Raw genomic sequence first — 57,671 nt, 5'->3', positions numbered from 1 at the left:
TCAAGGAGATAAGGATTTAGTCGGTATAAAAGGTTGGCTGATTCTGGTTGCTATTGGAGTGGTTATCAGCCCACTTCGGGTTTTTTATGAAAGTATCAACACATTTAAACCTATCTTTACTACTGATATGTGGCAAAGATTAACCTCACAATTTGGTGATATGTATCACCCGTTGTGGGAGCCTCTTTTAATTATTGAGATACTCTTTAATGTTACATTATTTTTTGCATCACTTTATTTGATTGTGTTGTTCTTTAAGCATAAAAAAGCATTTGTTAGCTGGTATTTAGCTATTTTACTCGGCGGCCTCGCATTTATAGTGCTTGATGCTTTTGTTGTGAGCTTACTTGTGCCGAGTGTCACCATTTTTGATAGTGAAATGAAAACTATGCTGATAAGGGGAGTTATTCAAGCCTTAATTTGGGGCCCCTATATGCTTTTATCTCAGCGTGTTAAAGCAACATTTGTTAAATAGTGCTGCTGCAGGGCACGCTCACTTTTGCTTGTGTTCCATGCGCTGGCTGCGACGTTAAAGTAAGCTCGCCACCTTGATTGCGTATTAGTTCGCGGGTGATTATCAGTCCTATGCCTGTGCCGTTAGCTTTGGTTGAGTAAAATGGCACAAATAGGTTGTCGGGGTTTTGAATGCCACAACCTTGGTCGCTAATTTCAATATTTAAGTTATCACCTTGTCTTGACCAAGTGAGGCTAGGAGCAGAATTGCTACCTGCTTCAAATGCATTTTTTATCAGGTTGATTAAGGCTTGTTCGAGTTGCCCTAAATCGGCACTAAAATGCAGCTTTTCGCTGCTATTTATAACGAGTTCAGGGAAGATAGCTGTTAAACGCGTATTTAATTGCTCGTTGCTTATCGGTTGTTTGTTTGCAGGTGGTAGTTTTGCAAAGGCGCTGTAACTGCTCACAAAGTCTAACAAGTGCTGGGCGCGCTTTTCGATGACTTGCAGCATATCTTGGGCAAGATCATCGTGATTGCTTATTTGTCCCTGACGCTTCATGGTTTGCAGCGATTGGCTCATTGAATAAATCGGGGTGAGGGAGTTACGAACTTCGTGATTTAATACCCGAATGAGGCGCTGCCAGACAAGCTGTTCGTTTTCGCGAAGTTGTTTCTCGATTGAAAAAAAGGTCAGTAATTCAAAGCTTCTGCCAGCCCGCCAAAAAGTTTGAGAGGCTATCTGAAAGCGCTGTGTAAAGGGGGCGCTTTTTTGCTGCTGCCATTGCCCGTCTTGAAGTGTTAACCCCAGCTCACTGGCAGTTTTACCTTCTATATTGCTATTTTGTATACTGTTTAAAAAAGCACGGTTGCTAAAATATACCAAGCTATGTGGGTCTAATATCACAATGGGTAAATCTAGCATGCTCGCAAACTCAAATACAAACTCTTCGGTTTGCATATAGTGGCGTTTGTTTTTCGCTATTTTATCGCTCAGCTTAGCAAAGTCGTTTTTGAGTGAGGCAACCCGGCCACTTTCATAAAAAGCTAAATGCCAGCTATTGCTCTCGTCGTTGGCGAGTGCGTCAAGCTGTAAACCAAAACGCTCTACGACATCGGTGATCAGGCGGTAGCTTTTAATTAATGCAAATGCGCTTACGCTAATAAAAGGCAGCAGTAAACTGATGCTGGCGAACCAGTCGAGCTTTAGGGTCAATGTGAGTGCGATGCCCAATGTGAATAGAGCAATTAACACCACAGAATAATAACGTTTTACACGCTTCTCTAACGATTGCTTTGCACCCATTTAACGGTCTACTTCTTTTAGGTCAAGTTGGTGTTTATCAATGCGACGATAAATAGCTGATTTACTTAACCCTAAAAATTCGCCAGCAGCAATCACATTGCCATTAAACTGCAGCAATGCTTTTTGAATCATCTGTTTTTCAAGCTCTTCAAGGGGCAACAAGGGCAGCGTTTTATCTGCACTTTTATTTGGTTGCTCGCAGCTAGGTTGATCTAAAATGAGATCGCTTGCTTGAATATTGATGTTGTCACTCATGATCACAGCACGTTCAATGCAGTGGCTCAGTTCACGAATATTACCCGGCCAACTGTATTGTTCTAATGCCTCGATGGCTGAGTTACTTAGCGACATATTAGGGCGTTGATATTTTTTACCATGAGTGAGTAATAAATGCTCCGCTAAGGGGGCAATATCCGCTTTTCTGTCGCGAAGCGCAGGAATATGTAGCTCAATGGTGTTGAGTCTAAACAGTAAATCACGGCGGAATTCACCTTGCTCAATCGCCGTTGCAAGTTCTGAGTTAGTTGCCGAAATAATCCGAACATCGGCTGTTCTGGTCTGGCTTGAACCTAATACCTCAAATTCTTTGCTTTCGAGCACGCGCAGCATTTTGCTTTGTAGTTCAAGGCTCAAAGTGGCTATCTCATCAAGAAATAAAGTGCCCCCTTCGGCAATTTCAAAACGCCCTAAGCGATCTTCTTTGGCGTCAGTAAACGCCCCTTTTTTATGGCCAAATAATTCGCTTTCAAAGAGTGATGGCGCAATGGCGCCTATATTTACGCTTACATAGCGTTTGTCACTGCGTATAGAATGCTGGTGGATATAATTGGCCAGTAAACTTTTGCCTGTGCCATTTTCGCCGGTAATTAAAATACTGGCATCGGTTTTTGCGGCGCGCTCTGCTTTGGCGAGTAGTTGTTGCATTACCTCAGAATGGGCTATATAGCTAGCGTGTGTGTTATTGGTAAGTGCTTTTAAGCAGGCATTATCATGGTGGCTTTGTTTTAGTTTTAACTGCTGTTGCACCACCGCTGTTAAGCGCAAATTATTCCATGGCTTTTCGACAAAATCGACCGCGCCTAATTGCATGGCTTTAACGGCGACATCAATGCTTGCCCACGCCGTCATTACGATCACGGGAATGGTTGAACCTAACGTATTTAGTTGCTTTAAAAAACGCAGTCCTTCCTCACCCGATGTGGTGTCGAGTTTGTAGTTCATGTCGAGTAAAATTAAGCTAATATGTTCTGATTTCAACACGTCAAAAGCGTGTTCAGGGCCTTCCGCTTCAAGGCATTGTAAGCCGAGTTGTTGTAATGCAACGGTTGCAGCCAGACGCACATCAGCTTGATCGTCAATGACTAAGATTTTGTCCATGATGTTTTTCTTTTTGTCCTGTTGATGTGGCTTAAGTTAGCACTTAAGCCACCGTTTTGTGCTGTTAATCGTTACGCAGTGCAGCCATAGGTTTTGCTTTAAGCAGTAAAACCAAAGGCCTAAAGCAAGCGAATAGGGCAATACATAAGGTAATGCTCCAAGCGAGTAATTGCAGCCTTACATCAAGTACCAGCCAAGACATTAGCTGCCCTTGTAATAAGTAAAAACCAGCAATCACAGCAGCCAACGCGACACTAAAACCAATTAAAACAGGGATAATCGCTTCAACACTCATCAGTTTGAATAAACGTGCTTTTTTAGCACCTAAAGCCATGCGTATACCGAATTCATAACGGCGCAGACCAAGGTTGTAGCTCAGTACCCCAAAAATACCGATTGCCGCTAATAATAGAGTAAATAGCGCTAAGGTACTACACAGAACCACAGTTAGTCGGCTCATATACAGTAAATTGTCATACTCGTGTTGTAAGTCATTAAACTGCCACATGGTTAAGTCGCTGTTCTTTTCTTTTAGTGTATTAAGTATTTGTTTATTGGTCAGCTTGACGCCTTCAGAGGCTTTAATTGTGAACATATAGCTATACGGCTGGGCCGGCCACCAAATATGACGGCCAAACGACTCGTCGTAGTATTTTGGGTGATTAAAGTCTTCGGTTACGCCGACCACTTCAAACATTTTTTCTTCCAGGCCTTGATAAGATTTACCAATAATATTGCGATAATCTTGATCGGGTAATAAGTTTTCTGCCACGCTTTGTGACACCAGTATCTCGTTGGTTTCACCGCGTATTGCTTGCTCAGTAAAAGTGCGCCCCGCAAGAATTTGCGTGTTAACTAAAGCAAAGTAATCAGGCCCCACCCACTGACTTGGGAAGAAAATTGAGCTTTTACCATTAACATCAGTCAGGGTATTGGCGTTTTGTCTTGGCGACACCGGGCTGTGACCGAGAGCCACATCTTCAATGCCTTCGCTATTAAGTAAAACTTGCTTGTATTGCAGCATGTGTTCGTAGCGCTCAGCCAATGACATTTGATTATTTGGCTGGAACAGGTTGGCAAAATAGAGGTTCTCAGTGTCACTGCCTAAAGGGCGGTTAATCGTACCGAGGGCTTTGCTTACAACCATTACCGAAAAGCTAACGAGTAGAGCGGCAACAAACATTTGTGAGCCAATTAAAATGCGTACCGTACGGCCAGATACTTGTGATACCCCGCCTTTACCACTGTTCTGCATTTGCGTGTTTAGGGTTTTGTAATTCACTAAACGCGCTGTTATCAGTGAGAAAATAGTGGCAAGTGCAATACATAAAAGCACTGCAACGATCACCAGTGTACTATCAACAGCAAGGCTATTAACCAAGGGTAAACGCCCTTCGGCCAATACTTTAAATAAGCGAATGCCCCAGACTGCTAAAAACAGTGCAATACTGACCGACAAAGTCATTAGAATCAGTGACTGTAAGAATATGCTATTAAACAAGGTTTTTCGTTTAGCACCGAGCACTGCTTGCAAAGCGAGGGTTTTATGTTGCGCCAGCGCACGCGAGAAAAATAAAGTACTGACGTTCAGCACCGCAATGATTAATAAGCCCACGGCTCCTGCAAGCATCATTAAGCTTAAGTCATCATTTTTGCCTAATTCAACGTCGCGATAGGCGGTTACTTCGGGTTTTACATCGGTAATGCCGCCATTGTTGAGCCATTCTGATTTTATGGTGTCAATTTGTTGTTTTAAGTCGACTTTAACTTGCTCAATTGTTACGCCGGGTTTTAAAACGGCAATTAGCTTTAAGTTTTTAAAGGTGTTTGTCCACGGGCTTTGCCAGTCTTCATTGTGAAAAAAACGACGGTCGGCGCTTGATGGAAACCACACTTCAACATCACTTGCTTTAAACATATAAGGTGGGCTAAATGAATCATCAACAACCCCCACGATACGGTGAACATAATCGGTTTTACCGGCCATTACTGAGAGTGTCTTACCAATAATATTCGGATCGCTGCTGTAATGCTTGCGCCAAAAGTTGGCTGAAATCACTACGCGATCGTCGGGTGTTTCTAGTGTTTCGCCAAGGTCAAAACCTTGCCCTAGTATGAATGGGGTGTGCAACAAGTCAAAATAATTGCCGCCCACATAAAGTACCGGTTCTTTTGGTTGGCCATCGAGGTTGGCAAAGATTTCCTCGCCAGCATTGATCATCATACTTTGCTCGAAGCTTTGATTATGCTTGAGCCAATGCACCATCGACTGATAGCTTTGAAAGCCGGTGGCGTCGTAGTCATCATAAGTAAGGGATTGTTCAACGACCACCATGCGATTTTCATCGTAGACATCTAGTGGCTTTAAAAAGTAGCTGTTTACTAAACTGAGTACCACAAACAAGGTGGCGAGGGTGAGTGCCAATGTTGCGATAACCGCCGTTACAAAGCCGGGAGCATTCATTAGAGATGCCCACGCTAAACTCAATTGAGTGCGTATTTTGGTTAGTTTCATGTTAGATCACCTCTGCACTTTCTTCATTGTGTTCAGTGGCTGCTAAGTGATCTGAGGCTTGACGCGCCTCTGAGTAGGAAATAATTTCGCCATCGAGTAGTTTTAGCTGGGTTTTGGCACGTCCTGCGTAACGTAAGTCGTGGGTAACCATGCAAATCGTGGTGCCTTTTTTATTTAGCTCATCGAGCAAGTCCATAACCGCATCACCATTTTTTGAGTCTAAGTTACCCGTTGGCTCATCCACTAATAGAATGCTGGGTTTACCAGCCAGCGCACGGGCGATAGCAATGCGCTGCTGTTGACCACCCGATAATTGATTGGGTTTATGCTGAGCACGGTGGCCCATTTCTACTTCATCGAGTGCTTGCTTTACTGCCGCTTCAATGTCGTTTTGGCTCATTGCGGGCTCTCTATAGGTGAGAGGTAGTGCAACGTTATCGAATACAGATAGTTCATCAATTAAATTAAACGACTGAAAAATAAAGCCAATATGTAGATTTCTCAACTCTGCTTGTTTATCCATATCGAGGGTTTTAGTGTCGACATCTTTAATGAAATAGTCGCCACCTGTAGGGCTATCAAGCAAGCCCAGTAGTGAAAGCAGCGTTGATTTACCACAGCCAGAGGGGCCGCTAATGCAAATATAGTCACCTTGATTAATGTTCAGACTGATGTTTTTTAATGCATAGGTTTCAACATTTTGGCCGCGATAGACTTTGGCGATATTGTTTAATGAGATAAGCGTATTGGTTTTCATAAACTGTCCTGTTCGATTTTTATTGTTGCCAAATGCTGCCATTTAGAAAGATCTGAAATGATCAGCTGTTCGCCCTCAGTGGCGCCGCTCAAAAGTTGAATTTGGTTGTCACTGAGTGTACCAAATTCGATATTAATTGGCGCTGCTAACTGAGTACTTGGATTGAGTTTAAAAAGAGTGGCATGGCTGTGCGCCGTTGCTCTTTGCGGTACATTAATGGTTAATGCATCGGGGATGATATTACTCACTACATAGCCTTCGATGCTTAAGTCGGGTCGAGCATTGGCAGGCAGCGTCCCTTCTAAATCAAGTTCTATGATCACGCGACCGTCGGTCACGATAGGGTCAATTCGGGTCACTTTAGCGCTTACTTCTCCCTGACCCGCTTGGCTAAAGGTGTTTACTTTAGCTGTCATATTAAGTGCCACTTTTTCTGCATCGGCTTGCTGTACACTGAGCTCAGCTTTGAGTGCTTTATTTGAACCCACAACAGCAAGGCGGGTGCCCGGCATGAGGTTTTGTCCAAGTTCTACATTGAGCTCTTGCAGCATGCCATCGATACCAGCTTTGATTTGCAGTTCATCAAATGCGTGTTGTTCTACCTGATAATTCAGCTCAAATTGGCTTAATAACTCTTGCTGAATTTTATCGCGCTGTAGGTGCATTTCTTTTAGTTGCATAAGGCGTTGCTTTTCGATGTTAACGCGTTCGGTTAGTTGTGCGACACTGAGTAAACTGCGTTTGTAATCTAAGCTTGAAACAATACCTTGCTCAACTAATTTGCTTTCGGCATCGGCTCTAAGCTCTGCACTTTGTAATTCACTTTTTAAAATCGCGAGGTTAGCTTGGCGTTCAAGTAGTTCACTTTGCTGGTTAATTTGTTGCTCATTGACACTGGCTTTTTGGCGGGCGAGTTCTAATCGTGCAACCGATAAACGTTGTGCTTGTTGCGGGTTTATTAAGCTGAGTATAACCGTGTCTTTAGTCACTAAGGTGCCAGGGTAAACATGGATAGCCTCGACCATGGCAGTATCGGTATTGGTTAAATAGCGTTGGAATTTGGGTTTTAAACGACCAAAACCGCGTATCTTCACTATAAAATCGGCTTTTTTAACGGTGGCGATTTGCAGTTGCTTGGCCAAGAGCGTCGTGGGGGCGAGCCATGATTTGACCAACCACATTACAAGCAACGTGCTTATAATTAAGACGCCAATGATCAACTTTTTACGCTGACTTGGCTTATTGCTAGGTTTTAAGGTGCTATCTAAATCCATTGGCTATGTTTCATTGTGTTTTTAATTAATAAATACAATAGCGAGGAACATGCCAATATTTAAGTTTATGAATTATATGGATTTTTATGTTTTTGTGAATGCGGAAATTCCCACTTCCGGGATTAATAAATCAAAAGTGGGACAGCGTATAAAAACGGCGTTTATTGATTTAATTTTGCAAGCTTAGCCAGTTGCTTTTTCGCATGCGCGTTATCAGGTTGTAGCGTAAGCACATGATTATAGTTGGCGATTGCGTGTTTGTGGTAACCCAAATACCAGTAAGCTTCTGCCAAGCTATCAAAGGTATTGTAGCTATTTGGGAAAAGGTGTGTGTTGAGTTTAAAAATGGCTAATGCTTCATTGAGCTTATCTTGATTGATAAGTGAATAGCCCCACTGGTTAATTTTTTTTTCATCAAATTGGATGTGCTCTTTTTGGCTCAATATGTGTGCTGCTTCAATTGCATTTTCATAGCCTTGAACTTCAAGTACTTGCCATAGTTTTTTAAGATTTTTGCTTAAACCAAAGCCATTCTCACGTTTCATTTCAGGGATATAAAAACCGGCAATTTCATCAACAAACTGCGAGGGAAGTGCGCCAATTAAGTTGGTTAAAATGACGATTGACATATTATCTTCAGGGTAAACAAACACACCTGCTCTATCGCCACCTACAGCAGCTATCGCAGGGTGTTCTTCTCTCGCCATTACAGGCCAGCCGAGGCTATAGCCATTTAAACGTTGGTTAAACCCTTGCGTATTGCCATTTAATAAACGAGTAGGGGTCCACATTTTGCGCACACTATCAGCCCCCATTAATTGATTTGTTTGTAATGCAATTAGCCAATGTGCCAGCTCAGTTGCTGTAGAAGCCATGCCCGCGGCTGTTTGCAATAGAGGAGAAAAAATCGCTTCTCTAGAGTTTAAAAGGTCATTGCCTTGGTTTTCGTATCGTCTCGCTGAGTGTTTTACGACGTTATTGAGGTTGTTAAAGCCTGCTTCAATTGTTCTGTTCATTTCGGCCTGTTGTAACTGGTTTTTTTGAATAAATTCCTGAAAAGGCATGCCTGAGAGTTTGTTAATAAGCTGACCGACAATAACGTAATTTGTTTGGTTATATTTAAAACGAGTACCTGTATTAAATTCTAATGGCATAGTTTGTACTCGTTGCCACGCGTGATCAGGGCCTTGATCGGAGATTAAATTACCAATGCCATCTTTTAAAATCTCAGGTAAACCAGACGTGTGGCTCATTAGTTGCCTTGTTGTGATTGGGTGCCACTGTTTAGGGAGGTCTGGTAGGTAAGTGGAAATAGGCGCATCAAGGGTTAGTTTCTTTTGCTCAACCAGTTGCATTAGGGCTACGCCGACAAACGCTTTGGTGACTGAGTTAATAGCAAATAAAGTAGTTGAATCAACGGCAATATTATCTTCAATATTTGCAGTGCCATAGTTGGCAGTTTTGGTTATTTTATTATTTTGCACGACAGCTAGCTGCAACCCTGGGATATTTCTTTTTTGCATTAACTCAACGATCCATTGGTCGAGTTCGTCTGCATGCACAGAAAAAGCACTGAATGTGATGGTAAGAAAGGTGATGGTTTGTAGTATGAGTTTTTGTCTAAGCTTTTTGCTTGTTGAGTACACGTGATTATCCTTAGCGTTCATTTTTATCGGTATATGCTTTTTACGAACACATAAGCGAGGAGTGTGCCAAGGTTTAAGTTATTAAAATATATAGTTTTTTGTTTTTAATGCAGAAGGTAAATTCCCACTAATGGGAATTTTAAATAAAAACGGGAGTCGCGTTTATTGCTGTGGTTTATTAATGTGGGTTTAGTACAGTACTCGTTGTCTTCTATTTTAGTTGTCTTCTATTTTACCAACCTGCGAAAGCTGATTAAATAAAATACCTGCCTGAGTACGGTTATACACATTGAGTTTACGTAAAATGGCTGATACATGCTGTTTAATGGTGGTTTCTTGAATCGACATTTCAAAAGCAATTTGTTTATTGAGTAAACCATCGGCAATCATCGCCAGCACGCGGTATTGTTGTGGGGTGAGTTTTTCAAGGTTACGAGCAAACTCACTCTGCTCATCATTGATTACCACATCGGTTAAATCAACTTCAGGAGGTAACCACGTATCGCCATTTAGCACATGACTAATTGCTTCGCTGATCACATCAAGAGACGATGACTTAGGAATATAGCCAGCTGCACCTAGGCTCATTGCTTGTTTAATAATGGCGGGTGTTTCATTGGCTGAGACCATAATGACTAAAATATCGGGGTAGTGATTACGCAATTGCGACAGGGCCTGCAGACCATTTGCACCAGGAATGGTGAGATCTAAAAAAATCAGCTCAATTTCTGGGTGAGCGGCTAATAATGTAAATAAGCCATCAATATCACTGGTTTCTTTTATGTGTTCTTCAGGCACAGATGTTGCGGCCGCTTGACGAAGTGCACTTCTAAATAACGGATGATCATCGGCGATTATGGTGTTCACAGCTAAAGACATTCCCTCGATTCTCCAATGCGTTATGTTATAAGTGATTTTACAGTTGGAAACAAGGTTTGCCTGAGGGGAAGTATCAGGCAAACCTTTCTCACACAAGGATTTAGAAACGGTAACCTACGGTGAAAGCGACAGTGCGAGGGTCGCCGTAGTAACCGATTAGCGTATTATCACCCCCTAAACCTGGGGTGTATTTGCTAGTATCGGTAGGGTCGCTCGGATCAGGTGCTACGAATTGGTAACCCCCAATCATGTACTCTTCGTCGGTTAAGTTTTTACCGTAAAGACCCGCCGTCCAATGACCATCAGTGCTGTACCATGTCACACCCATGTTGAAGATACCGTAAGCATCTTGCGTTAATAGGCTGTCTTCTTCGAACAGTGCATAATCACCACGGTAGTAGTAATTACCATTGACGACAAAGTCACCCATTTCAGTGTACATACGGTATGTTGCACCTAAATTAAAGGTTAAGTCAGGCGTATTTGAAACGCTAAAGCGGTCTGACTTGTCAAATGCTTCACCTGTTTCAGGATTGTAATCAATAACATTGTCGAAGCTACTGTCGATATAACCGACTGAGGCATCAAAGCTGAGTGATTCTGTGGCTACGTAATTAAGTTCAAGCTCAATACCGTCTGATTTAGATTCACCAATGTTACCTAAACGTTGGTTTAAATCAGCTGCACTGTCGCCCGGTAGTACAGAAATATATTGGCGGTCTTTATGATCAAGGGTAAATACGGTGACGTTTGCACGTAAATTATTGTTCCATTCGCTCTTCATACCCATTTCGAAAGAATCAACAATTTCTGGTCGTGCAGCTGGCTCTGCGGTTGTTGCACGCGGGTTGAATGTGCCTGATTTAAAGCCTTGCGCATAACTTGCGAAGAACATAATGTCGTTTGAGTATTGGTACTCAACACCTGCACGAGGTGTAAAGCGTGACCACTCTTCTTCATCATCAAGTACGGTAGGGACTAGCTGGCCTTCTGGGCGCACATAACCTGGGATCCAGTCTGATTCAGGATAAACAATGTCAAATACAAGGCCGTTGTTAACAATGGCCTCTTTGCTGTCTTTGGTGTAGCGCGCACCTAATGTCATTGACCATTTTTCACTCAAATCAATCGAGCCTTGTATATAGGCTGCTTTACTATTTGAATTACTACAGCCGCTTACTTCACGCGTTAATCCCGCAGCGCCTAAGCTTTGACCTAACACACCTAAAATAGCCTCAAATTGACCACATGACTCACCATCGTAATAGTAAAGGCCTGACACCAACTTGTAGTTATCACCTTGATGGTTTAGTTGAATTTCGTGTGTCGTTTGTTCGTCATCGTAAATAGCCGGTACGTCAAAAATAGGCAGTGAGGTGTTATCAAAGTCAATATTGGTTGGTGAATAACTTTCACGGCTCGAACCGATGTATTTAACACTGGTGCGGTCGCTCATATCCCAACGTGCAGTTAAGCTGTAACCCTCAAGCTCTACTTTATTCCATGTTGGTAAGCTGGTGTATGAGTCGTATACGCTGTCGGGGACCGGCGCATCCGTGAGTAAGCTTGGTAGTAAACGGTAGCCGCCTTTGGCGTTCGATTTATCTTCTGTTTTATCCCACGCTAAGCGGAAGAATAAGTCATCTGTTGGTGTGTATTCTAATGTAACACGAGCTGCAGTGACATCTTTGTTGTAGTTTTCGCGGTCTTGGTTATCAAGTGCTGAGGTTAAAAACTCACCAAAGCCATCACGGTTTAATGTAGCAAACCCAAAGCCCACATACAGTTTTTCGTCAACAATAGGCAGTTGACCTGTGATTTTAAGGTCCTTTTGGTTGTAGCTACCCACTGTGCCCTGCACATTTAACATGGCATCGCCGCTCATTTCTTTGGTGACATACTTAATTGCGCCACCAATGGTATTTTTACCATACAGCGTCCCTTGTGGACCTCGAAGTACTTCGATTTGTTGTACGTCTAGTAGGTCGAGTACCGCACCTTGTGGACGCGCTAAATAGACGTCGTCAATATAGATACCGACACCAGGCTCATAGCCCCACAGTGGATCTTGCTGACCTACGCCACGAATAAATGCAGTAATGGTTGAGTTAGTACCACGGCTTGCTTGTAGTGTGGTGTTAGGTGAAAACTGTTGAACTTCGGTCATCACTGATATGCCATTTTCAGCCAGCTCTTCAGCACCAATTGAGGTCACTGCAACAGGTACTTCTTGTAGGTTTTCAACGGTTTTACGCGCTGTTACCTGAATGCGTTCAAGTTCACCTTTCTTGGCTGCAGGTTCTGCTTGATCAGCTGCTTGCGCATTCACACCTGCTAAAGCAAGGGAGACTGCCAGAGTAAGTGGCGCGACTTTTGGGTTAAGCTTTATCATGTTGTATTCCTTGTTATTGTTGTCATTTGTCTTGTGGCCACTCACGATGATGTTGCCTAAGACTCATAATATTTGCCCGTGTCACCTGTCAGTTAATGTAGAAGATAGTTGCGAAAAATGAATTAGTACCATAGTGCTATACCCGCTATAGGCCTTTATTTATCAAGCTTTTAAGCTATTTTTAAAGCAGATAGTACCTTAGTGTTATGTCTTTTTTTGGCGCTTAAGGTAAGACTGAATGCATTATTCCGATGTCACCTCATCTGTTTAATAACAATAATTATAGGAATGTCTATGCTGAGCATGATAGGACTGTTAGGCGGTTTAATACTGCTGATCATTTTAACGTTGCGTGGGGTAAATTTATTTATTGCCGCGCCAATCTGTGCGCTACTTGTCGCACTCAGTAGTGGCATGGCTATTTTTCCTGTGTCGGCTGACTCAAACTTTATTAATGCCTATATGGACGGCTTTGCTGGTTTCTTAAGTGCGTGGTTCTTTATGTTCTTGCTGGGATCTTTATTCGGCAAGTTTATGGAAGACACGGGTGCGGCAGACAGTGTGGCAAGTTATATTGTGGGTAAACTAGGCATGAAGCACGCGGTGCTTGCAGTGGTGATTGCGTGTGCTGTATTAACGTATGGTGGCGTTAGCGTGTTTATCGTAGCGTTTTCAGTCTACCCAATGGCACTTAGTTTGTTTAAAGATGCCAATTTACCGCGCCGTTTTATTCCAGCGACCCTCGCATTTGGCTCAGTGACCTTTACCATGACCTCGGCTGGTTCACCTGAAATCCAAAACTGGATCCCCGTGAAGCACTTAGGTACCTCGCCTTATGCTGCATGGGAAGTGAGTTTAGTGGTGGCTATTTTCATGGCTATAGCAGGCTATTTTTGGTTAAACAAAATGATCAAAAAAGCGGTGGCTAATGGCGAAACTTTCGAAGCGCGTGATGACGACCCGGTAATAATTGAACGTCGTCGCCCGCACCCAATTACGGGTGTGATCCCTTTGATTGTGGTACTGCTTTTATCATTTACTTTACACGATGTGTTACAGCAAACAGCATTGATCGTTGCGTTGCTGGGAGGGGTGTTAAGTATTGTGATTATTAACTTTAAGCATTTTCACGATATGGGGAATGCCATTAATGTGGGCACAACCGGGGCATTGGTCGCTATTGGTAATACCGCAGCAGTTGTTGGTTTTGGTGCGGTGGCTAAGGTGTCACCTGCGTTTACTGCTGCTGTGGATATAATGACGCATATGCCTGGCAATGAACTTGTAGGGGCTGCGGTTGCCGTGAGTGTCATTGCGGGTTTAACTGGTTCGGCTTCTGGCGGGCAAGCCATTGCATTACCCCTTGTCGCACCTGGGTATTTAGATATGGGTGTGAACCCAGAGCAACTACACCGTGTGGTGGCAATTAGCTCGGGCGCACTCGACACCTTGCCGCATAATGGCTATGTGGTAACGACAATACGCGCTATCTGTAAAGAAACGCATCAACGCGCTTATTGGTCAATGGCAGCGCTAACAGCGGTTATTCCGCTCATAGGTGTGGCATTGGCACTTGGACTCTTTATTTTATTTTAAGGAACAGCAATGAAAACTAAATTAATAATGTTGCTATGGTTGGTTGTATTTAGTTGCACAGCGTTTGCTGCTGATAACACACCACCTCAGACAATGCTGGTAGAAAAACAGCATTTTACGACAAAGGACTTTACCACTGTCTCTGGCGTGACTTTACCTAAAGTCGATATTGGTTGGGAAAGTTACGGTAAATTAAATGCCAACAAAGATAATGTGATTTTAATTACCCATTATTTTTCGGGTACCTCACATGCTGCGGGTAAATATAAAGCAGATGATGCATTACCAGGGTATTGGGATGCGATCATCGGCCCAGGTAAGGCGATTGATACTAATAAATATTTTGTGATCAGTTCAGACACCTTAGTGAATGCGAATTGGCACGATTCTAATGTGATCACCACAGGTCCAGCATCGATTAACCCAAAAACGGGTAAACCCTATGGTTTGGATTTTCCTGTTGTGACGATCACTGACTTTGTTAATGTGCAAAAGCGTTTATTAGACAGCCTAGGCATTAATAAATTACATGCAGTAATGGGTGCATCTATGGGCTCGTTTCAAGCGCTTGAATGGGCAACACGTTACCCCGATAAAGTAGAGCGTTTAATTCATGTCATTGGTGCGGCAACGATGGACGCATGGACTGTCGCAGCACTTGAAAAATGGGCTTTACCAATTCGCCTTGATAAAAATTGGCAACAAGGTAATTACTATGGCAAAGAGCGCCCGTTAGAGGGGCTTGCTGCAACCATGCTCAATATCACTCAAGATGCAATGCACCCGATTATTTACAATGCCAGTTTCCCAGATTTTAACGTTCTAGATGACGGGGCGTTAAAAGACATTCGCACTTTGCCTAAATTAAACCAAGTGCTTGCACAGCGTGCAATGGCGCGTGCGCAAACTCAAGATGCGAACCATGTATTGTATTTGGTCCGGGCATCACAATTATTTACGGCGGGTATGCAAAGTGATTTAACCAGTGCACTTAAAAACGTATCTGCAAAAACCTTACTGCTTCCTGCAAGTAACGACTTATTGCTACGCCCTGAAAACATGCGCGCTGTGTATGAAACCATGAAAGCGCAAGGTAAAGATGTCACGCTTTCTGAAATCGAAGGCGGTTGGGGGCACCTTGATGGCCTGTTCTCAATTGCGCCTAAGGCGCAGCTTATCAGTGAGTTTTTAGAGGAGTAACCCGATGAGCAAAACAGTTTTAATTACCGGTGCTGCCAGTGGTATTGGCCTGTATATTGCCCAGCAACTTGCGATGCAAGGGCATACCATTATTGTCACTGATTTAAATCAACATGCGGCGCAGCAAGCAGCAGCAGGAATTGTAGAGCAAGGCGGCAGCGCTGAAGGCTATGCACTGAATGTGGCAGATAGCACTGCGATAGAGCAATTTTTTACTGAGCTAAATCAGCCGATTGATGTTCTTATTAATAATGCGGGTATTCAGCATGTTGCCAAGCTTGAAGACTTTCCGGCAGATAAATGGCAGTTTTTACAACAGGTAATGCTTGTTGGTCCGGCAATGATGACCAAAGCGGTATTGCCGCGTATGCGTAAGCAAGATTTTGGTCGCATCATTAACATTGGCTCAATTCATGCCATGGTCGCCTCTAAGTATAAGTCGGCTTATATCGCAGCAAAACATGGCTTAATTGGCTTTGCAAAAACCATGGCACTCGAAACGGGTGATGCCAACATCACGATTAATACGGTGTGTCCGGCGTATGTGAAAACCCCGCTGGTGGAGCAGCAAATAGCGTCTCAAGCGAAAGAACATGGCATTTCTGAGCAGCAAGTGATCGACACCATTATGCTTGCTCCTATGCCGAAAAAGGCATTTATCGGCTTAGATGAAATACTGCATACCGTGAGCTTTTTAATGGCGGATGCAGCAAGAAACATTACTGCGCAAGCAATCGCCATCGATGGCGGTTGGACAGCACAATAGGAGGAGCCCATGGCTGGTTTTGATAAAGTAGTAACAACGTATAGTGATGCTATGGCAGGTCTTGAAGATGGCATGACTGTCATCGCTGGCGGCTTTGGCTTATGTGGCATTCCCGAAGGTCTAATTGCTGAAATTAAACGTCAAGGCACGCGTGATTTAACCGTCGTGTCGAATAACTGCGGCGTAGATGGTTTTGGCTTAGGTGTGTTGCTCGAAGACAAGCAGATCCGCAAAATGGTGGCGTCGTATGTCGGCGAAAACGCGTTATTTGAGCAGCAATTATTAAACGGTGAGCTTGAGGTTGAGCTCACACCGCAAGGCACCTTAGCTGAAAAAATGCGTGCTGGTGGTGCGGGTATTCCTGCATTTTATACCGCGACGGGTGTGGGTACACCGGTCGCTGAGGGTAAAGAAACCCGCAATATTAATGGTCGCGATTATTTATTAGAGCCAAGTATTACGGGTGACTTTGCGATAGTAAAAGCGTGGAAAGCAGACCGTTACGGCAATTGTATTTATCGACATACGGCAATGAATTTTAACCCGATGGCGGCAACCGCGGGCAAAATTACGGTTCTTGAAGTTGAAGAAATCGTTGAGCCAGGGGAGCTTGAGCCAAGTCAAATTCACACACCGGGTATCTATATTGACCGCGTGATTAAAGGTGAATTTGAAAAACGCATCGAGAAAGTAACCACTAAGCAAGAGAGCCAATAAGGAGCACGCAGATGGCATTATCACGAGAACAAATCGCTAAACGCGTGGCGATGGAATTACAAGACGGTTACTACGTTAATTTAGGCATTGGAATTCCAACCTTAGTCGCGAATTATGTCCCTGATGGCATCGAAGTGATGCTGCAATCAGAAAATGGCTTGCTCGGTATGGGGCCCTACCCAAGCGCAGATCAAGTCGATGCCGATATGATCAACGCTGGTAAAGAAACGGTCACCGCAGCAACGGGGGCGGCTATTTTTAACTCTGCAGAAAGCTTTGCCATGATCCGTGGCGGGCATGTCGATTTAACCGTACTGGGTGCCTTTGAAGTTGACCAAAACGGTAACATTGCCAGTTGGATGATCCCGAAAAAGTTAGTTAAAGGCATGGGAGGCGCAATGGATTTAGTGGCAGGAGCGAAAAACATTATTTGCACCATGACGCACGCCAATAAACACGGTGAATCAAAGCTACTAACAGAGTGTAGTTTACCGCTCACTGGTGTTGGTTGTATTAATAAAGTGATCACCGATTTAGCGTTATTAGAAATTAAAGACGGTGCATTTCATTTATTAGAGCGTGCCCCAGGTGTTTCGGTTGATGAGATTATTGCAAAGACACAAGGCAAACTTATTGTCTCGGGTGAGATTCCTGAGATGGCATTTGATTAGGCGTTTTTTCGCATTATTTCGAATCTCTTTTTATTTTTGGAGACATAAAATGACTCCTTGGCACCTTAACATCACTTTAACGGCACTTTAAAAAGTGCCGCTTATCCTTTGCATATAAAAATTTTATAAAATTGATTGCATTTTAAGCGACTTCTATGGTGATGTTCGCTTTAAGTAATGCTATACTCCCGCCGAATAATTTTTCGACTTTATTAAGAGTAAAATAATGGCAGATTTATCGAAGTACAGAAATATTGGTATTTTCGCCCACGTTGACGCGGGTAAAACTACCACCACTGAGCGTATCCTTAAGCTTACGGGTAAAATTCATAAGACTGGTGAGGTACACGACGGTGAGTCTACTACTGACTTCATGGAACAAGAAGCTGAGCGCGGTATTACAATCCAATCAGCAGCTGTAACTTGTGAGTGGAAAGGCCACCGCTTAAACGTTATCGATACTCCGGGACACGTTGACTTCACAGTAGAAGTATACCGTTCACTTAAAGTACTAGACGGTGGTATCGGTGTATTCTGTGGTTCTGGTGGTGTTGAGCCACAGTCAGAAACTAACTGGCGTTATGCGAACGAATCAGAAGTTGCACGTGTAATCTTCGTAAACAAACTAGACCGTATGGGTGCTGACTTCTACCGCGTAGTTGGTCAAGTAGAAAAAGTACTTGGTGCTAACCCACTAGTTATGACTTTACCAATCGGTATCGAAGACCAATTCTGTGGTGTTGTAGACGTACTTGAGAAAAAAGCATACGTTTGGGACGAGACAGGTCTTCCTGAAAACTACGAAGTACAAGACGTTCCAGCTGACATGGTAGACAAAGTTGAAGAATACCATGAGATGCTAATCGAGTCTGCTGTTGAGCAAGACGACGAGCTAATGGAAGCGTACATGGAAGGTGAAATGCCTTCATTAGAAGAAATCAAGCGTTGTATTCGTAAAGGTACTCGTGATCTTGCGTTCTTCCCAACGTTCTGTGGTTCTGCATTCAAAAACAAAGGTATGCAATTAGTACTAGACGCGGTTGTAGATTACCTACCTGCGCCTACAGAAGTTGATCCACAGCCTCTAACTGATCCAGAAACAGGTGAAGCGACAGGTGAAGTAGCAACAGTTTCTGCTGATGAGCCACTTAAAGCGCTAGCGTTCAAAATCATGGACGACCGTTTCGGTGCACTTACATTCGTTCGTATCTACTCAGGTCGTATGAAAAAAGGTGACACAGTACTTAACTCAGCAACAGGTAAAACTGAGCGTATCGGCCGTATGGTTGAGATGCAAGCTAACGACCGTAACGAGATCTCTGAAGCGCAAGCGGGTGACATCATCGCTGTTGTTGGTATGAAGAACGTTCAAACTGGTCACACGCTTTGTGATCCTAAGCACGAATGTACACTTGAAGCGATGATCTTCCCTGATCCAGTTATCTCAATCGCTGTTGCGCCTAAAGACAAAGGCGGTAACGAGAAGATGGGTATCGCGATCGGTAAGATGGTTGCAGAAGATCCTTCATTCCAAGTTGAAACTGACGAAGATTCAGGCGAAACCATCCTTAAAGGTATGGGTGAGCTTCACTTAGATATCAAAGTAGATATCCTTAAGCGTACTTACGGCGTAGACCTAGTTGTTGGTCAACCTCAGGTTGCTTACCGTGAAACTATCACGAAAGAAATCGAAGATAGCTACACGCACAAGAAACAATCTGGTGGTTCTGGTCAATTCGGTAAAATTGATTACCGCATCAAGCCAGGTGAAGCTAACTCAGGTTTCACATTCACGTCTTCAGTTGTTGGTGGTAACGTTCCTAAGGAATTCTGGCCTGCAGTTGAGAAAGGCTTTAAGTCTATGATGGATGAAGGTGTTCTAGCTGGCTTCCCAGTATTAGACGTTGAAGTAGAACTTTTCGACGGTGCTTTCCACGCAGTTGACTCATCAGCAATCGCGTTCGAAATCGCTGCTAAAGGCGCTTTCCGTCAGTCTATCCCTAAAGCGGGTGCACAACTTCTTGAGCCAATCATGAAAGTTGACGTGTTCACACCAGAAGACAACGTAGGTGACGTAATCGGTGACCTTAACCGTCGTCGTGGTATGATCAAAGACCAAGAAGCAGGCGCAATGGGCGTTCGCATCAAGGGTGAAGTACCACTTTCTGAAATGTTCGGTTACATCGGTCACTTACGTACTATTACGTCTGGTCGTGGTCAGTTCTCTATGGAGTTCTCACACTACGCACCATGTCCACAAAACGTAGCTGAAACTGTAATCGCTGCAGAAAAAGAGAAAAAAGCTGCTAAGTAATTAGCTTTTTAACTTCTTAAAAAAACCCGCACTTGTTGCGGGTTTTTTATTGCCCGCCAAGCACGATTACAAATAACACATCTAAATTAATCTTCTATTCAGTGCTTCTTTATTAATGTTCCCAATATGATCACGGTTTTTAGTATTGGTTTTATTTTCATAATTACCAAATAAGTACTAAGTGGTTTGATGTGCATGATTTTTGTACAAATTTATTTTTAATCTAAAAAGCTATGCTTTTTAGTAAGTTGTGAATTAATCATTTTGTTCTAGTCTAAAAGTCTTATTCTGTACCTTGTGTACCTTTTTTGAACGGTGTAGAATTGCCTTGCGAATGATTAGTTAATCATTTTGTATTAAAAGTCCTGCTTATTTTTATTAAAAATTAAAGATATATTCTCATGAAAACGATTAAGTTAAGTCCAAATTGGACCGTACAGGGAAGCAAGTTAGTGCTGGCTAGTCTTGTTGCATTTAGTGTTAACATTATTGGTACGTCATTACTGATGTTTATTTTGCCAGTTTTACTGTTTATCACGGTATTAAACTTTTTGCAGATCCGTTTTTTACACTGCTACAAAGCAGGCATTTGCTATTCTCGTGGTTTTGGTAAGCGTTATATAAATGCTGAAGAGATTAAAGCCATTGAGTTTAAGAAAGTGGCCTTTCTTACGGTGTTTAAGATTAGCCTTGAGAATGGTGAAAAATACCATTTTAGTAATTGGCAAATTAATGAAGAGCAGCAATTAGCAATTACGAAGTTGTATAAAGTAAACAAAGGCTCTAGTACATTTAAGGCACATGTAGAGTGTAAGGCTTAAATCGCAGGATGAATAAAGGCCGCAATTGCGGCCTTTTTAATGTTTATGCTTTAAAGCGGCGGCGTACAGCCACGAAAGGTAAAGCAAGTAAACTCAGCCAGCCAAATGAGCCAGAATCGTCTTCGTCTTCATCGTCAGCTTCATCATTTTTCACATTGATGTAAAGTAGTTGCGCTTCCGATAAGTTACCTGCGCTATCTTCAGCGCGGATCATAAGTGTTAGTTTATTTTCGAACTCATAATCAAGCTCTTTCGTAAGGCTGATTTGACCGAGTGCGTCGATTGATATCGCATCTGCGTTTTCACCAGAAACAATGAATTTTACAACAGGCGTATACTCAGCATCAGCATCGCTGAATTCAAGTTGGCCAATGACAGTACCAATCGCGCTATTTTCAAGTACTTCAAAAGCTTGCTCTGGGCTTATCACTGGGGCTTGTGGCTCAGGAATAGGCTCTGGTGCTGGCTCTGATTTAATATCAATGATGACTGGGTCATGATCCGATGCTCGATAAGCATTGTCTGCATAGAGGCTTGCTTGTTGAGTTGATGACTTGTATTCAAGATTATAGTCTAAGCTAATTGGCTCATCGGCATTGATATGCCAATCTGTCGCTGCAACTACTTTACCAAGCAGTGATTCAGATACTAATGCATGATCAAGGCTACCAATACGACCAGAGAAGCTATAAGAATAACCTAATGTGTTACCATCTAACTCTGTAACAGCACTCTTAAGGCCTTTGTCTGCAAATGCACGGATAGGGTCTTCCATGGCATAAGCGTTCATATCGCCAACCAAAATGACATCGTCATCTGCGACACCCGTAGGATGAGTGGCTAACCAATCTGCATAGGCATTGGCACCCGCAACTCGAATTTCATTCCAACATGCTTGGCCATCGCCTAAATCTGCATTATTGCCTTCGGCACTGCCACAGCCACCTTTTGATTTTAAATGCGCAACAGCAACAGTGAAAACCTCTTCTGTTTCTAGCGATTTAAAACTTTGTGCAATTGGCGGACGATTACTGTAATCAAATGGTGCAACCGTAGTATGCGCGGCTGTGCCAACCTCGGTTACTTTATTTGCACGATAGATAATTGCCGTTGTAATCGCGTCAGTGCCTACTTGTGGGACGTTAAAGTCAACAAAAGCATAACTGTTGTTTACGTCTTCATCATTGAGTGCTGCGACTAGGCTGGCGATAGCGCTATTTTCACCAAAGCCATCGTTTTCGATTTCCATTAAGCCAATCACATCTGCCTGAATTGCAGTGATTGCACTGACGATTTTCGCTTGTTGACGAATAAACTCTTCTTCACTGTCTGCACCGCGGCTAGTAGGGAAACCTGCACCTTGGCCATCACCATTGAAGTAGTTCAGTACATTGAAACTAGCAACACGTAAATCTGCACCTTCGGCCAGCTCAGGAGCGTCTGCACGTGGATTTGTTGCTGTAAAACTAGGTTGCACAGTCGGGTGAATACGGTAACGGTCAAAGCTGTAACCCATTACACCGGTGATAGAATTTACTGTATCGCCTAAACGCAGAGTATTATAAGCATCGAGGCCCGTGCCAGGATAAGCAATTGGATCACGGTTTTGTTTGGTTGAACCATCATCAATTAAGATTTGCTTCTTCAGGTTTTCAGCTTCAATTGCATTCGCAGCATCACCTGGGAGCGCAACTTGCGTGCCTTGGTATAAACGCTCAGTACCTAAGTCAACCTCGCCGTAGCGGCCAAGGCCATAGTTGTTATTAACGACAAGTGGTTGAGAGAGGGTAACGAGCATACCTTCGTAAGCTTCAAGATCTGCAATGTCAGCAACTGGCAAGGTGATAGCCGTAGCGTCTGTAGTTAAACCTGTCGCACAAATTTCTACTTGGCTAACATCACCCAGTTGTGTTGCGCTGTAGTATTCAGCCACGCTGCCTTTAATACGTACGTGGTCACCAACAGTCACATCAGTATCAGCGAAATAAACGAATACGCCTTCAGAGGTAAGTGGGTTTGCATCGATATCAGCCGCAAGTGAGCTGATGAAGAAACCTTTAAGTTGATCATCACCTTGGAAGTCAGCAGTGACTACGCCTTCAACTTCTACTTCAGTGTTAATAAGTGGGCTATCACCCCCTTCACCTTGAATGGCGCTGATTAAGGTTTTTTCTGCGCCACACACAAGTGGTGTTACTGGTTCTGGCTCAGGTGTTGGTTCACTGCTGTCACCATATAGGCCTAAGTTGCTGAAATCGTCTTGATCGAATTGTTCCCACTCTTCGCTTGGGTTAAAGGCTGCCGTTGCATCGGTACGGCCAGTGGTTACAGTCGTTTTACGACGGAGTGTTTTATTAGCCGTTGTTACTCCCCCCTCAGACCACGCTGAACCTGGATCAACACCGAGTTGACCAAAGCTATCAACAATTGCTCCGTCTTTGCTTAATACCAACGCATCATCACCATTAAAGTAGGTAATGGTTGAATCTGTATCTGCTTTTGCTATTAATTCTGCACTAGCGCCTGCATTAGCAATCACATATGTGCCATTTGCAGCAAGGGTACCGCTTAAGGTGAGGCTGTTATTAGGAGAGGCTAAGTCACCATTTCCATTTGAATACAATGAGATAGTGTAACCATCGAGTGATAACTCGGTGCTTGACGTGTTGTAAAGCTCAACAGCTTTGTTGTTGGCGCTTCCTTCAACGTATTCTGAGATGATTAAGTTGGCTGAGGCAGGCGCGCTCAGGCTTGCAATGACAAGCGCGAGCGGCGTTAATTTAGTATTTATCATTATATTTTCCCGTGTATGTATGATTTGAGTCCCAAATTGGGACACAATACTTTAAGGAAAATCTATGACAAATTGAATACAAAATGTTAATGAAAGTGAAATAATCACTGTTTTTTAGACTATTTACTTTAGGTTAGTTATTTTTTAACCACGTTGCTGCTTGTTTAGCAAAATAAGTGAGGATGCCATCGGCACCTGCACGTTTAAAGGCCAGTAAAGATTCCATGATTATTGCCTCTTCTGCAAGCCAACCATTATCAATGGCTGCTTTATGCATGGCATATTCACCGCTCACTTGATACGCAAATGTTGGTACGCCAAACTCGTCTTTTACGCGACGTACAACATCTAAATATGGCATGCCAGGTTTAACCATCACCATATCTGCACCTTCTTGTAGGTCTAACGCTACTTCACGCAAGGCTTCATCTGAATTTGCTGGATCCATTTGATAGGTTTTTTTGTCGGCACCTTTTAAATTACCTGCTGAGCCTACCGCATCACGGAATGGTCCATAATAGCTTGAAGCGTATTTAGCAGAATACGCCATGATGCGAGTATGGATATGGCCTTGCGCTTCTAATGCTTCTCGAATTGCGCCAATACGTCCATCCATCATGTCAGATGGGGCGACGACATCAGCACCGGCTTCGGCATGTGAAAGTGCTTGTTTTACGAGTATTTCAGTTGTCACATCGTTAATCACATAGCCTTCGTCATCAATAATGCCGTCTTGGCCATGTACAGTGAATGGATCGAGTGCAACATCAGTGATTACACCCAGCTCTGGAAATGCTTCTTTTAGTGCACGCACAGTGCGTTGTGCTAGTGCATCAGGGTTGTAAGCTTCTTCAGCGAGCAGTGATTTTTTATCACTCGGTGTAACAGGAAAAATCGCGACAGCGGGTACACCTAATTCAACAAGCTCTTTGGCTTCTTCTAGCAATAAGTCGATAGAAAGGCGCTCAATCCCCGGCATTGATTCAATGGCTTCACGGCGGTTTTTACCTTCTAACACAAAAACAGGGAAAATAAGATCATTCACGGTTAGTTGGTTTTCAGCCATAAGGCGTCGAGAGAAATTATCACGGCGCATACGGCGCATACGTGTATATGGGAAAAGATCGAGTCCTGATTGGGCCATGCTTTTATACTCCTAGTCTGGTAGAGGATAACTTACTACGCGATTACGGCCTGTTTGCTTTGCGTGATAAAGGGCTTTGTCGGCATAGTCTGTGAATAAACTTGGTTTATTAACGTCTTCTGCAACGGCGCTGAAAACACCGGCACTGAGTGTAAATTTAATCGTTGTTCCGGCAACTATTATATCAGTGTTAGCAGCGGCTTTGCGTATTTGTTCAGCAATTATTAGGGCACCTTCAAGGGGGGTGTTAGGCAAGAGTACAACAAACTCTTCCCCACCATACCGGGCGACTTCATCGAGAGGGCGCTTTAAGTGTTCCTTAATAATATTTGCAGTCGTTTGAATGGTTTGGTCACCGGTTAAGTGGCCAAAATTGTCATTAATCGCTTTAAAATGGTCGATATCGAGCATAATGACGCTAAGCGGAGTTTGTTCCCGGCGGGAGCGGCGAATATCCATTATTAATTTTTTATCGAAATAACGGCGATTTTTCGTTTTCGTTAATGCATCTTCCATATTGAGCTGCTCAAGCTCACGATTTTTGTCTTCAAGCTCACGCAGGGTAACTTGCAGCTCAAATGTTCGCTCTTCAATGTTAGCCTCTAAATCTTGCCGAGCTTGTTCTTGAAGGGCTAAGCGCTCCTGCATTAAGGTATCTTGCGCTTTACTCTCTGCTAATGCGTTTTGTTGTGACACAACTTCGGCATCACGTTGCATCAAGAATAATTTAATAACGGCATAACATAAGCTCAGACTACAAATTAAGAAGCAAACAAACGTAAGAGAAAGCATACCAATATTTAAATTAAATGGGTTAAAGACACCTAAACCACTGTAAATAATCGCAGAGAAAAATGCAGATAAACCAATAAGGAAGGCAATGCTTGGTTGCTTGTACGCCTGGTTAAATTGCTTCATGGCAATGATGAAAAACACCAGTAGTAATACAGGCAAGCTGATTAAACACAGTGAGAGTGCAAAATGTTTAGGGAGAAACCACATTAATACTGTCATCAGTATCATGGCCCAGGCTAACCAATATTGAGTGCGACTCAGGGTTTTATTATCAGTGCTAAAAATACACCGTTGTATAGGAACAAATAGCGCACCACTTATAAAAAATAGACTCGGGATTGCCAACTGCTGGAATGTTAAACCACTCGGTTGTAAGTAGCGATACCCAAAACCATATATATAAGCAAGTGTTAACCATAATGAGGTTAGTAAAATACCTGTGTAGGCAAAGTAACGGCGTCTTGAAAAACCGTACAGGACGAGGTTAGTGATCGCCAAAGAAAGAATAAAACCAACTAATAATCCATAGAGTAAGTTAAATTTACTTTTATATTTAAGGTATTCAGACGGCTCCCATAGACTAAGTGGGACACGTAATCCGCCCTCATTCTCAACTCTTAAAAATACTTCCGTATGACTTGCTTTAGGCAAAATGAGTGGAACAAGTAAGGACTCATTCTTTATTTGCCGATTTGCAAGCGGCAGTGCGTCGCCAATTTTGGTCTTTGACAGAATGTGCCTACCTTGCACATGAAAAACACTGACTTCATCAAGAAGTGGGTTATCGATCGAGAGAATCAGAGTGAGATCATTCAAGGAGGTATTTTTTATCGATACCTTTAGCCACAAGGGTGTCAGGTTTAAGCCCAAGTTAAGAGTGTCAGCTTGATTTTTTTGCCAGTCGATATCTTTACTGATAAATGCTTGTTGCTGAGTAATAGGCTCGAGCGTGTACTCAACATTTATGATTTGTTGAGACTTAAAGTGCGAGCTAACGGCGATAGGGTTAGCCTTTAAATAATGACTGAATAAAACAACGAAGAGTACGCCACATAGTGACCATAGGCGCTTCATTTTAACCCTTTGTGGTAAATAATGTCTGAAAGTTTAGTGTAGTTTGTTTTGCCACTTCAGTAAATTCACAGCCTTTTAAGTCAGCAATTTGCTGGCATACATAGGTAAGATACTGTGGCTCGTTCCGCCGAGACTTAGGTTTAGGCTTAATGGTTCTTGGCAATAAAAAAGGGGCATCTGTTTCAATAAGCAAACGTTCTAATGGAATGTCGGGCACAAGCGCCTGTAGTTGCTCACCACGGCGTTCATCACACACCCAGCCCGTAACGCCAATATAAAGCCCAAGCGCCAGGTAATTTTGTAATGCTGATGCATCACCTGTAAAGCAATGTAATACACCACGTACGTTGTAATCGGCTAGAATCTGTAACATATCTTCGCTGGCATCTCGCTCATGAAGATAAACAGGCATGTTAAGTGTTTCAGCAAGTGCCAGCTGTCTTCTTAAAACGCTTCGTTGTACATCACGTGGAGAAAAATCGCGATTGTAATCGAGCCCACATTCACCAATAGCAACCACCTGTGCATGGTTAACAAGTGCGCTTAGCTCACTCTCAAGTGCCTCAGTGGCTGTTTTCGCATCGTGGGGATGAACTCCGGCGGTACACAGCAGATTAAATTGCTTTGCAAGCTGTAATGAGTCATGGCTGCTTTGTAAATCACAGCCAATCAATAACATTTGCGTTACACCCGCAGCCTCAGCTCGCTGTATGACAGCGGCGTGACGATCATCAAATTGATGATTGCTTAAGTTGACGCCAGCATCAACAAGCCGTGTGCTCATTAGTTTGTGCGCTTAACACGAATTGAGCGGTTTTGACCTTCAACTTTCAATAAAAATGAATTAAAAATACCGCGCTCAATCACGACTGTGTCATTGGCTTTTAGACGTAAACTATCTGAGCCAATTTGACGCCATTGTTGACCATTTTTCAGTTCGATGATGAGCTCGCCATACGCGGCTTTTTCAACGCTTTTAACGACGGCACTAATCTCATCATCATTGTCTTTTGTTGCTTCTTTGTGCTCTAGACCAAAATCTTCATTTTTTGTCTTAACAACTTGGTTTGATGAAGCAACTACAGCAGGTGCCGAAACTGCGGCGGCGTTTGTTACAGGCTTTTCAATTTGTTTGTTTGCTGCAGGTTTAGTCAGTGATTTACCTGCCATAATGTTGTCGTAACAAAGCAAGCGATTAAAGTCGTTTTCAACAAAAGTACAGGCTTGCAATGCTTGAATATTAATTTCGTTAGCGTGCGTTGTGCCTGCAACTGTAAGTAGTGCAATAAAGGGAATTAGTTGTTTTTTCATTTATTCCTCTGATTCCTGTTGGGGTTTGGCGGTATAAAATGCAGCCAAAATTAAGCCTAACTCAAATAACAACAGCATGGGTAATGCTAATAATGTTTGTGACAATACATCGGGGGGGGTTAAGAACATGGCTACCACGAACACACCGACCACGATATATGGGCGTTTCTCTTTTAAGCTTTTAGTGGTTGTCGCACCGCTCCAGCATAACAGCATAATGGCAACTGGTATTTCAAAAGCAATGCCAAATGCATAGAAAAGCTTAATAACAAAGCTTAGATAGCTGCCTATGTCAGGGGCTAAGGTCATCATCTCGGGACCTGCTGCAGTGAAAAAAGCCAGTATCATTGGCAGCACGACGAAATAACAAAAGCTGACCCCACCATAAAATAAAAACACACTTGAAATCAAAATGGGTACTAACATTTTTTTCTCATTTTGATACAAGCCGGGTGCGATAAACCCCCAAACTTGGTGCAATATCATGGGTATGGCAATTAAAAAAGCTAAAAACAGAGTAAGTTTAATCGGAACTATAACAACAGAAGTAACATCTGTAGCAATCATGCTTGTGTTACTGGGTAAGTTTGATACTAAGGGTGCAGATATAAAATCATAAATATCGTACATAAAAAATATCAAGACGATAAATACCAGCAAAGTGCTTAGGAGCGCTTTCATGAGTCGATTTCGTAACTCAATTAAATGGCCCACAAAGCCTGAATGAGCTTGCTCAGTCATAGTGTTATAAATACTCTCTAAAATGGACAACTAAAAGAAAAATTAATTTCATTTTTTTTCACTGTTTTCAACTTTCGTTTCTTCTTGGTTGTCTTTTTTGTAGCTGTGGGTGACAGACTGTGCTGCTTTTTGCAGTTCGTTCACAGAGTCTTGCAGTTCAGGTGATAACTCTTTTAAGTTTTGCTGCTCTGCTTTTTTTAAGTTTTCATGAAGCTCATGGATACGGAGTTCTTCGTTTACTTCAGCTTTCACTGAGTTGGCAACTGACTTAAGCGTTTTCATCCAGCGACTAACGGTGCGTATTGCGACAGGCAAGCGCTCAGGCCCTAAGACAATTAGGCCTACAATCAGTACGACAACAAGTTCCCACATCCCCATATTGATTAAACCTTATGGTCGTCTTTGCTTTTTTCTGCGGTCTCTTTGCTTTGCGTATTAGACGCTTGCTCGATCTGCTCGTTGTTGCTGCTGGTTTTATCGTCTTCAGACACGGCTTTTTTAAAGCCTTTTACTGCACTGCCCAAGTCGCCACCAATGCCACGTAATTTTTTAGTGCCAAATAACAATACAATAATTGCTAAGATAATGACTAATTGCCAAATACTGATACCACTAAGCATGGGTTACTCCATATTTTATCAAATTGATTGAATGTACTTGTTTTGATTATACTCACCAAAACATAAATAGCACTTAGTTTATGCGCTGCGCCAAGCTGCAATAAAACCAACCACAGCAAGTCCTGTTGTGATGCCTGCTGCAATTAGGTCATCCTGTAAATAACACAGTCCCGACACAATAAAGCAACTGCCCGCAAAAATGCTCAGGAGCAGAGGTTTTGACGACGGCTGCTGCGGCAATTGTACAGGTTGTTGATGACGCTTTAAGTTTTGATAGATTAAATCGGGTAATTCAGGCATTTTTTCAGCCCAGAATGGTAAGTTCGCGTACATTTTTTTCATCACTGCAAGCGGACCCACTTGTTCTTTAACCCACTCTTCTAAAAATGGCTTAGCGGTTTTCCACAGATCAAGCTGCGGATAAAGTTGCCTGCCAAGGCCTTCAACATATAACAGTGTCTTCTGTAATAACACCAATTGCGGTTGAACCTGCATATTAAAGCGACGTGCGGTATTAAATAAATTAACCAGTACGTGACCAAATGAAATCTCAGCCAGTGGTTTATTGAAAATGGGCTCACATACTGTGCGAATCGCAAACTCGAATTCTTCAATACTGGTATCTGCGGGGACCCACCCCGAATCAACATGCAGCTGCGCTACTTGGCGGTAATCACGATTAAAAAAGGCAATAAAGTTTTCTGCAAGGTAACGTTTATCTTCTCTATTTAAGGTGCCGACAATGCCGCAATCAATGCCAATATATTGAGGGTTATGGGGCGTCTCGCGAGAAACAAAAATATTGCCCGGATGCATATCTGCATGGAAAAAGCTGTCGCGGAAGACTTGTGTAAAGAAGACCTCGACACCGCGTTCAGCGAGTAATTGCATATTGGTGTTTTGTGCAAGGAGCGCTTCGGTATCAGAGACAGGGATACCATAAATACGCTCCATAACTAAGACATTACTGCGGCTATAATCGCTGTAAACAAAGGGAATATAGAGAGAATCTGAGCCCTCGAAGTTGCGACGTAATTGAATGGCATTCGCGCCTTCGCGCATTAAGTCGAGCTCATCTAGTAAGGTTTTCTTGTACTCATTTACCACCTCAATAGGGCGCAAACGTTTGGCTTCTTTTAAAAGTTTTGCAACGAGCTTAGCGACCTTTTGCATCAGCATTAAGTCGGCGTCTATCTGCTCTTTAATATTAGGGCGAATAACTTTAATAACGACATTTTGCTCTTCACCATGCTCATCTAGCAAGGTTGCCGTATGCACTTGTGCAATGGATGCTGACGCGAGAGGGGTTTGCGAAAAGTCATTAAAAAGCTCACTAATGTCATTTATACCAAGCGCTTTTTCAATCAGTTGCTGAGCAAGCTCTCCTTCGAAGGGCTCAACTTGGTCTTGTAACAAAGCCAGTTCAAGCGCAATATCATGCGGTAATAAATCGCGGCGTGTAGAGAGCATTTGCCCAAACTTAATCCACACAGGCCCTAACTCTTGTAAGGCTAAGCGTAAACGCATCCCCGCAGGTTTATCTTTATGTTGATTGCGTAACCAAAATAAACTGCCTCGCGCTAATGTGGCAAACCAAGGTATTTTTTTACGTGGGATCAGTTCGTCTAAGCCGAAGCTCAGTAATGTTTTTGTGATGTAATACAGACGAGCAGTTGACACACAATATCCTTAGCGCACTAGCATGACTTTAATAAGGCGTTTATTCGCATCTCGAGTTGAGACACTTGGTTCTTTAATTGGCGGTTCTGTTGCTTAAACTCAGCCAGTTCAAGTGGGTGAATTGTCACTGCAAGCTCGTCTTGGCATAAGGTGGTCAGTGTATTTTCGAGTTTATTTTTTACGTTCACACCGTGACGTTTCATTGCTTGCAAAGACAGCCATAGCTGCTGTGCTGGTGCGTCGCCAATATAACGTGAAAAATGCTCTGGCCAATCAATATTAAGTGCAGCAAAGGCATTACTAAAGCCTTGAGCTATGTGTAAATCGCCTTGTAAATCTAATTTATCTTGGCGGATTAACTGGGTTAGCATTGCTGGATTTTTCAGCGTGAGCAGAGTGTCAATATCAGCACTGATCATGCAGTCGAAGTGATGCTCTGCAGTGCTATATAAGTGTATTTGCTCATCACTGTATACGCATAAAATGCGCTGTTGCCAATCACGGATCTCAATCAGTAATTGCTTGTCTGAAATAGCCGCTAGGTTGTCCTTTAGAGACGAGTCTAGCTGCAAAACATGATTAATGATTCGTTCTACCAGTGATAACAGAGCATTTGCTAACATCGCGTTACCTACTTAATCTGTTTAATTTTAGTATTTAAAACCACGGTGTAAGGCGACAATACCGCCGGTGAGGTTTTGATAGCTAGTGTGTTCGAAGCCCGCATCTTCCATCATGCTTTTCAGCGTTTCTTGGTCTGGGTGCATACGAATCGATTCGGCTAGGTACTGGTAAGATTCGCTATCATTTGCAACTAGTTGCCCCATTTTTGGCAAAATATTGAATGAATAAAAATCGTACGCTTTGCTGAGCGCTTCATGTTCTGGTTTAGAAAATTCAAGAACGAGTAAACGACCACCTGGTTTAAGGATGCGGTACATTGAGCGCAGCGCTTTGTCTTTGTCAGTTACGTTACGAAGACCAAATGCGATGGTGATTAAATCAAAGCTGTTATCAGGGAATGGCAGCGCTTCAGCATTCATTTGTACGTATTCAATATTGCCTACTCGGCCTAGGTTACGTAACTTTTCACGGCCGACTTTTAGCATTGAAGAGTTGATATCACCCAAGATTACTTGACCTGTTTCACCGACGAGTTGGCTAAACTTCGACGTTAAATCGCCAGTACCGCCTGCAAGGTCTAATACGTAATGGCCTTTGCGAACACCAGAGCTGGCAATTGTTTGACGCTTCCATAAACGATGAATACCGAACGACATAAGATCATTCATAACGTCATATTTTGCAGCGACTGAGTGGAATACATCTGCAACCATAGATGCTTTGTCGTTTTCAGCAACAGTTTTATAGCCAAAATGCGTGGTCTTTTGTTGATTCTCGTTCATGATTTGTCTCTATCGTGGCAATAAAGACTAGTGTACTTGATTGTAGCTGTGGGGTGCAATTTGATTATAACTAAATCATCAGATTAGCATTGGCTTTTATGATTTAGCGCAGGTTTATTGGCCGGCAATAAAACTGCTTTGACCTAGTGACTTTGCTTTCGCAGCAGCAAGCGAAGCTTTGCGGACTAAGCTGTTGAAGTTGTCTTCATCTTGATGTTTAGCAATCCCTAAAGCAAGATGAATAGCGGGTAGTTTTGTGCCATTCTTTGAACTAATAAAGCGCAGCTTTTCAACACCATTACGCACTTTTTCAGCAATTAAATTAGCCGTCTCAGGCTCAATATCAGCCAGTAAAATAGTAAATTCATCTTTGCCAGTGCGCCCTGGTAAACCACTTTCAAGGACATATTTTTGCACTTGTTTGGCGACCTTATTCAAGATCACCTCGCCAATGACATCACCGTAATTATTGATGAAGTGCTCAAGGTTTTCTATTTGAATCGCAATGGCGCACACCGCTTTTCTTTGACCAAGCCACAATTGTGTTTGTTGATTTAAATAATGACGTTTATACAAACCAGTTTGCTGATCGGTGATGTGCTGTTTACGAAGTTGGGTGAGTTGTTTTTGGGTCTTATCTTGTAGTGCTTTGGCTTTTGCGATTTCTTGTTTAAATTGGCGATGTTGAGCCAGTAAATGTTCTGATTGTTTACTGAGCATTTTTAGCGCATGACGTGTTTGTTCTAAGTTGTTTTCGTCAATGGCGTGTACACAATCACTAATTTGTTCAGTAAAGCGAACAATATTTTGTTCATTATTGTTTGCATTGCGCGTTAGTGTGCCCAGAACAGAATCAACATTACGTACAATCGCTGTTTTCATTTTATGGCCTTGCTCCATAAAATCAAAATACAGTTGCTCTATAAAGATACTGTCGATCGGCTTTTTTTGCGCGATGGCGCGATCCAGTGCGGCATTAAGTTTTAGATTAGATTGGCTGACATATGTATATACAACCTGGTAATTAAGTGGTGACGGCGGTAATGCATGATGTTCTAAAAAGATACATACCTTTGTCATTTTTTCTTGAGCAATAGCCATGGAATCATGGAACATCATTTTTTCAATACCACTAAATACGCATAACAACCAATTAATCATCTCTTCCGTAAGGTTTAATTGCATCCAAGCACCTTATATAAATTCGCATAACACGTAATCACGAGAGATAAAACTTGACGCTAATTGCGTTAAAAACGTCTGTTTTACGGCTGTATCAAAGCAGAAAAGTTGCTGAGTAGAACTCATTAACGAAACGTTTGCCGTACCTCAAAATGGATCACTTAATTAAGCGAATGGGTATTACAGTAATCTGTAATCTGTCTATTTAAAAGCAAAATCGCTAATTTTGGAACTTAAATTTGTTTCGTTTGGGTCTAATAGCTGATTTTCTCAGCAACTTTAACAAGTGTAATTAAAAATTGCTTAAAGCCTGCTCATTCATGCATTTATAGTGATGTTAATTTGAGCGTATTAAACCGCTGCTTGGTCGCATTTGCTTGGGTTTTAGTGTGAGCTACGCTACTTTATCTCTATTGTTTAAAACGAATAAGAATCCTATGAAACAAACACTATCGCGAACGTTAAACCGTTCTTTAATAGCCATTGCTTTAGCGTGTACTTTAAGTGCGTGCCAGGTAACCACTGTTGATGCAGATCAGCAGTTTAATCAGGTTGCAGAAAATGTGGTCAATTACCGTGAAAGTATTAGCCCTTATGGTAAAGAAAACGGCGTTAATGGTTATTTATTAGCAAATTTATCTGCTGAGTTTTTAGAACAAAAATACCAAAAAAATACCGAACTCCTTGCAGAGCTAGATGCCATCGACCGCGATAAATTGTCGGAAGAAAATCGTATAAATTTAACGATTTTACGTGGCCAAGTACAAAATAGTGTTGATGAATATGTGTTTAATACCCACTACATGCCGTTAACGTCTGAATATGGCTTTCATTCGAGCCTCTCATTTATGATCTCAAGCTCCGATTACACGAAAGCGAAAGATTACGATGTTTATCTTGCCAAACTGCAGCAAATTCCCCGCTTTTTTCAGCAAAATATTGGCTGGATGCGTAAGGGCCTTGAAGTTGGATTAACGCAACCGCAAGCCGTTTTAGAGGGTTATCAAGATTCGATTACAGCATATATAGTTGATGATGCGACACAATCTGAGTTTTATAAACCCTTTTTAAAAAATACTGCAGGGCTCAGTGAGAGCGAATTTTTACAGCGTCAACAACAGGCACAAAAGATTATAAAAGAACAGGTGATTCCTGCATACCAAGGCTACCTGACTTTCTTTAATAACGAATACCAACCGGGTGCTCGTAAAGAGATTGGTATTTCGAGTACGCCTAACGGCAAAGCATTTTATGAAAACCGTGCGAAGTACTACACAACAACAGATATGACGCCAAAAGAAATCCATGAATTGGGTTTGCAAGAGGTCGCGCGTATCCGTGCAGAAATGGATAAAATCATTAAAGAGGTTGGTTTTGAAGGCAGCTTTGCCGACTTTGTGCATTTTTTGCGTACAGATCCGCAGTTTTATGCCAAAACGCCTGAAGAATTATTAAAAGAAGCGTCTTACATTGCTAAAAAAATGGACGCACAGCTTCCTAAACTATTCCATACGTTACCAAGAATGCCTTACGGTGTTGCACCAGTGCCAGCCAGCATTGCGCCTAAATACACCACGGGGCGTTATTCGGGATCACGCCGTGACGACCAAGCGGGCTATTACTGGGTCAATACTTATGCGCTTGATAAACGTCCTTTGTATGTACTTGAAGCGTTAACTCTGCACGAAGCTGTGCCAGGACATCACTTACAAATTTCATTAAATTCAGAGCTGGAATCGCTACCAAGCTATCGTCGTAATGCGTATTTGTCGGCATTCGGTGAAGGTTGGGGGCTATATTCTGAATTTTTAGGTATTGAAGCCGGTTTTTACCAAGACCCATACAGTGATTTTGGTCGATTAACTTACGAAATGTGGCGAGCTGCACGTTTAGTCGTTGATACGGGGATGCATATGTATGGCTGGAGTCGTGAGCGTGCGATGACGTTCATGAGCGAAAACACGGCGCTTTCACTGCATAATGTAAAAACAGAAACCGACCGCTACATCTCATGGCCAGCACAAGCGCTGTCTTACAAAATCGGTGAATTAACGATAAAACGCTTGCGCCATGAAGCTGAACAAGCACTGGGTCAAGATTTTGATGTGCGTGAATTCCATCACCAAATATTACGTCATGGTTCTGTGCCGATGTCGGTGCTTGAAGAGCAAATTCAACTTTATATTAAGGCTGAATTAGCAAAGCGAGCCTAAGCAATTGAGCTGATTAAAAAAGGCGTGTTTAAAACACGCCTTTTTTGTTTGTTGCGCGTATTTTAAACTGCTTATATGATTTGCAAGGACGTCATCATCACACAGGAGTCTTGAATGAGTGATTTTATAATTTTTAGTATCGATGTATTTGCCAGCTTGTTTATCTTTGCGTTAGGGATAGGGCTGTTGGTAATCATCTGTTTTTACATTAGTGATGTGACGCAGTCGAAACAGGCTATTCGTCGTAATTACCCTGTGATAGGGCGTTTTCGTTACTTTTTTGAACGCCAAGGTGAGTTTTTTCGCCAGTATTTTTTTGCGATGGACAGAGAGGAGCTTCCGTTTAACCGTGCCGATCGAAGTTGGGTCTACCGTGCGGCAAAAAACGTTGACCGTACCACGGCATTTGGTTCCACTCAAAGCTTAGAAGCCACAGGCACTGTGATGTTCATGAACTGTGCATTTCCGACGCTCGATGAAGAGGCACTCGAACCTAGTCATGTCACCTTGGGACCCTATTGTGAAAAACCTTATTCTACCAATGCATTATTTAATATTTCGGGCATGAGCTTTGGAGCACTTTCAAAACCGGCTGTTCGCGCTTTATCTCGAGGCGCAAAACTAGCTGGGTGCTGGATGAATACAGGTGAAGGGGGGTTGAGTCCTTATCATCTGGAAGGAGGAGCCGATATTGTATTTCAGATTGGTACGGCAAAATATGGTGTCAGAGATGAGCAGGGCAAACTGAGCCTCGAAAAGCTCAAAGCGATTGCTAGTCATGAGCAAGTGAAAATGTTCGAAATTAAAATGAGCCAAGGCGCAAAACCGGGCAAAGGTGGCATGTTGCCGGGCCGAAAAGTCACCGCAGAAATCGCTAAAATCCGTGGCATACCAGAAGGACATGACTCGATTAGCCCTAATGGGCACCCAGAAATAAAAAAACCTGCTGATTTACTCGATATGATTGAAACTGTTAGAGCTACGACAGGAAAACCCACAGGATTTAAAGCAGTAATCGGTGAGTATACGTGGCTTGAAACCTTATTCAGTGAAATTAACAATCGCGGTATTGAGTCAGCACCAGACTTTATTACCATTGATAGTGCTGATGGTGGCACTGGGGCTGCCCCGCAGCCATTGATGGATTCTGTTGGTTTACCTCTAAAAGAAAGCTTACCTTTGGTCGTTGATTTGTTGAAAAAACATGGTTTAAGAGAGCGGGTGAAAGTGATTGCATCGGGTAAATTAATCGTCCCGTCGAAAGTGGCTTGGGCATTGGCTTTGGGGGCTGATTTTATTGTGTCAGCGCGCGGGCATATGTTTTCATTAGGCTGTATTCAAGCATTACAATGCAATAAAGATACTTGCCCGACCGGTATTACAACGCACAATGAGCGATTACAACGCGGCTTAGATGTGACAGACAAAGCGCAGCGAGTTGCAAATTACAATAAGTTTATTCACTACGGTGCAGGCTTAATTGCTCATTCATGTGGCGTGTCGAGCGCCCGAGAACTTGCGCGCCACCATGTGCGTGTTGTACAAGAAAATGGGTTGTCAGAACCGCTTGATAAAATGTATGAGCATTACAATAAATAATGATGAGATTCAATAAGGCGCGATAAGCGCCTTATTCATTGGGTAGCTGAATAACTAGTTTAATAAGCTGATCAATAAGGTAAAAAATTCATCTTTATTATCGCAACTTGTTGCGTTAAGCATCAATTGCTCGCCTAACACTAAGGTTTGTTGCTGCACAGCTAAGCGTGCTTGCTCGTTTTCAATGCCGTCAATGTCAGCAACGTGGGCAAGGCCAATCGTACGGCGAATAAGTTCTGCACCGCAATAACCAATGGCATCATGCAACACGCTTTTTAAGTAATCTTCTGTAAAAGCGCGGTTAGCAAAGCTTACATCGGTTGTCTCATTACTTGCTAAGTTCAACCACTGCTCTTCAAACTGGCTATAACAGTCTTGTAAGCATGTTAATAAATGCGTTTGATATTGGCGACGCTTTGCTAATTCAGCTATACGGCCATTTTGCGCGCAGTAATTAAGTAATAAATTACCCATAAATGAACCGATATCGAAACCAACTGGGCCAAAAAAGCCAAACTCTGGGTCGATCATCTTGGTTGTGTTGTTATCAACAAAAATACTGCCGCTGTGCATATCGCCGTGTAACAAGGTTTGCGGACACGATAAGAACCTAGCTTTTAATTTCGCTGCGGCAAGTTTTAGCGCGTTGTTATTACGAATGTGTTGCACTGACGAATTGAGTTCAGCCGGGAAGTGATTGCGCTCGTGCTCGATATAAGGGTCAGTGAAAAAGAGGTCCTCAGTGATCTTACATAAATCTGGGTTGATAAATTGGCTCACTTTGGCTTTTTTATCGTCGGCAGAAAGATAAAAGTCGGAGTTATAAAAACCGGTGCGACTGAGATATTGGGCAACATGACTGGCTAATTTAGGGAACTGCTCGGCATTTATTTGTGCACCACGTAAAATTTGTAAGTGACCTAAGTCTTCCAGCACGGTTAATGCAAGCTCAGCATTGTGGTGCAAAATGGCTACGGTGTGCTCTGGGCATAATGAACCATGATTTATCAAGACGTCAGCCTCGATACGCGCACGGTCTAACGATAACGGCCATGACTCACCCACGCAGCGAGCATAGGGTAAAGCTTGCTTTAAAATTACACTGTTGTTGTGTTGATCAGTGACCCGGAAAACTAAGTTTAGATTTCCGTCGCCGAACTCGTACGCAGACAGCTCAGCGTTAGGAGTAAACACTGAACTGAGTTCACTTTCGGTAAGTTTTTTAATGTAATCAACAGCATGCTCTGCAGTGAAGGCAGTGTAATTAGCCATGGCTCTATCTCAAAATATTATTAACTTTGGGCATTCTATACCTGTAAGCGTTTAGATGTCCATACATCCAGCTTGTTAGTTGTGTAAACTGATGTAAAATACCTTTTCATCAAATTAGTAATCTGGATGCACTATGCAAGATCTCATCGCGAGTAGTATTAAATATCAGCAAAATACCTTAACTGTGCTTGATCAGTACTTATTGCCTCATCAACAGCATTGGCATGTATGCAATGATGTTGAAACGATGAAAGAACTGATTTTGACTTTAAAAATTCGTGGTGCCCCTTTAATTGGCTTAGGTGCCAGCGTACTCGTTGCTCATTTAGCAGAGCAAGGTATGAGTAAAGCAGAGCTTGCTTCAGCGATTGATGAATTAGAAGCAACGCGTCCGACCGCTGTGAATTTAATGCACTGTATGGCACAGCTGCGTGAGGCATTAATGCAACCTGCATATGTTGAGGCTGTTGTAGACACGGCTGAGCAGTTATTTTTTGAAGACATTGCACTGTGTGACAGCATGGCACAGCGTGGTGCTGAGCTTGTTGCTAAAGGCGATAATATTCTTACTCATTGTAATACTGGAGCATTAGCTACGGCGGGAGTTGGCACAGCGTTAGGTGTGATTTATAAAGCTCAGCAGCGCCATGGAGATCTGCATGTCTGGGTTGATGAAACACGCCCATTATTGCAAGGGGGCCGATTAACTGCATTTGAGCTTGAGCGCTGGCAAATACCTTACACGTTAATTTGCGACAATATGGCAGCAAGCTTAATGGCTGCGGGTAAGGTCGATAAAATTTTTGTAGGTGCCGATCGTATTGCTGCAAACGGCGACTTTGCTAATAAAGTGGGTACGTATAATTTGGCAGTATTGGCTCACTTTCATAATATTCCGTTTTACGTGGTTGCGCCGCTAACAACACTTGATACGCAAACAGCCTGTGGTGATGATATTGAGATTGAACAGCGAAGCCCCGCTGAAGTACGTGGTGTGAGCGGTAGTTTTGGTGAAGCACAGTGGGCACCGACGAATGCATCAGTGTATAACCCTGCTTTTGATGTCACGCCTGCAAAGTTGGTTACAGGCTGGGTATTAGATACCGGTGTTTACGAGTATGCTGATATCGAGCAAGGTGTATTAACGCAATTAAAATAACTAGTTGCTGGGTCTTTTCTCAGTGTAAAGCTCAATACTGTTTTGATTATTAGCGGTTACGAATGAAATCGCTAATTTTTCATTTTGGGCGTTGAGGTGCAAAATATAGTTAGACGGTTTCATTTTAATCAGTGTATTCACTTCCGTTAGTTCCTCTAAAGCGGCACTGTAAATGTCAGCAGAGGTGGCGATAAACAGTGTTTGCTCATTACTCGCCATCGTTACTATTGACGGTTTTATTGCAGTCAACTTATCTGGCATAGGTAATTCATGGTAGCGATTAGTTTGGCTATCAAGTTCTAAAAACTGTGTGTGTTTGGCATGCACAATCAATTGATGATCATTACGCCAAGCGATAGCAAGGGGCGTATCAATCGTGCTGATGACTGTTTCTGTATTGTCAGTATTCAATAGCATTAACTGATTTTGTAAGGTGGTTGCATCGGCGTAGATTACCGCAATGCGGTTTTTACGTATTTTAGCGAGCACAATTCGGCCTGGTATTTGCCATTGCTTAATTGTCTTAAAGTCTGTGGCATCTAATAGTGAGAGTTGATGCGTGTGTTTATTGAAACTCAATAAACGCGTGCTGTTTTCATTGGCAGAAACAATGATATTGTCAGTGCCAACCCTATCAGAAATAGGGATATATTGGTTATTGGTTTTAAGCCAATGTTCACGCTTATCGTAATAGGTATCGGCAAAATAAACATCACCATTTGCAAGCGCTACAGCAGAATTTTCATGCTTATTAGCGGTGGCTATGTAGCTCATTTCATGCGTCTTTAAATCAAAAACACTGGCATCTAGATCATGCAGATCGGTACTTATTAACAAAGACTCTTTGTTGAGTGGGTAAGCGTAGTTAGCGTCTTTAACGGGGGCTTTAATAGCGTGGGCTCGGGTCATTGAGTCGAACGAAAATGATTCAATAGTCGAATTGGCACGGTTATACCAAATGAGCGAATTACTGGGTTCATCATACGTGGCAGCCCATGATCTATAGTTATTTGTCGTGAGCAGCTTCATGGAGCTACCGTCTAGGTTTGCCATATAAATTTCTGCTTGGCCAGTGTTGTGGCGTTCAAAAATAATCCGTTCAGGATTTGATAATGTCGTTAATAAATAATCACCTGTGCCAGTAATATTGGGTGATGTAATGCGGATTTCTTCTGCTGTTTTTTTATCATAAGCGTAAAGCGCAAATAATTGGCTTAAGCCACGATAATGATTACGTCGAAAAATAGCGGTATCCCCGACTTCTGTGTATTGCGTTAACTTATCACCTGAAGAATAAGGATACGACAGGGGGGATTTTTTGATTGTTTCAGAAAAAAAGTCACTGGCCTGCCATTGTTGGCACTGACTATAGTCACCGGGTTTACATTTGACATAAAATAAGCGCAGACCATCATCAGACCAGCCCTGAATATAAGCGTCACCTGAGTCAACTAAAAACTCTTTTTTGGTTTTTAGGTCCATTACATAGATATTCATTATGTCATTTTGCTTGAGAGGTGTGAGCAAATAAGCAAGCTTACTTTTATCGGGGGGCAGTAGTAAGTGAGAGTAACTGCCTTTATGCCAAGAAATAGTGTCAGCATCTAATGCTAGAAAAGGCATGGTTTGTCTGGTTTCACTACTTGCCGCAGGTTTATCTGAAAAAAACCAAAAAAAACAAATTAGCGTTGCTATTAATATGGCGGGAATTGACCACGACCAATTTACATTTCTTTTGGGATGACTGTGTGAAGATGATTCAGCGGCAGCGACTTCACTCGAAGATTCGTGTTGATTTTGCTGTTCTGTAGTGACTGTCTCGGTTTTATTTGAGCTGACAGGAATAAATAAACTATACCCTTTACGGTAATGTGTTTTGATACTTTGGCCAGGCTGCTTTTCTGATTTGAGTGCTTTTCTAAGCTCCGATATCGCTCGATTGATGGCATTATCATCAACGTAGCTTTGCTGCCAAATGTTGTCCGCCAGCTCTTGGCGAGAAATAATACGTTCATTATGTTCAATAAAATAGCACAGTAACTTAAATAACAGCGGCTCTAGCTCGCGAGCATGCACGCCGTCATTAATTGTTTGCAATGATATGTTTAGCTGCCATTCGCCAACATAAATAATATTATCGCGTAAGGGTGAAATTACCGACCCCATGTGTAGTCCTTTAGCTAATAATTAAGTACTGAGCATTGATGAGGTGATGATACCAGAAGTTGTTTTTGAATTGGGTTTTTTTGTTTTATATTTGTAAATTAAAGGCCGTTTTTTGCAACATATAACCAAGCAGAAGTATTACATTGGAATTTTTCTGCAATGCGTTGATAGTCATCTACCTCATAGTCATCGGCTTGGGCCAACTCTTGTTCGGTGATTAAATAAATTGTGCCATTCACAATGTCGCAGTCTTCACCTGTTTTAATTAACGCAGGATGAAAACGCTGGCCACTGCTTTTTAACACCGCAGGATCAGTAATTTCAATTTCACCGACAATGTACCCTGTTAAAGTCGCAGGCTGACCTTCGAGCAAACGCCCGAAGGTATCGAGTTGCACCTGTTTATATTGCAAAGTGCCGTATGAGAAAAGCTTTTCCATATTAATCAAGCAATGGAAAGTCATTCGCGATAGCTGAATCTGTGCTTTTAGCCACCCAGCCTTCGGTATTATTAAATAAGCGAATAGCAGTAAATTCAGGGTTGCTGCCCATGTCAAACCAATGAGGGGTTAATTCTGGCACCGAAATTAAGTCACCTTGCTGGCACAGCACTTGGTATACTTTATTATCGACATGCAGACAAAAAAGCCCTTGGCCTTTTACAAAAAAGCGTACTTCATCTTCGCTATGGGTATGTTCAAATAAAAACTTACCACGTAACTCAGCGGCATTCGGGTTGCCTTTTGCGAGTGAGATAACATCAACAGTTTGATAACCTCTTTCACGCTTTAAGCGCTCAATGTCGTGAGCGTACGCACTTAAAATAGCATCATGGCTGGTTGTTTCATCAATATGTGCATTCGCCTGCCACTGTTCAAAGCGTACACCCACTGCATTTAGTTTCGTTGCTATGGCGTTTGAGTCGTCGCTGTGAAAAAGGATGTCATCGGCATTGTTATCATTAAAAACTGTTAACTGGCTCATGCTAAATACTCCGCACTAAATTCACTAAAATCATTAATATAAGGATGCTCGCTGGTACTTTCTTGGCCATCGCGAATAAGGTGCAAAGTGCGTAAACCTGCCGCTTTAGCTGCCTCTAATTCAGCAGCAACGTCGCTTAAAAATAGCACCTCAGAGGCGTCAAATGGCAGTGCAGCGATAATTGTGTTGTAAGCGCTTTGCTCTTGTTTTGCGCCCACTTTGGTATCGAAGTAATCACTAAAAAGAGGTCTCACATCACCATAGTCAGAATATTGAAAAATAAGGTGCTGTGCTTTTACTGAGCCTGATGAGTAAACATACAGGCTTCTTCCTGCTTGTTTTTGCGCGTTTAAAAAAGCGTACGCATCAGGATAAAGGTGACCGGTAAAATCACCATTTTCATAACCTGTTTGCCAAATTAAACCTTGTAACTGTTTTAATGGTGTTACTTTTTGATCCGTTTCAATCCAATGAAGTAAAGTACTAATCACCGTTTCTAGGTCAGCTTCTGGCTGTTCAATGTGTGCTTTTACACTCGCAATATGTTCCGCGACATCGTGATCGTCTTGGTGTGCTTTAATAAACGCAGGAAGCTTTTCAGCGGCATAAGGGAATAGCACATCTTTTACAAATGAAATGCGTGTGATAGTGCCTTCAATGTCAGTTAAAATGGCTTTGATCATGCGTGGATACCTTCCAGTTTTAGACGCTCAAGCTCGCAACTAAATAAAAACTCCAGCCCTTCTAAATGGCGCAATACTTCTTTGATGTCTCTGCCGACAACATAGAGACCGTGGCCGCGAATAAGCACCGCGTGCTCTATTGGCGTATGCAGGTGATGATCGCTTACTAATAGACTTAGGCGATCAATGTCTTGATCGTTGTCGAATATAGGAATGCTTAGCGTATCTAAATGTGAGGTAACACCACTGAGTGACTTTTGCATCTCGTAGCCATGTAAATTAATGGCATGTCCTTTTATGACGCGAGATAAAACGGTGGCAGCAACCGAGTGGGTATGTAAAACAAATTTTGCAGAAGGGATCAGCTTATACATGTTCAAGTGTAGTTCTGTTTCTGCCGAGGGTTTTCCCGACCCTTTAGTGCGGTTGCCTGCGTGGTCCAACTCAATAAATGCATGTGTACCGAGCTGGCCTTTATCGAAACCACTGGCGGTGACGACATAACCCGTTTCTGTGCGGGCTGAAAAATTACCACCGGTTGCTGGGACCCAACCTCGTTGGCTTACCCATTTACCTGCTTCTATTAGTTCTGAAATAGCGGTATTGTTATGCATACATTCCTCGACTTTCTAAAAGTTATTTAGACGGCTATACATCTGTTTTAAGCAATGATAGCATCGCTTCGAGCGCAAAACCATCTTTAAGGAACCTCTGTGTTTGAAAGTAAATTGCCGAATTTAGGCACCAGTATTTTTAGTCAAATGACTGCTTTAGCGAATCAGCATCAAGCACTTAATTTATCTCAGGGCTTTCCTGAATTTGACGCCCCTGATTTACTAAAAAAACAGTTAAATAATTATGTACTTGAAGGGGTTAATCAATATGCTCCGTCAAGTGGTATTGTGCGTTTACAGCAGCAAATAGCAGCACTGATTGCGAGAAAATACCATAACAATATAGATTATGAGCAGCAAGTCACGGTGACATCGGGTGCAACCGAAGCATTATTTGTGGCAATTCAAGCGCTGGTAAGAGACGGTGATGAAGTGGTGGTGTTCGACCCTGCCTATGATTCGTACCAGCCCGCGATTGAATTAGCAGGGGGACGCAGTGTACATGTTGCCTTACATGCGCCTGATTATCGGATTGATTGGCACGCGGTTGCAGAGGTCATGAGCGAAAAAACGCGCGCTATTATTATCAATACACCACACAACCCGAGTGGCAAAATACTTAAAGCTGACGACATTGCAGCACTGAAAGCCTTAGTTAAAGCACACGACTTATACGTGATAAGCGATGAAGTGTATGAACACATCACCTTTGATGGTGCTGCACATGTTAGTGCACTCACGGATACAGAATTATTTGAACGCAGCTTTGTTATTTCAAGCTTTGGGAAAACGTTCCACAGCACAGGCTGGAAAATGGGCTACTGTGTTGCCCCCGCTGAGCTGATGATAGAGTTTCGTAAGATTCATCAATACGTGACATTTTCAAGTTTTACCCCAGCACAACATGCTTTAGCAGATATGTTAGAACTGGAGCCTGAACATGTTGATGGGCTAGCGGATTTTTATCAACATAAGCGTGATTTGCTCAGTAACGCGTTACAAGATAGCCGTTTTACCCTTTTGCCCAGTGAAGGCACATATTTTTTATTGCTTGATTACAGTGATGTGTCAGACCTAAATGATGTGGAGTTTTGTCATTGGTTGGTAGAGCAAGCTGGCGTTGCAGCAGTACCGCTTAGTGTATTTTACAACAGCCCAAGTAATGATAAGGTCATACGAGTATGTTTTGCAAAAAATGATGACACGCTGTTGCGTGCCGCGGAGATTTTATGTCAGCTTTAACGCTTGCCCTTGTACAATCCTCACTTTATTGGCTAGATAAACAGGCAAATCTTGCGCATTTTTCTGAGCTGCTTGACGATTTAACTGAGCCGGCTGATTTAATCGTGTTACCCGAAACATTTGCGACAGGGTTTGCCATCAATCTTGACTGTAGTGAGCCTGAGCAAGGTGACGTTGTTAACTGGTTAAAAGCCACTGCAAAACAAAAAAATGCAGTCATCGCTGGGTCGGTATTAGTGTCTCACGGTGATAAGAAAGCAAATCGTTTCTACTGGGTGTGGCCAAATGGTGAGGTAAAGTTTTACGACAAGCGTCACTTATTTTGTTTAGGGAACGAAGGCCGCTATGTTGAGGCGGGTAAGCAGCGTGAAATTTTCAATATCAAAGGCTTTCGCATTTTACCGCAGGTGTGTTACGACCTACGCTTCCCTGTTTTTCAACGTAACTGCAATGACTATGACCTCATGGTGAATGTTGCAAACTGGCCTGCGGCACGTCGCCATGTTTGGGATACCTTATTAAAAGCGCGCGCAATGGAAAATGTCTGTTATGTGGTCGGTGTCAACCGTATTGGGCCAGATGGCAATGAGGTTGATCATAATGGCGGCACTGCAGTATACGATTTTAAAGGGGATACATTAGCAGCGCTCGATGATAACCAATCGGGTATCATAATTCAGCGCCTTGATATATCCGCATTAGAGGATTTTCGGCGTGCTTTTCCTGCGCATTTAGACGCGGATCAATTTCAGTTGTTCTAAGCCGCATCGCTAAAAATTTGTTAAACTCATGGTTGGTTTATTAACTACAAGCAATCATGAGTCGCAAAATTACCCCTGTTATTCTTGCTGGTGGCATAGGTTCACGCCTATGGCCGTTATCACGCAAGGCCATGCCTAAGCAATTTTTACCTTTGCTAAGTGATGAATCGCTACTGCAAAGCACCTTAAAGCGGGTAACTGGTTCGCAATTTAATGCACCGATATTAGTGTGTAATGAAGCGCATCGATTTATTGCCAAATCACAGGCATTAGACGTATCTAAAAATGTGACTCTTTTACTTGAACCTGAGGGCAAAAATACCGCGCCAGCTATTGCGTTAGCGGCTGAATATGCGCAGAAAAATGGTTTACTAGGCCCGTTATTGGTAATGCCTGCAGATCATTATATCTGTGACTTTGAAAAGCTACTTGCGCGATTAGATGATGCCGTAGCCTTGGCAGAGGCTCAGCAACTCGTTACGTTTGCAATTACCCCAACGGAGCCGCATACAGGGTATGGTTATATTCGCCAAGGCCCACCACTGCACCGTGATGGCTGTTACAAAGTCGCTGAATTTAAGGAAAAGCCAGTGCTTAAACTTGCTGAGCAATACATTGCCAGTGGTGAGTTTAGCTGGAATAGCGGTATGTTTTTATTTTTCGCTGATGTGTACTTATCTGAGTTAAAACGGTTTGCGCCAAAAATAGCCAGTAGTATCGCACAAGCAGCCTATTTTACTGAAGATCTCGGTTTTTTGAGACCCAACGCAGACATACTGAAAACATGCCCAAGTGACTCAATTGATTACGCTATTCTTGAGCGAAGTGAAAATGTCGCTATGCTTCCGGTTGATTTAACGTGGAGTGATGTGGGCAGCTTCTCAGCCCTTTCAAAAATTGCTAACAAAGATCAATTTGGTAATTATTTGGGCTCGCAGGGAGTGAGTATTGATAGTGAAAATAATTTGCTGATTAGTGAAGCTGATCACACGATTGCAGCTTTGGGAATTCGCAATAAGGCGATTATACATACCCACGATGCCACCCTCGTCGCAGATAAAAAAGCCCTTGATAAGTTGCCTGAATTACTTAAACAACTCGCGCAACGAGACAACGATAAATTGACGCACCATCAAGCCGTATTCAGACCTTGGGGCAATTACCGCACTTTGGTTGAGAGTGTTGGGTTTAAGGTTAAGAAAATTATTGTTAATTGTGGTGCGAAACTCTCAACTCAGCGTCATCATCACCGTGCCGAGCATTGGGTTGTGGTCTCGGGCATTGCCAGTGTACATGTGGGAGATGATAAGTTTGAACTCGGTGCCGACCAGTCTTGTTATATTGCCGCCCAGCAAATTCATAGCCTGGCCAATTGTCATGATGAGCCCCTCATTGTCATTGAAGTACAAACCGGGGCGATACTTGATGAAAGTGATATCGAACGGTTTGAAGATGAATATGGGAGAGAGTAATTGTTAAGCCTCAGAGGTCAGTCGTTAGTCGAATGAGCGGATGATTTAATTCTCGGCGTAATGAAACAAAAAGAGTATTACCATCCGTAAGGGCAGATTTACTTTGTTAATCTAAACTCATTAACCTAGCTCACTTCTCACATGGTTTAAGTACGCTTGCAAGCTTTCTTGCCAAAGTACTAGGGCATCGGTGAGTGATTCTTTTAAGGGCTTATTATCGAGTAACTTACGCTCGATCTTTTTCAGCTCTAAGCCGTAACGATTAAAGCCGAGCTGTAAGGCGGTACTTGCTTGGCGATGCAGTAGTTTAATACATTGATCTTTATCATCTTCAACAAGTTGTTGGCTTCGTATCAGTTTATTCCGCGCCGAGAGAACAAACTCATTATAAATAGAAGACACTTCATCTTCATTAAATGAGCTAATGAGTGCAGCAGCTGCTGTTTCGTCATATAAGGTGTCACGCAGCTCGACGGCAATGCTGGCAGCTTGATTTGTTTGCGAGTCGCTCAATGCTTGGCGCAGTTTTTGTTGTTTAATTGGCTTACCGACAATATCTTTAATCCCCAACGCTAAGTATTCTTTTATTTCATCGGGGCTTAGACTCGCAGTGAAAGCAAGTACTGGCGTGCGTTGATTTAAATGGTCGATATTTTTTAGTTTTTTTAATACTTCTTGACCTGTCAGGTCGGGTAAATTCATATCCAGTAGTACCACATCAAAATGATGTTTTTGCATCAGCTCAATTGCGCTGTTACCGTCTTTTGCGAGTTTTATTTTATGCTCGTCATCGGCCATAAATTCAATGGCAATTTTTTGATTTAAGTCGAGATCTTCCACTAACAAAACATCTAAGCCGGTCACATAATCTTTCGATTGATGACGTTGCTCAACAAGACTAAGTTCACCAATTGTGAGTGTGATATCAAAACTAAAAACACTGCCTTTGTTAAGCTCACTACTTATGTTGAGCTTACTACCGAGCTTTTCGAGAAGGCGACTTGTAATAGCAAGGCCAAGGCCTGTGCCACCTTTTTCTTTTCCTGCACTGCTTTGAACATAAGGTTCGGTTAGGTAAATGATTTCTTCATCTTCGATACCTGGGCCTGAATCAATCACACTGATCCGAACGACATGGTCTAGCTGCCCTTCATTGAGCAGTTTGACGTGGATTTTTACAGAGCCTTTATCAGTGAATTTAATTGCATTGCCAACAAGGTTAATAATTACTTGTCTAAGCTTTTGCTGGTCACAATAGTAACAAGCCTGTTCGGGTAAATCGTAAATCAGCTCAAATTTCAGGTGCTTTTGTTCTGCAAGCGGACTGAGTAATAAGCATAAGTTGTTTAACCATGTTTTAAATTCGACATCTTCTTCGTAGAGGGCTTCATCGCGCTGATCTAGGCTTGCATAGTCGAGCACTTTGTCGACCAGTAAGTTCAGTGACTCTGCTGAATTAATAATGGCTTCACAGTATGGTTTATCTCGCGGGTCGCTCGACTGATTCATGATCAGTTGAGCGCTTCCCAGTATGCCATTGAGGGGAGTGCGAATTTCATGACTAATGGTTGATAAGAATAAGCCGCGAATTTCAAGATCTTTATGTGCTTTTTCAGTAAGCTGGTTGAGGTGTTGCTCGCGGCGTTCATTACACAAAATTGCCATGCCTGTGGCATAAAACATCGGTGCAATCACCCCATTAATGAATAGGGTGATACTAAACCAATTTTCGGAAAGTAAATTAGCGGTGCTGACATCGCCCATCATCAGTGTTCTGCCTGTAAATATGGCAAGAATAATGGTTAATATTAAGATATAAACAATGCTGCCATTCGGGTAACTTTTGCGGCCATTGCGAATGAATAAGGCAAGTAGAAACAAGGCCTCAATAATGTGTTGTAAATCAGATACTAAAATCCGGTTTCTAAGCTCAGCATTGTCTGTCGCTAAATAGATCATGCTCAGTGCTAATACCCCGGTTATCCCTATAAATGCTCTAAACCCTATACACTTGGCATTTAAGAACTGACAAATAGCGAGTACATGAATAATAGAAGCACTGAATAATAAGGCGTTTGCAATGGTGATACTTGCAATATCATTGATATGACCGAGAAGTGCAAAACTCAGCACCGAAGTGAACATCACTAAAGGATAGAAAATATAGAGCAAGGTGCCCGGAATGCTTTTATTTGCTCGCCATGTCAAATAGTTAAGGAGTGTCATTACCGCCATCATGGCTGCACTTGTGTAGTATAAGGTGACTGAATCGAGCATGGCTTTTCCGAGGATTACGAACATCTTCGAGCATAAAGTCTATTTGGGTGTTTAGCAACTAGAAACAAAAACAGACGCATTGTGCGTCTGTTTTTTTAAAGAAGAGAGTTTAGCGTATTTCGTCTGGGATATTTTGTTGTGCCCACGATAAAAGCTCGATGCGATTTCGGCATTTCGTTTTTCTGAATGCACTATAAAGGTGCGTTTTAACAGTGTGTGGGCTGATACTTAAATCTTCAGCAATCTCTTTATTTTTCGAACCTTTGCTCATCAATGAGATGATGGCTTTTTCGCGTTTAGTTAGCTTAACAGGCTCGATATTACCGTCAGTTAGTTTGTGCAGGGCATCTTTATTAAATTGCAGCATGCGGTTTAAAGCATTGCACATTATTTCGCGGCGGTACCACAATTGATCTTCAAGCAATAAACGAATGCCTTTCATCAATACATCAGCGTTATCAGTCGTGTAAAAAACACCACGAATACCACTTAATAGTGCACGGTTAGCAATCTCTGGGTTTTCGTCAAGATTGAATAGTACAATATCGCACTTAATGCGTAGGTTAACTAGTTGTTCTTTTAATTTACCCCAGGCATCTGTGCTCGATGTTTCGATGAATAATAAGCGTGTACCTTCTGGCACTTCAGATATATCAGTCCCAGATGTAACAGTTAGACCTTGTGTTTTTAACAACGGCTCCAATACGTTAACACCAATCGTGTTAATTGGTTCTGGATCTAATAATAAAAAAGCTGAACTACTCATATTTATACACTCTTGAATAAAGTTGACTGATTCATCCTACCACGCAATCCACCCCTTTCGTATTAGAAATTTCTGAGTCTTATGCAGGAAAAGTACAGTTTGTGTCTATTTTGTTTCAAAAAATACAGTTAGTTAACGTAACTCAATATGTTAACTAACTGATATATATTCATAATAATCAATAATAGTATATTAGTTCGACTTTTTACAATTTTTTACATAGCAAAGTGCTAGATATTTTGTTTTTTCTTGTCCTGATAAGGAGGCCAACCCATTTCTTTACCAGCTAACATATGTAGATGTATATGGTACACGGTTTGACCGCCATGATCATTACAGTTCATAACCACACGAAAGCCGTCGTCACTAAAACCAAACTGCTTTGCAAGTTTTGCGGCTACGACATAAAGATGACCTACCAAAGGAGCATGTTCTTCACTGATATCATTTATGGTCGCAATGGGTGTTTTAGGAATGATCAAAACATGAAAGGGGGCTTGTGGGTTAATGTCTTTAAAGGCAAGTGACTGCTCATCTTCATAGATGATATCCGCAGGGATCTCACGATTAATAATTTTTGTAAAAATAGTCTCTTGGCTCATATTTACCTCTTTTAAAATTGGCTTAATTACCCGCTCACTAATGACAAACTTTATTTGCAGTGTCAAACTGAAACTGTCGCAAATGAACAACCAAGGAGTGATCATGCGTAAGTTAGTATTACTAAGCAGTGCGTTAATGCTATTCAATAGTATCAGTAGTTTAGCTGAGACAATCCACCTTCCTGAGGAATTTGTCCCTTTGCAAGTAGGTGACCGTCTTATTGAACAATCATTTTTTAGTCGTGTTGACGATGTTGAGCTTGCTCCTGGAACATATCAGTTAAAACTGAAGTACACAGATCTTTACGAACAAGGCTACGATGATCATCAAGTCGTTGAATCCGAACCATTTTGGGTTGAAGTGACGGTTGAACAAGGCAAAAACTATGATTTAGTGTTTAATCGTGCGAGTAATGCCGTTGCTGCTGAAGTGTTTGCTGAGTCACCGCAAGTGAGCCTAAAAGCCAAAGGCAGTGAACTGGCTATGCCTTTATCAATTGTGAATTACCGAGCGGCTTCGGCTCCTGTGCAGGCGGTTGCGGCGGCTCCCGTTGTTGCTGCAAAGAACAAACCGGCGACCGCGGCACCAGTCACCCTGCCTGCAAACGTGTCTGGTGGTCAGGCTGGATTGAAAAAAATGCCAAATGCAGCAGCCATGTTGGAATTTTGGTGGCAACAAGCTAGCCCAGAAGAGCGCCGAGCGTTTTTACAAAAAGTAAGTCAATAGTATTGAGAGTTAAAAAAGGCGCTGATATTCAGCGCCTTTTTACATTTAGAAGCGTCTTATTTTGAAAATAAGTCGTCAACGGTACCTTGTGCTAGCGGGTGATAACCCGGACGTGCTTTTAAGTACACATCGTGCGCCCAGTCTCTTTTGCCGTTTTTAATCAGTGCTTTATAAAGTGGCACTATTAATTTACGGCGGCCAATACCAGACAAGTGCTTGTCCAAAGCAGGGTAAATAGGCTGATAGCCATTGCCTACAGCCAGCATAAACCATGCAAATGCACGCTCAGCATTGGTTGATTGAGTTAAGTTGAATTGTTTATCAAGCTCAGTCATTTTCTCAATGCTTAAATCGCGAGGGAGGTTATTGAGGAAATGTAACCACTCATGCACTGTCCATTCAGCAGTCGGCAATTCTGCTGCATCGATCTCATTGTTTAACCATGTTTTTGTCACTGTATCGACTTTATCAAATGCATCAGATGTTGGGTTAGGAGCATCAGTTGGTAACCCTGGCTCAAAAATCCACTCGTTTACTTTATCCATGCTTACTACGCCTGGATACTTGTCGATAAGGTTTGCTTTTATGTAAGTAACAAATTGGGCTGTCGTGAGTGACTTAAATGCAAACTCGTCGAAATAACCTTTTACAAATGGGTCAAATTTATCGCGACCAAATTTATTCTCTAGGTAAATAAGAAACAGCTGCCCTTTAGTATAAGGCACTGAGCTGAATGCATCGTCAGGATCACGACCATTAAGCTTTAAGTTTAGGCGCGTGTCTGGAGCAGGAAGTGTTTTAAGTAAAGCACGTAGACCTGCTGCATCTAAAGCTTGCTCCATGATTGCGCGGTCACGACCAAAAACTTCTTCCATGATGCGGTTTTCAACATAAGAGGTAAAGCCTTCGTTTAACCATAAATCTTCCCATGTTGCGTTCGTCACTAAGTTACCCGACCATGAGTGTGCGAGTTCGTGAGCGATTAGGTTAACTAAGCTCTTATCGCCTGCAACAACGGTGGGGGTGATAAACGATAAACGTGGGTTCTCCATACCGCCAAATGGGAAGCTAGGTGGAAGCATTAATAAGTCATAACGCCCCCAAGCATATTCACCGTACATGGCGTTAGTTTTGTCGATCATTGCTTGTGTGTCGTTGAACTCAGCAACCGACGCATCTAAAATTGTTGGCTCAGCAAAAATACCTGTCTGCTTAGACATGGCTTTAAATTCTAAGTTACCAGCCCCTATCGCGATTAAGTATGGCGAAATAGGTTGTGGCATATCGAATAAGTAATCACCATCTTTGTACAACGCATCTTTATTGTCTGCACTCATGACTGCGCGAATATCTTTAGGTGTATGAATACGCGCAGAATACGTAACACGCATTGCCGGTGTGTCTTGCACAGGGATCCAACTACGCGCATGAATAGCTTGTGATTGGCTGTACATGAATGGGTGTGATTTACTGGCTGTCTGCTCAGGCGTTAACCATTGTAATCCCGAGGCTTCTGGGCGGCTATTGTAGTAAATACGAGCTTTAACCGCTTGGCTTTTAAATTTAATTGTTAATTTTGAGCCCTTTACGTCATCGCGTGCCGCAAGCGTGAAGTCGGCTTTGTGCCAGCCGCCTTTTTTATCTTGATACATAACTTTGTCGATATCTAAATCGCGAGTATCAAGTACCAGAGTTTTGCTGCTAGCATTGTGCCAATCTAGCGTATGCTCAACAAACCCTTCTAGTTGCTTGTCATCAAAATCAACATCTAAATCTAGTAATAGGTGAGTGGTTGTTACGTCATCTAAGTTTGCATAGGTGTGCTGGCTAATTGCGTCAGCAGTTGCTTGAGAGCATGCGCCTGCCATAGCAAGACTTAAAAATAATGGTTTAAACTTCATAATAACCTTGGAACACAAATGAAAAAAGAACCCGTTTTATAACATGATTAATACAGTGGGTTGAGTGATTTTTACAATCTGATGCGTATTTTGCGATGATAGGTTACACTAATGCGATTAGTTACCGGTAACCTTTGAGGCGTTTTGTGGCTCAGTCCCTGCAACCTTTTCATACCTTTTCATTGCCAAGCCATTGTCAGCATTTCCATCAAATAGATGACGTAGAGCAGCTCGTAAATACCGATTTCTCTGCACCGTTTTGTATTTTAGGCGAGGGTAGTAATACGGTATTTTTAACCGACTACCAAGGGACGGTAATCTATATGGCCACTAAAGGGATTGAAATTGAAGAGCTAAACGATCATTTCCTTTTACATGTTGCTGCAGGTGAAAATTGGCATCAATTAGTGAGTATGACGATTGCCAACGATATGCCTGGGCTTGAAAACTTAGCGCTGATCCCCGGTACGGTAGGTGCAGCCCCGGTGCAAAATATTGGTGCTTATGGTGTCGAGCTTGAAAAGTTTATTAGCTATGTAGAGTACTTCGATATTGCATCTGCGAGTATTAACCGTTTAAGCAAAGAACAGTGTCTGTTTGGCTACCGTGATTCGATATTCAAACATGCACTTAAAAATAAAGCAGTGATCACGAAAGTCGGGCTAACCTTACCCAAACAATGGCAGCCAATATTACATTATGGGCCACTGCAACAGCTACATAACCCGACTGCGCAACAGGTGTTTGAGCAGATTATTGCGACTCGAAATAGTAAGTTACCTAACCCAAGTGAACTTGCTAATGCAGGTAGCTTTTTTAAAAACCCTGTGATTAGCAATGAGCAACTCGCTGACTTATTAAAAAAATACCCAGATATGCCCCATTATTTTGTCGACGCACATCACCACAAAGTAGCTGCAGGTTGGTTAATTGAACAGGCTGGCTTAAAAGGTCACCGTATTGCGGGCGTTGAAGTACATCAGCAGCAAGCTTTGGTGTTAGTTAATCATGGCAACAGCACCGGCGATGACCTGATTGCCATGGTGAATTATGTGCAACAACACGTGTGGCAAAAATACCACATTGCTTTGCAACATGAAGTGCGCTTAATGAATGCCGATCACGAATGTCATATTCACTTGGAGTCACAAATATGAAGGCGCCAGATGGAAATAAACTCGCAATTTTAAATGCGCTCAATTCAGGTGGTTTTATTTCGGGTCAGCAATTAGGTGAGCAGCTAGGAATTAGCAGGGCCGCAGTTGGAAAACATATTCACTCGTTACAAGAAATGGGATTGGATATTTTTAAAGTGACAGGGAAAGGCTACCGCCTGAATAATAGTGCGGGGCTTTTGCATAGAAGTAAAATTAATGACTATTATACTGAGCTCGGTGGAAACACCGCATGCGTTGAAGTGCAGTCAATTATTGATTCGACCAATAGCGAGTTAATGCGCCGTATTCAGAGTGACACCCCATTAGACTCTGGCACTGTACTCGTTGCAGAAATGCAGCAAGCAGGACGAGGCAGACGAGGTCGGGTTTGGCAATCGCCATTTGGTGCAAACTTATATTTTAGCTACTTTTGGCGTCTAGACGATGGCTTACAAGCTGCAATGGGTGTGTCGATTGCTGTTGGACTTGCGGTATACGATACCTTAAAGGCACTTTATCAACTGGATGTGGAGTTAAAGTGGCCAAACGACATTTATTTAGACGGAAAAAAACTAGCGGGTGTGTTGGTTGAGCTTGATGGTCAACCTCAAGGACCATGTCAGTTGGTTATCGGCATAGGTATAAACGTGCATATGCCAGACAGTGTCAGCCAGCATATTGATCAAGCATGGACAGACTTGAGCCAACATGTAGAAGGCCTTGAGAAAAATAAACTCGTGGCGTATCTGTGCTTTTACCTTGAGCAACGTTTGGCGCAATACCGTCAAACAGGTTTAAATGACATGTATAAACAATGGAATCAGTTAAACGCATTTGCAGGTCAATGTGTGGAGCTGAATACAGGCCATCGAAGTTGGCGCGGTATATGTGAGGGGATTGATCACCAAGGCGGCGTTCGCATTCGCCAAGATGGTGAGGTTAAAAGTTATTACGGTGGTGAAATATCACTGCGTAAGGCTGAACTATGAGATTATTGGTCGATGTGGGTAATACGGCAATTAAGGCCGTACTTTTTGATAATGAGCGTTATCAAGCATGTGAGCTCAATAACATTCCATGGTCGCATGTTACAGACATGGTTTATGCGTGTGTGGGGAGCACAGAGCGACTTATGCCACTATTTGCGCAGGCACAACAACATGCAATTCCTTATTTCGAAGCTAAAGTAACTGCTGAGCTTGCAACATTAACCTGTGCTTATAAGCAGTATCAAAATTTGGGGATCGATCGCTGGCTTACTGTCATCGCTGCATACACTGAATACCCAGAGAAAGATTGTGTTATTGTTGATGCGGGGACAGCGACCACAATAGATGTATTGAATAAAGAGGGTCAGCACTTAGGTGGTTGGATTGTGCCTGGGCTCGATTTAATGACCCGCTCATTAACGCAAAATACTCAGCGCGTTTTTGACGATGAGCACACCCCTTTTGCCACCGATTTAGGGTGTAATACACCTAATGGTTTAAAAAATGGCGCGCTCGTTGCGACAATGGGGGCAATTGAGCAAGCTATTCAGCATGTTGATCAGCAAAATTGTTGTTTATTATTTGCCGGTGGCTATGGAAAATTACTTGCTGATCTATTTTCTGGCAGTCAATTTGATAGTGTCTTGGTTTTTAAAGGACTGAATTATTGGCGTGAATTAACAATAAAACAGTAAAAAACCGTGGATTTGCCTGAATTGTGAGCGTTTAACACATAAATTCACACTTTTTTTAATTTTATTGTTGCATCCCAATAAACCTTACCTTAGAATCTCGCCCCGTACTAAAGCAGTGCCGACTTAGCTCAGTTGGTAGAGCAACTGACTTGTAATCAGTAGGTCATCCGTTCAACTCGGATAGTCGGCACCACTTTCCTTTTACCGGAAGTGACTTAGTAAAGAATTTTCGTGGAGGGGTTCCCGAGCGGCCAAAGGGATCAGACTGTAAATCTGACGGCTCAGCCTTCGCTGGTTCGAATCCAGCTCCCTCCACCACTTTATTCTTGACGGTTAGAGGTAGTTTAAGAACAGTTTCCTATGCGGGCATCGTATAATGGCTATTACCTCAGCCTTCCAAGCTGATGATGCGGGTTCGATTCCCGCTGCCCGCTCCAGACTCTGGTGTTGCTGATATAGCTCAGTTGGTAGAGCGCACCCTTGGTAAGGGTGAGGTCGGCAGTTCAAATCTGCCTATCAGCACCAGTATCGAGAACTTATCTTATTATCTCCCTTTATCTGTCAGAAAAAACTATTTGAAATTTGAAAAAATTAAATTAATCTACCCTCGGTGGATTATTTTCATATGTAATCTAGATACACAAAACTGATAGGTTCCGTCATGGCAAAAGAAAAGTTTGAACGCGTAAAACCGCACGTAAACGTTGGTACAATCGGCCACGTTGACCACGGTAAAACTACCCTAACTGCAGCAATCACTAACGTACTTGCAAAAGTATACGGTGGTACAGCTAAAGACTTCGCATCAATCGATAACGCTCCAGAAGAGCGTGAGCGTGGTATCACAATCTCAACTTCACACGTTGAGTACGATACACCAACTCGTCACTACGCACACGTAGACTGTCCAGGACACGCCGATTATGTTAAAAACATGATCACTGGTGCTGCTCAAATGGA

General features: G+C 42.5%; 49 protein-coding genes and 4 tRNA genes (1 of these 53 running past the window's edge). 23 read left to right on the top strand and 30 right to left on the bottom strand.

The window, feature by feature from the left end:
* Positions 1-475 carry the 3' portion of a DUF2569 domain-containing protein gene (locus tag BWD47_RS14910; RefSeq protein WP_075594217.1) on the top strand. Its footprint begins 44 nt before the window's first position, so 475 of the gene's 519 nt are visible here — the last part of the coding sequence; its start codon lies off the left edge, out of view; the stop codon is at positions 473-475.
* Here the strand turns inward: BWD47_RS14910 and BWD47_RS14905 are convergent.
* The 8 genes from BWD47_RS14905 to BWD47_RS14870 all read right to left on the bottom strand — a co-directional run bounded on the left by BWD47_RS14905 (position 468) and on the right by BWD47_RS14870 (position 12,600).
* On the bottom strand, positions 468-1,760 hold the full coding sequence (locus BWD47_RS14905) for a PAS domain-containing sensor histidine kinase (protein ID WP_075594216.1): 1,293 nt from the start codon (positions 1,758-1,760) through the stop codon (positions 468-470). The genes BWD47_RS14910 and BWD47_RS14905 overlap by 8 nt on opposite strands.
* A complete protein-coding gene (locus tag BWD47_RS14900) occupies positions 1,761-3,137 on the bottom strand; it encodes a sigma-54 dependent transcriptional regulator (protein ID WP_075594215.1) in 1,377 nt (458 codons plus the stop codon).
* Between the two features lie 64 nt (positions 3,138-3,201).
* A complete protein-coding gene (locus BWD47_RS14895; RefSeq protein ID WP_036973575.1) occupies positions 3,202-5,652 on the bottom strand; it encodes an ABC transporter permease in 2,451 nt (816 codons plus the stop codon).
* A gap of 1 nt (position 5,653) precedes the next feature.
* On the bottom strand, positions 5,654-6,409 hold the full coding sequence (locus BWD47_RS14890) for an ABC transporter ATP-binding protein (RefSeq protein WP_036973573.1): 756 nt from the start codon (positions 6,407-6,409) through the stop codon (positions 5,654-5,656).
* The gene (locus tag BWD47_RS14885; RefSeq protein ID WP_036973572.1) at positions 6,406-7,683 is read right to left on the bottom strand and encodes an HlyD family secretion protein; all 1,278 of its coding nucleotides are present in this window, start codon (positions 7,681-7,683) and stop codon (positions 6,406-6,408) included. Before BWD47_RS14885 ends, BWD47_RS14890 begins: the two co-directional genes overlap by 4 nt.
* 161 nt (positions 7,684-7,844) lie before the next feature.
* The gene (locus BWD47_RS14880; protein ID WP_256719385.1) at positions 7,845-9,329 is read right to left on the bottom strand and encodes a serine hydrolase domain-containing protein; all 1,485 of its coding nucleotides are present in this window, start codon (positions 9,327-9,329) and stop codon (positions 7,845-7,847) included.
* Between the two features lie 216 nt (positions 9,330-9,545).
* Positions 9,546-10,208 carry a response regulator transcription factor gene (locus BWD47_RS14875; protein WP_036973567.1) on the bottom strand — a complete coding sequence of 221 codons (663 nt, stop codon included), beginning with the start codon at positions 10,206-10,208 and terminating at the stop codon, positions 9,546-9,548.
* 100 nt (positions 10,209-10,308) lie between these two features.
* Positions 10,309-12,600: a TonB-dependent receptor gene (locus BWD47_RS14870; protein ID WP_036973565.1), complete on the bottom strand. Its 2,292-nt coding sequence runs from the start codon at positions 12,598-12,600 to the stop codon at positions 10,309-10,311.
* Between the two features lie 294 nt (positions 12,601-12,894).
* On the opposite strand from BWD47_RS14870, the gene BWD47_RS14865 reads away from it, so the two are divergent.
* The 7 genes from BWD47_RS14865 (at position 12,895) to BWD47_RS14835 (ending at position 20,685) form a co-directional block, all read left to right on the top strand.
* Positions 12,895-14,196 (top strand): GntP family permease, encoded by a 1,302-nt coding sequence (locus BWD47_RS14865; protein WP_075594214.1) that lies wholly within the window; start codon positions 12,895-12,897, stop codon positions 14,194-14,196.
* Positions 14,197-14,205: 9 nt separating this feature from the next.
* Positions 14,206-15,396 (top strand): homoserine O-acetyltransferase, encoded by a 1,191-nt coding sequence (locus BWD47_RS14860; RefSeq protein ID WP_036973560.1) that lies wholly within the window; start codon positions 14,206-14,208, stop codon positions 15,394-15,396.
* Between the two features lie 4 nt (positions 15,397-15,400).
* On the top strand, positions 15,401-16,162 hold the full coding sequence (locus BWD47_RS14855; protein ID WP_036973558.1) for a 3-hydroxybutyrate dehydrogenase: 762 nt from the start codon (positions 15,401-15,403) through the stop codon (positions 16,160-16,162).
* A 9-nt stretch (positions 16,163-16,171) separates the two neighbouring features.
* Positions 16,172-16,879 (top strand): CoA transferase subunit A, encoded by a 708-nt coding sequence (locus BWD47_RS14850; RefSeq protein WP_075594213.1) that lies wholly within the window; start codon positions 16,172-16,174, stop codon positions 16,877-16,879.
* Between the two features lie 11 nt (positions 16,880-16,890).
* A complete protein-coding gene (locus BWD47_RS14845) occupies positions 16,891-17,550 on the top strand; it encodes a 3-oxoacid CoA-transferase subunit B (RefSeq protein WP_074989499.1) in 660 nt (219 codons plus the stop codon).
* A gap of 226 nt (positions 17,551-17,776) precedes the next feature.
* Positions 17,777-19,864, top strand: coding sequence for an elongation factor G (gene fusA, locus BWD47_RS14840; RefSeq protein ID WP_036973554.1), 2,088 nt, complete (start codon positions 17,777-17,779; stop codon positions 19,862-19,864).
* Positions 19,865-20,265: 401 nt separating this feature from the next.
* A complete protein-coding gene (locus BWD47_RS14835; RefSeq protein ID WP_036973553.1) occupies positions 20,266-20,685 on the top strand; it encodes a hypothetical protein in 420 nt (139 codons plus the stop codon).
* A 43-nt stretch (positions 20,686-20,728) separates the two neighbouring features.
* On the opposite strand, the gene BWD47_RS14830 is transcribed toward BWD47_RS14835, so the two are convergent.
* The 12 genes from BWD47_RS14830 to BWD47_RS14775 all read right to left on the bottom strand — a co-directional run bounded on the left by BWD47_RS14830 (position 20,729) and on the right by BWD47_RS14775 (position 33,351).
* Positions 20,729-23,479: an ExeM/NucH family extracellular endonuclease gene (locus BWD47_RS14830; protein ID WP_075594212.1), complete on the bottom strand. Its 2,751-nt coding sequence runs from the start codon at positions 23,477-23,479 to the stop codon at positions 20,729-20,731.
* 133 nt (positions 23,480-23,612) lie between these two features.
* Positions 23,613-24,623, bottom strand: a complete 1,011-nt coding sequence (gene hemB, locus BWD47_RS14825) for a porphobilinogen synthase (RefSeq protein ID WP_065979460.1) — start codon at positions 24,621-24,623, stop codon at positions 23,613-23,615.
* A 12-nt stretch (positions 24,624-24,635) separates the two neighbouring features.
* Entirely contained in the window at positions 24,636-26,492 is a 1,857-nt protein-coding gene (locus BWD47_RS14820; protein WP_075594211.1) for a diguanylate cyclase, read from the bottom strand.
* A gap of 1 nt (position 26,493) precedes the next feature.
* Positions 26,494-27,276, bottom strand: a complete 783-nt coding sequence (locus BWD47_RS14815; protein WP_036973546.1) for a TatD family hydrolase — start codon at positions 27,274-27,276, stop codon at positions 26,494-26,496.
* Positions 27,276-27,803: a hypothetical protein gene (locus tag BWD47_RS14810; RefSeq protein WP_036973544.1), complete on the bottom strand. Its 528-nt coding sequence runs from the start codon at positions 27,801-27,803 to the stop codon at positions 27,276-27,278. The genes BWD47_RS14815 and BWD47_RS14810 overlap by 1 nt, the downstream gene beginning before the upstream one ends.
* On the bottom strand, positions 27,804-28,544 hold the full coding sequence (gene tatC, locus BWD47_RS14805; RefSeq protein WP_036973540.1) for a twin-arginine translocase subunit TatC: 741 nt from the start codon (positions 28,542-28,544) through the stop codon (positions 27,804-27,806). It lies immediately after the preceding gene.
* A 48-nt stretch (positions 28,545-28,592) separates the two neighbouring features.
* On the bottom strand, positions 28,593-28,922 hold the full coding sequence (gene tatB / locus BWD47_RS14800; RefSeq protein WP_036973537.1) for a Sec-independent protein translocase protein TatB: 330 nt from the start codon (positions 28,920-28,922) through the stop codon (positions 28,593-28,595).
* Between the two features lie 5 nt (positions 28,923-28,927).
* The gene (gene tatA, locus BWD47_RS14795; RefSeq protein WP_036973536.1) at positions 28,928-29,164 is read right to left on the bottom strand and encodes a twin-arginine translocase TatA/TatE family subunit; all 237 of its coding nucleotides are present in this window, start codon (positions 29,162-29,164) and stop codon (positions 28,928-28,930) included.
* 78 nt (positions 29,165-29,242) lie between these two features.
* Positions 29,243-30,844 carry a ubiquinone biosynthesis regulatory protein kinase UbiB gene (gene ubiB, locus BWD47_RS14790; protein WP_036973535.1) on the bottom strand — a complete coding sequence of 534 codons (1,602 nt, stop codon included), beginning with the start codon at positions 30,842-30,844 and terminating at the stop codon, positions 29,243-29,245.
* A gap of 17 nt (positions 30,845-30,861) precedes the next feature.
* Positions 30,862-31,467: an SCP2 domain-containing protein gene (locus BWD47_RS14785; RefSeq protein WP_036973533.1), complete on the bottom strand. Its 606-nt coding sequence runs from the start codon at positions 31,465-31,467 to the stop codon at positions 30,862-30,864.
* A 27-nt stretch (positions 31,468-31,494) separates the two neighbouring features.
* Positions 31,495-32,250, bottom strand: coding sequence for a bifunctional demethylmenaquinone methyltransferase/2-methoxy-6-polyprenyl-1,4-benzoquinol methylase UbiE (gene ubiE / locus BWD47_RS14780; protein ID WP_036973531.1), 756 nt, complete (start codon positions 32,248-32,250; stop codon positions 31,495-31,497).
* Positions 32,251-32,364: 114 nt separating this feature from the next.
* Positions 32,365-33,351 (bottom strand): GGDEF domain-containing protein, encoded by a 987-nt coding sequence (locus BWD47_RS14775; protein ID WP_074989536.1) that lies wholly within the window; start codon positions 33,349-33,351, stop codon positions 32,365-32,367.
* Positions 33,352-33,869: 518 nt separating this feature from the next.
* On the opposite strand from BWD47_RS14775, the gene BWD47_RS14770 reads away from it, so the two are divergent.
* Together BWD47_RS14770 and BWD47_RS14765 are read left to right on the top strand one after the other, a co-directional pair.
* On the top strand, positions 33,870-35,645 hold the full coding sequence (locus BWD47_RS14770; protein ID WP_036973529.1) for a DUF885 family protein: 1,776 nt from the start codon (positions 33,870-33,872) through the stop codon (positions 35,643-35,645).
* A gap of 114 nt (positions 35,646-35,759) precedes the next feature.
* A complete protein-coding gene (locus tag BWD47_RS14765) occupies positions 35,760-37,244 on the top strand; it encodes an FMN-binding glutamate synthase family protein (protein WP_065979454.1) in 1,485 nt (494 codons plus the stop codon).
* A 54-nt stretch (positions 37,245-37,298) separates the two neighbouring features.
* Here the strand turns inward: BWD47_RS14765 and mtnK are convergent, their stop codons facing one another.
* Positions 37,299-38,516 (bottom strand): S-methyl-5-thioribose kinase, encoded by a 1,218-nt coding sequence (gene mtnK / locus BWD47_RS14760; RefSeq protein ID WP_075594210.1) that lies wholly within the window; start codon positions 38,514-38,516, stop codon positions 37,299-37,301.
* Between the two features lie 133 nt (positions 38,517-38,649).
* Here mtnK and mtnA point away from each other — a divergent pair, with 133 nt between their 5' ends.
* Entirely contained in the window at positions 38,650-39,675 is a 1,026-nt protein-coding gene (mtnA, locus tag BWD47_RS14755; RefSeq protein ID WP_065979452.1) for an S-methyl-5-thioribose-1-phosphate isomerase, read from the top strand.
* Here the strand turns inward: mtnA and BWD47_RS14750 are convergent, their stop codons facing one another.
* The 5 genes from BWD47_RS14750 to BWD47_RS14730 all read right to left on the bottom strand — a co-directional run bounded on the left by BWD47_RS14750 (position 39,676) and on the right by BWD47_RS14730 (position 44,122).
* Entirely contained in the window at positions 39,676-41,841 is a 2,166-nt protein-coding gene (locus BWD47_RS14750) for a winged helix-turn-helix domain-containing protein (RefSeq protein ID WP_075594209.1), read from the bottom strand.
* A 98-nt stretch (positions 41,842-41,939) separates the two neighbouring features.
* On the bottom strand, positions 41,940-42,281 hold the full coding sequence (locus BWD47_RS14745; protein WP_036973510.1) for a gamma-glutamylcyclotransferase family protein: 342 nt from the start codon (positions 42,279-42,281) through the stop codon (positions 41,940-41,942).
* A 1-nt stretch (position 42,282) separates the two neighbouring features.
* Positions 42,283-42,825 carry an acireductone dioxygenase gene (locus BWD47_RS14740; protein ID WP_075594208.1) on the bottom strand — a complete coding sequence of 181 codons (543 nt, stop codon included), beginning with the start codon at positions 42,823-42,825 and terminating at the stop codon, positions 42,283-42,285.
* The gene (gene mtnC, locus BWD47_RS14735) at positions 42,822-43,508 is read right to left on the bottom strand and encodes an acireductone synthase (RefSeq protein ID WP_075594207.1); all 687 of its coding nucleotides are present in this window, start codon (positions 43,506-43,508) and stop codon (positions 42,822-42,824) included. The genes BWD47_RS14740 and mtnC overlap by 4 nt, the downstream gene beginning before the upstream one ends.
* The gene (locus BWD47_RS14730; protein ID WP_036973502.1) at positions 43,505-44,122 is read right to left on the bottom strand and encodes a methylthioribulose 1-phosphate dehydratase; all 618 of its coding nucleotides are present in this window, start codon (positions 44,120-44,122) and stop codon (positions 43,505-43,507) included. Before BWD47_RS14730 ends, mtnC begins: the two co-directional genes overlap by 4 nt.
* A 99-nt stretch (positions 44,123-44,221) precedes the next feature.
* On the opposite strand from BWD47_RS14730, the gene BWD47_RS14725 reads away from it, so the two are divergent.
* The 3 genes from BWD47_RS14725 to BWD47_RS14715 are packed head-to-tail and all read left to right on the top strand — an operon-like array spanning position 44,222 to position 47,597.
* Positions 44,222-45,364, top strand: a complete 1,143-nt coding sequence (locus BWD47_RS14725) for a methionine aminotransferase (protein WP_075594206.1) — start codon at positions 44,222-44,224, stop codon at positions 45,362-45,364.
* Positions 45,352-46,125 carry an amidohydrolase gene (locus BWD47_RS14720; protein WP_075594205.1) on the top strand — a complete coding sequence of 258 codons (774 nt, stop codon included), beginning with the start codon at positions 45,352-45,354 and terminating at the stop codon, positions 46,123-46,125. Before BWD47_RS14725 ends, BWD47_RS14720 begins: the two co-directional genes overlap by 13 nt.
* A gap of 56 nt (positions 46,126-46,181) precedes the next feature.
* The gene (locus BWD47_RS14715) at positions 46,182-47,597 is read left to right on the top strand and encodes a mannose-1-phosphate guanylyltransferase/mannose-6-phosphate isomerase (RefSeq protein ID WP_178387092.1); all 1,416 of its coding nucleotides are present in this window, start codon (positions 46,182-46,184) and stop codon (positions 47,595-47,597) included.
* A gap of 120 nt (positions 47,598-47,717) precedes the next feature.
* Here the strand turns inward: BWD47_RS14715 and BWD47_RS14710 are convergent, their stop codons facing one another.
* The 3 genes from BWD47_RS14710 to BWD47_RS14700 form a co-directional block, all read right to left on the bottom strand.
* A complete protein-coding gene (locus BWD47_RS14710) occupies positions 47,718-49,874 on the bottom strand; it encodes an ATP-binding protein (protein ID WP_075594203.1) in 2,157 nt (718 codons plus the stop codon).
* Between the two features lie 109 nt (positions 49,875-49,983).
* Positions 49,984-50,640 (bottom strand): response regulator transcription factor, encoded by a 657-nt coding sequence (locus BWD47_RS14705; RefSeq protein WP_036973496.1) that lies wholly within the window; start codon positions 50,638-50,640, stop codon positions 49,984-49,986.
* Positions 50,641-50,870: 230 nt separating this feature from the next.
* On the bottom strand, positions 50,871-51,242 hold the full coding sequence (locus tag BWD47_RS14700) for a histidine triad nucleotide-binding protein (protein ID WP_065979446.1): 372 nt from the start codon (positions 51,240-51,242) through the stop codon (positions 50,871-50,873).
* A 103-nt stretch (positions 51,243-51,345) separates the two neighbouring features.
* Between BWD47_RS14700 and BWD47_RS14695 the strand changes: the two genes are divergently transcribed.
* Complete coding sequence (locus BWD47_RS14695; RefSeq protein WP_075594202.1) at positions 51,346-51,969, top strand: DUF2057 domain-containing protein; 624 nt, start codon at positions 51,346-51,348, stop codon at positions 51,967-51,969.
* A gap of 56 nt (positions 51,970-52,025) precedes the next feature.
* Here BWD47_RS14695 and BWD47_RS14690 read toward each other — a convergent pair whose 3' ends face one another.
* Positions 52,026-53,870, bottom strand: coding sequence for a M1 family metallopeptidase (locus BWD47_RS14690; RefSeq protein WP_036973488.1), 1,845 nt, complete (start codon positions 53,868-53,870; stop codon positions 52,026-52,028).
* A 146-nt stretch (positions 53,871-54,016) separates the two neighbouring features.
* Here BWD47_RS14690 and murB point away from each other — a divergent pair, with 146 nt between their 5' ends.
* The 8 genes from murB to BWD47_RS14650 form a co-directional block, all read left to right on the top strand.
* Positions 54,017-55,027 carry a UDP-N-acetylmuramate dehydrogenase gene (gene murB, locus BWD47_RS14685; RefSeq protein ID WP_075594201.1) on the top strand — a complete coding sequence of 337 codons (1,011 nt, stop codon included), beginning with the start codon at positions 54,017-54,019 and terminating at the stop codon, positions 55,025-55,027.
* Positions 55,024-56,016: a bifunctional biotin--[acetyl-CoA-carboxylase] ligase/biotin operon repressor BirA gene (gene birA / locus BWD47_RS14680; RefSeq protein WP_075594200.1), complete on the top strand. Its 993-nt coding sequence runs from the start codon at positions 55,024-55,026 to the stop codon at positions 56,014-56,016. The genes murB and birA overlap by 4 nt, the downstream gene beginning before the upstream one ends.
* Positions 56,013-56,711 carry a type III pantothenate kinase gene (locus tag BWD47_RS14675; RefSeq protein WP_075594199.1) on the top strand — a complete coding sequence of 233 codons (699 nt, stop codon included), beginning with the start codon at positions 56,013-56,015 and terminating at the stop codon, positions 56,709-56,711. The genes birA and BWD47_RS14675 overlap by 4 nt, the downstream gene beginning before the upstream one ends.
* Positions 56,712-56,828: 117 nt before the next feature.
* Positions 56,829-56,904: transfer RNA gene (locus tag BWD47_RS14670), tRNA-Thr, on the top strand.
* Positions 56,905-56,944: 40 nt separating this feature from the next.
* Positions 56,945-57,029: transfer RNA gene (locus tag BWD47_RS14665), tRNA-Tyr, on the top strand.
* 44 nt (positions 57,030-57,073) lie between these two features.
* A tRNA-Gly gene (locus BWD47_RS14660) sits at positions 57,074-57,148 on the top strand.
* Positions 57,149-57,160: 12 nt separating this feature from the next.
* A tRNA-Thr gene (locus tag BWD47_RS14655) sits at positions 57,161-57,236 on the top strand.
* Positions 57,237-57,372: 136 nt separating this feature from the next.
* A partial coding sequence (locus tag BWD47_RS14650; RefSeq protein WP_230236577.1) for a GTP-binding protein occupies positions 57,373-57,671 on the top strand: 299 nt, incomplete at its 3' end.

This window comes from Pseudoalteromonas sp. PAB 2.2, assembly GCF_001938575.1.
Classification (GTDB): Bacteria; Pseudomonadota; Gammaproteobacteria; order Enterobacterales; family Alteromonadaceae; genus Pseudoalteromonas; species Pseudoalteromonas lipolytica.
Note: the sequence above shows the minus strand (reverse complement) of the source record. Positions and strands in the feature narration are given on the sequence as shown.

Coding starts and splice junctions, on each gene's coding strand:
- hemB (WP_065979460.1), bottom strand. CDS start 24,623: ATGGCCCAATCAGGACTCGATCTTTTCCCATATACACGTATGCGCCGT.
- BWD47_RS14815 (WP_036973546.1), bottom strand. CDS start 27,276: ATGAGCACACGGCTTGTTGATGCTGGCGTCAACTTAAGCAATCATCAA.
- BWD47_RS14705 (WP_036973496.1), bottom strand. CDS start 50,640: ATGAGTAGTTCAGCTTTTTTATTATTAGATCCAGAACCAATTAACACG.
- BWD47_RS14715 (WP_178387092.1), top strand. CDS start 46,182: ATGAGTCGCAAAATTACCCCTGTTATTCTTGCTGGTGGCATAGGTTCA.
- BWD47_RS14730 (WP_036973502.1), bottom strand. CDS start 44,122: ATGCATAACAATACCGCTATTTCAGAACTAATAGAAGCAGGTAAATGG.
- tatA (WP_036973536.1), bottom strand. CDS start 29,164: ATGCTTAGTGGTATCAGTATTTGGCAATTAGTCATTATCTTAGCAATT.
- BWD47_RS14765 (WP_065979454.1), top strand. CDS start 35,760: ATGAGTGATTTTATAATTTTTAGTATCGATGTATTTGCCAGCTTGTTT.
- BWD47_RS14835 (WP_036973553.1), top strand. CDS start 20,266: ATGAAAACGATTAAGTTAAGTCCAAATTGGACCGTACAGGGAAGCAAG.
- BWD47_RS14895 (WP_036973575.1), bottom strand. CDS start 5,652: ATGAAACTAACCAAAATACGCACTCAATTGAGTTTAGCGTGGGCATCT.
- birA (WP_075594200.1), top strand. CDS start 55,024: ATGAAGGCGCCAGATGGAAATAAACTCGCAATTTTAAATGCGCTCAAT.
- BWD47_RS14770 (WP_036973529.1), top strand. CDS start 33,870: ATGAAACAAACACTATCGCGAACGTTAAACCGTTCTTTAATAGCCATT.
- BWD47_RS14675 (WP_075594199.1), top strand. CDS start 56,013: ATGAGATTATTGGTCGATGTGGGTAATACGGCAATTAAGGCCGTACTT.
- BWD47_RS14700 (WP_065979446.1), bottom strand. CDS start 51,242: ATGAGCCAAGAGACTATTTTTACAAAAATTATTAATCGTGAGATCCCT.
- BWD47_RS14860 (WP_036973560.1), top strand. CDS start 14,206: ATGAAAACTAAATTAATAATGTTGCTATGGTTGGTTGTATTTAGTTGC.
- BWD47_RS14865 (WP_075594214.1), top strand. CDS start 12,895: ATGCTGAGCATGATAGGACTGTTAGGCGGTTTAATACTGCTGATCATT.
- BWD47_RS14905 (WP_075594216.1), bottom strand. CDS start 1,760: ATGGGTGCAAAGCAATCGTTAGAGAAGCGTGTAAAACGTTATTATTCT.
- mtnC (WP_075594207.1), bottom strand. CDS start 43,508: ATGATCAAAGCCATTTTAACTGACATTGAAGGCACTATCACACGCATT.
- BWD47_RS14690 (WP_036973488.1), bottom strand. CDS start 53,870: ATGAAGTTTAAACCATTATTTTTAAGTCTTGCTATGGCAGGCGCATGC.
- BWD47_RS14745 (WP_036973510.1), bottom strand. CDS start 42,281: ATGGAAAAGCTTTTCTCATACGGCACTTTGCAATATAAACAGGTGCAA.
- BWD47_RS14830 (WP_075594212.1), bottom strand. CDS start 23,479: ATGATAAATACTAAATTAACGCCGCTCGCGCTTGTCATTGCAAGCCTG.
- BWD47_RS14720 (WP_075594205.1), top strand. CDS start 45,352: ATGTCAGCTTTAACGCTTGCCCTTGTACAATCCTCACTTTATTGGCTA.
- BWD47_RS14785 (WP_036973533.1), bottom strand. CDS start 31,467: ATGTTAGCAAATGCTCTGTTATCACTGGTAGAACGAATCATTAATCAT.
- mtnA (WP_065979452.1), top strand. CDS start 38,650: ATGCAAGATCTCATCGCGAGTAGTATTAAATATCAGCAAAATACCTTA.
- BWD47_RS14870 (WP_036973565.1), bottom strand. CDS start 12,600: ATGATAAAGCTTAACCCAAAAGTCGCGCCACTTACTCTGGCAGTCTCC.
- BWD47_RS14900 (WP_075594215.1), bottom strand. CDS start 3,137: ATGGACAAAATCTTAGTCATTGACGATCAAGCTGATGTGCGTCTGGCT.
- BWD47_RS14855 (WP_036973558.1), top strand. CDS start 15,401: ATGAGCAAAACAGTTTTAATTACCGGTGCTGCCAGTGGTATTGGCCTG.
- BWD47_RS14850 (WP_075594213.1), top strand. CDS start 16,172: ATGGCTGGTTTTGATAAAGTAGTAACAACGTATAGTGATGCTATGGCA.
- BWD47_RS14740 (WP_075594208.1), bottom strand. CDS start 42,825: ATGAGCCAGTTAACAGTTTTTAATGATAACAATGCCGATGACATCCTT.
- BWD47_RS14695 (WP_075594202.1), top strand. CDS start 51,346: ATGCGTAAGTTAGTATTACTAAGCAGTGCGTTAATGCTATTCAATAGT.
- BWD47_RS14885 (WP_036973572.1), bottom strand. CDS start 7,683: ATGGATTTAGATAGCACCTTAAAACCTAGCAATAAGCCAAGTCAGCGT.
- BWD47_RS14750 (WP_075594209.1), bottom strand. CDS start 41,841: ATGGGGTCGGTAATTTCACCCTTACGCGATAATATTATTTATGTTGGC.
- BWD47_RS14810 (WP_036973544.1), bottom strand. CDS start 27,803: ATGAAAAAACAACTAATTCCCTTTATTGCACTACTTACAGTTGCAGGC.
- tatC (WP_036973540.1), bottom strand. CDS start 28,544: ATGACTGAGCAAGCTCATTCAGGCTTTGTGGGCCATTTAATTGAGTTA.
- mtnK (WP_075594210.1), bottom strand. CDS start 38,516: ATGGCTAATTACACTGCCTTCACTGCAGAGCATGCTGTTGATTACATT.
- ubiE (WP_036973531.1), bottom strand. CDS start 32,250: ATGAACGAGAATCAACAAAAGACCACGCATTTTGGCTATAAAACTGTT.
- BWD47_RS14775 (WP_074989536.1), bottom strand. CDS start 33,351: ATGGCTATTGCTCAAGAAAAAATGACAAAGGTATGTATCTTTTTAGAA.
- BWD47_RS14820 (WP_075594211.1), bottom strand. CDS start 26,492: ATGAAGCGCCTATGGTCACTATGTGGCGTACTCTTCGTTGTTTTATTC.
- BWD47_RS14890 (WP_036973573.1), bottom strand. CDS start 6,409: ATGAAAACCAATACGCTTATCTCATTAAACAATATCGCCAAAGTCTAT.
- tatB (WP_036973537.1), bottom strand. CDS start 28,922: ATGGGGATGTGGGAACTTGTTGTCGTACTGATTGTAGGCCTAATTGTC.
- BWD47_RS14845 (WP_074989499.1), top strand. CDS start 16,891: ATGGCATTATCACGAGAACAAATCGCTAAACGCGTGGCGATGGAATTA.
- BWD47_RS14875 (WP_036973567.1), bottom strand. CDS start 10,208: ATGTCTTTAGCTGTGAACACCATAATCGCCGATGATCATCCGTTATTT.
- BWD47_RS14710 (WP_075594203.1), bottom strand. CDS start 49,874: ATGCTCGATTCAGTCACCTTATACTACACAAGTGCAGCCATGATGGCG.
- fusA (WP_036973554.1), top strand. CDS start 17,777: ATGGCAGATTTATCGAAGTACAGAAATATTGGTATTTTCGCCCACGTT.